56 protein-coding genes, 1 tRNA gene and 1 pseudogene (2 of these 58 running past the window's edge) are annotated in these 56493 nt (G+C 60.3%); 22 read left to right on the forward strand and 36 right to left on the reverse strand.

What is annotated here, in order from left to right; genetic code table 11:
* On the forward strand, positions 1-1449 hold the 3' portion of the coding sequence (locus QO002_RS18340) for a M23 family metallopeptidase (protein ID WP_307232262.1). The gene continues 519 nt to the left of window position 1, outside the view; the window shows 1449 of its 1968 coding nt (coding positions 520-1968); its start codon lies off the left edge, out of view; the stop codon is at positions 1447-1449.
* Positions 1450-1623: 174 nt separating this feature from the next.
* Here QO002_RS18340 and clpB read toward each other — a convergent pair whose 3' ends face one another.
* Positions 1624-4227 carry an ATP-dependent chaperone ClpB gene (gene clpB, locus QO002_RS18345; protein WP_307232264.1) on the reverse strand — a complete coding sequence of 868 codons (2604 nt, stop codon included), beginning with the start codon at positions 4225-4227 and terminating at the stop codon, positions 1624-1626.
* A gap of 671 nt (positions 4228-4898) precedes the next feature.
* On the opposite strand from clpB, the gene QO002_RS18350 reads away from it, so the two are divergent.
* Complete coding sequence (locus QO002_RS18350; RefSeq protein WP_307232266.1) at positions 4899-5930, forward strand: calcium-binding protein; 1032 nt, start codon at positions 4899-4901, stop codon at positions 5928-5930.
* A gap of 402 nt (positions 5931-6332) precedes the next feature.
* On the opposite strand, the gene QO002_RS18355 is transcribed toward QO002_RS18350, so the two are convergent.
* The 3 genes from QO002_RS18355 to prfA all read right to left on the reverse strand — a co-directional run bounded on the left by QO002_RS18355 (position 6333) and on the right by prfA (position 9406).
* Positions 6333-7115, reverse strand: a complete 783-nt coding sequence (locus tag QO002_RS18355; protein WP_307233500.1) for a DUF4167 domain-containing protein — start codon at positions 7113-7115, stop codon at positions 6333-6335.
* 351 nt (positions 7116-7466) lie between these two features.
* Positions 7467-8327: a peptide chain release factor N(5)-glutamine methyltransferase gene (prmC, locus tag QO002_RS18360; protein WP_307232269.1), complete on the reverse strand. Its 861-nt coding sequence runs from the start codon at positions 8325-8327 to the stop codon at positions 7467-7469.
* Complete coding sequence (prfA, locus tag QO002_RS18365) at positions 8324-9406, reverse strand: peptide chain release factor 1 (RefSeq protein ID WP_307232271.1); 1083 nt, start codon at positions 9404-9406, stop codon at positions 8324-8326. Before prfA ends, prmC begins: the two co-directional genes overlap by 4 nt.
* Positions 9407-9611: 205 nt before the next feature.
* Here prfA and QO002_RS18370 point away from each other — a divergent pair, with 205 nt between their 5' ends.
* The gene (locus tag QO002_RS18370) at positions 9612-10646 is read left to right on the forward strand and encodes an IS110 family RNA-guided transposase (RefSeq protein ID WP_307232273.1); all 1035 of its coding nucleotides are present in this window, start codon (positions 9612-9614) and stop codon (positions 10644-10646) included.
* 285 nt (positions 10647-10931) lie between these two features.
* Here the strand turns inward: QO002_RS18370 and QO002_RS18375 are convergent.
* The 6 genes from QO002_RS18375 to QO002_RS18400 all read right to left on the reverse strand — a co-directional run bounded on the left by QO002_RS18375 (position 10932) and on the right by QO002_RS18400 (position 19022).
* Positions 10932-11686, reverse strand: a protein-coding gene (locus QO002_RS18375; RefSeq protein ID WP_307232275.1) for an IS5 family transposase whose coding sequence is annotated in 2 segments (ribosomal slippage) — positions 10932-11353 and positions 11353-11686 — 756 coding nt in all. Because the reading frame shifts where the segments join, the coding sequence is not laid out codon by codon here.
* 173 nt (positions 11687-11859) lie between these two features.
* Positions 11860-14127, reverse strand: coding sequence for a phosphoenolpyruvate--protein phosphotransferase (ptsP, locus tag QO002_RS18380; RefSeq protein WP_307232277.1), 2268 nt, complete (start codon positions 14125-14127; stop codon positions 11860-11862).
* 89 nt (positions 14128-14216) lie between these two features.
* Positions 14217-15470: an aspartate kinase gene (locus tag QO002_RS18385; protein ID WP_307232279.1), complete on the reverse strand. Its 1254-nt coding sequence runs from the start codon at positions 15468-15470 to the stop codon at positions 14217-14219.
* A 132-nt stretch (positions 15471-15602) separates the two neighbouring features.
* Positions 15603-16796 carry a TCR/Tet family MFS transporter gene (locus QO002_RS18390; protein ID WP_307232281.1) on the reverse strand — a complete coding sequence of 398 codons (1194 nt, stop codon included), beginning with the start codon at positions 16794-16796 and terminating at the stop codon, positions 15603-15605.
* A 600-nt stretch (positions 16797-17396) separates the two neighbouring features.
* Positions 17397-18434 (reverse strand): glycerophosphodiester phosphodiesterase family protein, encoded by a 1038-nt coding sequence (locus QO002_RS18395; RefSeq protein WP_307232283.1) that lies wholly within the window; start codon positions 18432-18434, stop codon positions 17397-17399.
* A 129-nt stretch (positions 18435-18563) separates the two neighbouring features.
* Positions 18564-19022 (reverse strand): SRPBCC family protein, encoded by a 459-nt coding sequence (locus QO002_RS18400; protein WP_307232285.1) that lies wholly within the window; start codon positions 19020-19022, stop codon positions 18564-18566.
* A gap of 48 nt (positions 19023-19070) precedes the next feature.
* Between QO002_RS18400 and QO002_RS18405 the strand changes: the two genes are divergently transcribed.
* Positions 19071-19394, forward strand: a complete 324-nt coding sequence (locus QO002_RS18405; RefSeq protein ID WP_307232287.1) for an ArsR/SmtB family transcription factor — start codon at positions 19071-19073, stop codon at positions 19392-19394.
* A gap of 59 nt (positions 19395-19453) precedes the next feature.
* Here the strand turns inward: QO002_RS18405 and QO002_RS18410 are convergent, their stop codons facing one another.
* Positions 19454-19975 (reverse strand): winged helix-turn-helix transcriptional regulator, encoded by a 522-nt coding sequence (locus tag QO002_RS18410; RefSeq protein ID WP_307232289.1) that lies wholly within the window; start codon positions 19973-19975, stop codon positions 19454-19456.
* A 90-nt stretch (positions 19976-20065) separates the two neighbouring features.
* Here QO002_RS18410 and QO002_RS18415 point away from each other — a divergent pair, with 90 nt between their 5' ends.
* On the forward strand, positions 20066-20722 hold the full coding sequence (locus QO002_RS18415; RefSeq protein ID WP_307232291.1) for a glutathione S-transferase family protein: 657 nt from the start codon (positions 20066-20068) through the stop codon (positions 20720-20722).
* An 11-nt stretch (positions 20723-20733) separates the two neighbouring features.
* Here QO002_RS18415 and QO002_RS18420 read toward each other — a convergent pair.
* A pseudogene (locus QO002_RS18420) lies at positions 20734-20949 on the reverse strand (LysR family transcriptional regulator); the annotation flags it as partial.
* Positions 20950-21043: 94 nt separating this feature from the next.
* On the opposite strand from QO002_RS18420, the gene QO002_RS18425 reads away from it, so the two are divergent.
* The gene (locus tag QO002_RS18425; protein WP_307233502.1) at positions 21044-22051 is read left to right on the forward strand and encodes an aldo/keto reductase; all 1008 of its coding nucleotides are present in this window, start codon (positions 21044-21046) and stop codon (positions 22049-22051) included.
* A gap of 79 nt (positions 22052-22130) precedes the next feature.
* Here QO002_RS18425 and QO002_RS18430 read toward each other — a convergent pair whose 3' ends face one another.
* Entirely contained in the window at positions 22131-22364 is a 234-nt protein-coding gene (locus tag QO002_RS18430; protein WP_307232293.1) for a tautomerase family protein, read from the reverse strand.
* A gap of 124 nt (positions 22365-22488) precedes the next feature.
* Between QO002_RS18430 and QO002_RS18435 the strand changes: the two genes are divergently transcribed.
* On the forward strand, positions 22489-23367 hold the full coding sequence (locus QO002_RS18435) for an aldo/keto reductase family oxidoreductase (RefSeq protein ID WP_307232295.1): 879 nt from the start codon (positions 22489-22491) through the stop codon (positions 23365-23367).
* 76 nt (positions 23368-23443) lie between these two features.
* Here the strand turns inward: QO002_RS18435 and QO002_RS18440 are convergent, their stop codons facing one another.
* The 9 genes from QO002_RS18440 to QO002_RS18480 form a co-directional block, all read right to left on the reverse strand.
* Positions 23444-24238: a pseudouridine synthase gene (locus tag QO002_RS18440; RefSeq protein WP_307232298.1), complete on the reverse strand. Its 795-nt coding sequence runs from the start codon at positions 24236-24238 to the stop codon at positions 23444-23446.
* A gap of 4 nt (positions 24239-24242) precedes the next feature.
* The gene (gene ubiG, locus QO002_RS18445) at positions 24243-24989 is read right to left on the reverse strand and encodes a bifunctional 2-polyprenyl-6-hydroxyphenol methylase/3-demethylubiquinol 3-O-methyltransferase UbiG (RefSeq protein ID WP_307232300.1); all 747 of its coding nucleotides are present in this window, start codon (positions 24987-24989) and stop codon (positions 24243-24245) included.
* A gap of 52 nt (positions 24990-25041) precedes the next feature.
* Positions 25042-25410 carry a hypothetical protein gene (locus QO002_RS18450; protein WP_307232302.1) on the reverse strand — a complete coding sequence of 123 codons (369 nt, stop codon included), beginning with the start codon at positions 25408-25410 and terminating at the stop codon, positions 25042-25044.
* A 509-nt stretch (positions 25411-25919) separates the two neighbouring features.
* A complete protein-coding gene (locus QO002_RS18455; RefSeq protein ID WP_307233504.1) occupies positions 25920-26405 on the reverse strand; it encodes an ester cyclase in 486 nt (161 codons plus the stop codon).
* Positions 26323-27234: a 50S ribosomal protein L3 N(5)-glutamine methyltransferase gene (prmB, locus tag QO002_RS18460; protein WP_307232303.1), complete on the reverse strand. Its 912-nt coding sequence runs from the start codon at positions 27232-27234 to the stop codon at positions 26323-26325. The genes QO002_RS18455 and prmB overlap by 83 nt, the downstream gene beginning before the upstream one ends.
* A 134-nt stretch (positions 27235-27368) precedes the next feature.
* Positions 27369-27797 carry a DUF1178 family protein gene (locus QO002_RS18465; RefSeq protein WP_307232306.1) on the reverse strand — a complete coding sequence of 143 codons (429 nt, stop codon included), beginning with the start codon at positions 27795-27797 and terminating at the stop codon, positions 27369-27371.
* Complete coding sequence (locus QO002_RS18470) at positions 27794-28648, reverse strand: carbon-nitrogen hydrolase family protein (RefSeq protein WP_307232308.1); 855 nt, start codon at positions 28646-28648, stop codon at positions 27794-27796. Before QO002_RS18470 ends, QO002_RS18465 begins: the two co-directional genes overlap by 4 nt.
* Before the next feature lie 11 nt (positions 28649-28659).
* Complete coding sequence (gene grxC, locus QO002_RS18475; protein ID WP_307232311.1) at positions 28660-28917, reverse strand: glutaredoxin 3; 258 nt, start codon at positions 28915-28917, stop codon at positions 28660-28662.
* 45 nt (positions 28918-28962) lie between these two features.
* On the reverse strand, positions 28963-29742 hold the full coding sequence (locus QO002_RS18480) for a ComF family protein (protein ID WP_307232312.1): 780 nt from the start codon (positions 29740-29742) through the stop codon (positions 28963-28965).
* 87 nt (positions 29743-29829) lie between these two features.
* Between QO002_RS18480 and QO002_RS18485 the strand changes: the two genes are divergently transcribed.
* Positions 29830-30726 carry a methyltransferase domain-containing protein gene (locus tag QO002_RS18485; RefSeq protein WP_307232314.1) on the forward strand — a complete coding sequence of 299 codons (897 nt, stop codon included), beginning with the start codon at positions 29830-29832 and terminating at the stop codon, positions 30724-30726.
* A 17-nt stretch (positions 30727-30743) separates the two neighbouring features.
* On the opposite strand, the gene QO002_RS18490 is transcribed toward QO002_RS18485, so the two are convergent.
* The 6 genes from QO002_RS18490 to QO002_RS18515 form a co-directional block, all read right to left on the reverse strand.
* Positions 30744-30920 carry a Flp family type IVb pilin gene (locus QO002_RS18490; RefSeq protein WP_307232316.1) on the reverse strand — a complete coding sequence of 59 codons (177 nt, stop codon included), beginning with the start codon at positions 30918-30920 and terminating at the stop codon, positions 30744-30746.
* A gap of 98 nt (positions 30921-31018) precedes the next feature.
* Positions 31019-31339 (reverse strand): DUF986 family protein, encoded by a 321-nt coding sequence (locus QO002_RS18495; protein ID WP_307232318.1) that lies wholly within the window; start codon positions 31337-31339, stop codon positions 31019-31021.
* A 190-nt stretch (positions 31340-31529) separates the two neighbouring features.
* A complete protein-coding gene (mutT, locus tag QO002_RS18500) occupies positions 31530-31943 on the reverse strand; it encodes an 8-oxo-dGTP diphosphatase MutT (RefSeq protein WP_307232320.1) in 414 nt (137 codons plus the stop codon).
* 1 nt (position 31944) lies between these two features.
* Positions 31945-32718, reverse strand: a complete 774-nt coding sequence (locus QO002_RS18505) for a GNAT family N-acetyltransferase (RefSeq protein ID WP_370878518.1) — start codon at positions 32716-32718, stop codon at positions 31945-31947.
* An 11-nt stretch (positions 32719-32729) separates the two neighbouring features.
* Complete coding sequence (gene argJ, locus QO002_RS18510) at positions 32730-33971, reverse strand: bifunctional glutamate N-acetyltransferase/amino-acid acetyltransferase ArgJ (RefSeq protein ID WP_307232322.1); 1242 nt, start codon at positions 33969-33971, stop codon at positions 32730-32732.
* A 339-nt stretch (positions 33972-34310) separates the two neighbouring features.
* Positions 34311-35171 (reverse strand): peptidylprolyl isomerase, encoded by an 861-nt coding sequence (locus tag QO002_RS18515; protein ID WP_307232324.1) that lies wholly within the window; start codon positions 35169-35171, stop codon positions 34311-34313.
* Between the two features lie 252 nt (positions 35172-35423).
* On the opposite strand from QO002_RS18515, the gene secA reads away from it, so the two are divergent.
* From secA to QO002_RS18530, 3 genes are all read left to right on the forward strand, one after another.
* On the forward strand, positions 35424-38135 hold the full coding sequence (secA, locus tag QO002_RS18520; protein ID WP_307232326.1) for a preprotein translocase subunit SecA: 2712 nt from the start codon (positions 35424-35426) through the stop codon (positions 38133-38135).
* 297 nt (positions 38136-38432) lie between these two features.
* Entirely contained in the window at positions 38433-39821 is a 1389-nt protein-coding gene (locus tag QO002_RS18525) for a lipopolysaccharide biosynthesis protein (RefSeq protein WP_370878559.1), read from the forward strand.
* Between the two features lies 1 nt (position 39822).
* On the forward strand, positions 39823-41106 hold the full coding sequence (locus QO002_RS18530; protein ID WP_307232331.1) for a GNAT family N-acetyltransferase: 1284 nt from the start codon (positions 39823-39825) through the stop codon (positions 41104-41106).
* A gap of 3 nt (positions 41107-41109) precedes the next feature.
* On the opposite strand, the gene QO002_RS18535 is transcribed toward QO002_RS18530, so the two are convergent.
* From QO002_RS18535 to QO002_RS18545, 3 genes are all read right to left on the reverse strand, one after another.
* Positions 41110-42747, reverse strand: coding sequence for an AMP-binding protein (locus tag QO002_RS18535; RefSeq protein ID WP_307232333.1), 1638 nt, complete (start codon positions 42745-42747; stop codon positions 41110-41112).
* A gap of 90 nt (positions 42748-42837) precedes the next feature.
* Positions 42838-43056, reverse strand: a complete 219-nt coding sequence (locus QO002_RS18540) for a hypothetical protein (protein WP_307232335.1) — start codon at positions 43054-43056, stop codon at positions 42838-42840.
* Between the two features lie 270 nt (positions 43057-43326).
* Entirely contained in the window at positions 43327-43563 is a 237-nt protein-coding gene (locus tag QO002_RS18545) for a DUF6894 family protein (protein WP_307232337.1), read from the reverse strand.
* Between the two features lie 153 nt (positions 43564-43716).
* On the opposite strand from QO002_RS18545, the gene QO002_RS18550 reads away from it, so the two are divergent.
* Positions 43717-44436 carry a Crp/Fnr family transcriptional regulator gene (locus QO002_RS18550; RefSeq protein ID WP_307232339.1) on the forward strand — a complete coding sequence of 240 codons (720 nt, stop codon included), beginning with the start codon at positions 43717-43719 and terminating at the stop codon, positions 44434-44436.
* 60 nt (positions 44437-44496) lie between these two features.
* On the opposite strand, the gene QO002_RS18555 is transcribed toward QO002_RS18550, so the two are convergent.
* Positions 44497-45936: a calcium-binding protein gene (locus QO002_RS18555; RefSeq protein WP_307232341.1), complete on the reverse strand. Its 1440-nt coding sequence runs from the start codon at positions 45934-45936 to the stop codon at positions 44497-44499.
* Positions 45937-46131: 195 nt separating this feature from the next.
* Here QO002_RS18555 and QO002_RS18560 point away from each other — a divergent pair, with 195 nt between their 5' ends.
* Positions 46132-47160, forward strand: a complete 1029-nt coding sequence (locus QO002_RS18560) for an IS110 family RNA-guided transposase (RefSeq protein WP_307228984.1) — start codon at positions 46132-46134, stop codon at positions 47158-47160.
* 673 nt (positions 47161-47833) lie between these two features.
* Here QO002_RS18560 and QO002_RS18565 read toward each other — a convergent pair.
* Positions 47834-47918, reverse strand: a tRNA-Leu gene (locus tag QO002_RS18565).
* A 178-nt stretch (positions 47919-48096) separates the two neighbouring features.
* On the opposite strand from QO002_RS18565, the gene QO002_RS18570 reads away from it, so the two are divergent.
* Positions 48097-48684: a YqaA family protein gene (locus tag QO002_RS18570; RefSeq protein WP_307232343.1), complete on the forward strand. Its 588-nt coding sequence runs from the start codon at positions 48097-48099 to the stop codon at positions 48682-48684.
* A 91-nt stretch (positions 48685-48775) separates the two neighbouring features.
* Positions 48776-49285 (forward strand): disulfide bond formation protein B, encoded by a 510-nt coding sequence (locus QO002_RS18575; protein WP_307232344.1) that lies wholly within the window; start codon positions 48776-48778, stop codon positions 49283-49285.
* A 64-nt stretch (positions 49286-49349) separates the two neighbouring features.
* Here the strand turns inward: QO002_RS18575 and QO002_RS18580 are convergent, their stop codons facing one another.
* Both QO002_RS18580 and QO002_RS18585 read right to left on the reverse strand, forming a co-directional pair.
* Positions 49350-49907 carry an HNH endonuclease gene (locus QO002_RS18580; protein ID WP_307232346.1) on the reverse strand — a complete coding sequence of 186 codons (558 nt, stop codon included), beginning with the start codon at positions 49905-49907 and terminating at the stop codon, positions 49350-49352.
* A 94-nt stretch (positions 49908-50001) separates the two neighbouring features.
* Positions 50002-50661 carry a DNA-3-methyladenine glycosylase family protein gene (locus QO002_RS18585; RefSeq protein ID WP_307232348.1) on the reverse strand — a complete coding sequence of 220 codons (660 nt, stop codon included), beginning with the start codon at positions 50659-50661 and terminating at the stop codon, positions 50002-50004.
* A 69-nt stretch (positions 50662-50730) separates the two neighbouring features.
* Here QO002_RS18585 and gluQRS point away from each other — a divergent pair, with 69 nt between their 5' ends.
* On the forward strand, positions 50731-51618 hold the full coding sequence (gluQRS, locus tag QO002_RS18590; RefSeq protein ID WP_307232350.1) for a tRNA glutamyl-Q(34) synthetase GluQRS: 888 nt from the start codon (positions 50731-50733) through the stop codon (positions 51616-51618).
* On the opposite strand, the gene QO002_RS18595 is transcribed toward gluQRS, so the two are convergent.
* Entirely contained in the window at positions 51586-52515 is a 930-nt protein-coding gene (locus tag QO002_RS18595; protein ID WP_307232352.1) for a YihY/virulence factor BrkB family protein, read from the reverse strand. The genes gluQRS and QO002_RS18595 overlap by 33 nt on opposite strands.
* Positions 52516-52714: 199 nt before the next feature.
* Between QO002_RS18595 and QO002_RS18600 the strand changes: the two genes are divergently transcribed.
* From QO002_RS18600 to QO002_RS18625, 6 genes are all read left to right on the forward strand, one after another.
* Entirely contained in the window at positions 52715-53551 is an 837-nt protein-coding gene (locus QO002_RS18600) for an SDR family oxidoreductase (RefSeq protein WP_307232354.1), read from the forward strand.
* Between the two features lie 16 nt (positions 53552-53567).
* Positions 53568-53771, forward strand: coding sequence for a twin transmembrane helix small protein (locus tag QO002_RS18605; RefSeq protein ID WP_307232356.1), 204 nt, complete (start codon positions 53568-53570; stop codon positions 53769-53771).
* Positions 53772-53784: 13 nt separating this feature from the next.
* Positions 53785-54363, forward strand: a complete 579-nt coding sequence (locus QO002_RS18610) for a cob(I)yrinic acid a,c-diamide adenosyltransferase (protein WP_307232358.1) — start codon at positions 53785-53787, stop codon at positions 54361-54363.
* Between the two features lie 189 nt (positions 54364-54552).
* Positions 54553-55083, forward strand: a complete 531-nt coding sequence (locus tag QO002_RS18615) for an XRE family transcriptional regulator (protein WP_307232360.1) — start codon at positions 54553-54555, stop codon at positions 55081-55083.
* A 55-nt stretch (positions 55084-55138) separates the two neighbouring features.
* Positions 55139-55930: a rhomboid family intramembrane serine protease gene (locus tag QO002_RS18620; RefSeq protein ID WP_307232362.1), complete on the forward strand. Its 792-nt coding sequence runs from the start codon at positions 55139-55141 to the stop codon at positions 55928-55930.
* A gap of 290 nt (positions 55931-56220) precedes the next feature.
* Positions 56221-56493 carry the start of an electron transfer flavoprotein subunit beta/FixA family protein gene (locus QO002_RS18625; protein WP_307232364.1) on the forward strand. It continues 474 nt past the right edge of the window, so the window shows 273 of its 747 coding nt (coding positions 1-273); its start codon is at positions 56221-56223; the stop codon falls past the right edge of the window.

A 56493-nucleotide genomic window follows, 5' to 3' on the forward strand; every position in this document is an offset into this window, starting at 1 on the left:
GTCGAGTCCGAAGTTGCGCTAAAGAGCCTCGACTTCCCGCTCAAGGGATCCAAACTGACCTTTGCTCCGTCCATGTCTCTGGATGAGGTGGAAGAAAACGTCCGCACCAACGGTTCTATCCTGACCGACGGCAGCACGCAGCTTGCCTCTCTCTTCTACGTTGATCCCCGGCGGTTTGCCTCGGAAGCATCCGATCTCGACCTGCTCCAGGGCCTGTCTGCCCGCGTGGTCGAGGAGAACATGTCCGTTTCGCCATCCGAGAGCATCACGGACCAGAGTGCGGAATTCGCCGACGACGTCATTCCCGTGCGCCGCGCCACCCCGATTGCAGCCGTCATGATCAATGCCGGTTATGCCAAGGCGCAGGCCGAGGATATCGCCGGCTATCTGCGCCCCGCTCTCAACGAGCCGGAGTTGCAGGAGGGTGATGTCCTTCGCATCGGTATCATCCAGAAGGGTGAGAACGGCCAGGCCAAGGTCGTTCGCGCCACCGTCTACTCCCGCGGCGCCCATGTTTTCACCATGGCGCTGGATGATAGCGGCAATTTCGTGAAAGCCTATGAGCCGGCTCCGCTTGCTGCGGTCGCCACCGCCTTTGAAGACAACGGCATGCCGGTCGTCAATGCCGGCCGTGACCTGCCTCGCGTCTACGACGGCGTGTACCGCGCAGCCCTTTCCTATGGCATGAATTCGAGCATGGTCGCCCAGGTCATCCGGCTTCTGGCGAGCAATGTCGATTTCCAGGCGCAGCTGAAGCCGACGGATAGCCTCGAAGCCTTCTTCTCGGTCGCTGACGAAAGCGGTCAGGCAACCGAGAATTCGGAACTTCTCTACGTCAACGCCAGATTTGGCGACACCCAGACCCGCTTTTATCGTTTCCAGGACCCAGACGATAACTCAGTCGATTATTATGATGACAAGGGCAAGAGCATCCGCCAGTTCCTGTTGCGCAACCCGGTCCCGAACGGCACTTTCCGTTCCGGCTTCGGCATGCGTCGCCACCCGATCCTCGGCTTTTCGCGCATGCATACCGGCGTCGACTGGGCAGCACCACGCGGCACGCCGATCATCGCGGCCGGCAATGGCACGGTCGAAAAGGCCGGCTGGGATTCCGGCGGCTACGGAAACCAGACCCTGATTCGCCATGCCAATGGCTATGTTTCGTCCTACAACCACCAGAGCGCTATAGCCAAGGGCGTGAAAGTCGGCTCCAAAGTGGTCCAGGGACAGGTCATCGGCTGGGTCGGCACAACAGGTCTTTCCACCGGCCCACACCTCCACTACGAGTTGATCGTCAACGGAAACCGCGTCGACCCGTTGCGCATCCGCCTGCCGGGCGGCAAGACGCTGGACGGTGGCGCGCTTGCCCAGTTCGAGAAAGAGCGCAGCCGCATCGACGAACTTCTGAGCAAGGACAACGGCAGCAGCGAAGTCGCGGCTGTTCAGTAATACGCCGCTCGGGTGTGTCGCATCCTAGAGTTTGTCAGGGAAAAGTGGAAACCGGTCTTCCCGAAAAAACAAACGAAAACAAAATAATCTAGGGAATGTCCTGGTTCAATCTGAACCGGACATTCTCTAAGCAAAAGGGCCGCTCTTTCGAGCAGCCCTTTTCAGTTCGACCTCTTACGCCGCTGCTTTCGCAGCATCGTCCCGCCGCTTGAAGTTCAACCGGTCCGAACCGGAGAGAACCTTGATGACCGAGCCATCCGGGAACTCGCCCTGCAGGATTTTCTCCGCAAGCGGATCCTGCAGATACTTCTGGATCGCCCGCTTCAGCGGCCGCGCGCCGTAGGCCGGGTCGTAACCCCTGTCGGCCAGGAAGATGCGGGCATCCCCATCCAGCTCGATCGAGAGTTTGCGGTCGGCCAAAAGCTTGCGCAGCCGTTCCAGCTGGATTTCGACGATCGTGCCCATTTCGTTCCGCTTCAGGCGGTGAAACAGGATGATCTCATCGACGCGGTTCAGGAATTCGGGGCGGAAATGACCGCGCACCACATCCATCACCTGGTCGCGCACCACGTCGCTGTCGTCGTTCTCGCCAAGCTGGGTCAGATACTCCGCCCCGAGGTTGGAGGTCATGATGATCATCGTGTTGCGGAAGTCGACGGTGCGGCCCTGGCCATCGGTCAGGCGACCATCGTCGAGAACCTGCAAGAGAACGTTGAACACGTCCGGATGCGCCTTCTCGATCTCGTCGAACAGCACGACCTGATAGGGCCGACGCCGAACGGCTTCCGTCAGTGCGCCACCTTCCTCATAGCCGACATAGCCCGGAGGTGCCCCGATCAACCGGGCCACGGAGTGCTTCTCCATGTACTCTGACATATCCATGCGCACCAGCGCGGTATCATCGTCGAACAGGAAGCGAGCGAGCGCCTTGGTCAACTCCGTCTTGCCAACGCCGGTCGGGCCGAGGAAGATAAACGAACCGATCGGACGGTTTGGATCCTGCAGGCCGGCACGCGAGCGGCGAACTGCACGCGACACGGCCTGAACGGCATCACCCTGCCCCACGACCCACTTGGCAAGTTCGTCTTCCATCCGAAGCAGCTTGTCGCGTTCGCCTTCCAGCATCTTGTCGACCGGAATGCCGGTCCAGCGGGAAACGATATGGGCGATGTTGTCCGGCGTTACGACTTCCTGCACCATGGAATCGATAGAAGCGTCCTGAGCTTCGGCCTCGACCAGTTCCTTCTCAAGCTTCGGGATCTCGCCATAGGCAAGTTCCCCTGCCCGCTGGAATTCGCCCTTGCGCTGCGCGATCGCCAGTTCGTTGCGGGCGTCGTCCAGCTGCTTCTTCAGGTCTGCGGCAAGGCCGAGCTTCTGCTTTTCCGCCTGCCAGCGCGCCGTCAGCGCATCGGCTTCTTCCTCGATCGACACGAGGTCGAGTTCGAGCTTTTCGAGACGATCCCGGGACGCCCGGTCGGTTTCCTTCTTAAGGGCCTCGCGCTCAATCTTCAGCTGCATGATACGGCGATCGAGCTCGTCAAGCTCTTCGGGCTTCGAATCCACCTGCATGCGCAGCCGCGAAGCAGCCTCGTCCATCAGGTCGATTGCCTTGTCCGGCAGAAACCGGTCCGTGATGTAGCGGTTGGAAAGCGTCGCAGCCGCAACCAGGGCCGAGTCGGAGATCCGGACCTTGTGATGCTGCTCGTATTTTTCCTTCAGGCCGCGCAGGATAGAGATCGTATCCTCGACCGTCGGCTCCTCGACCATGACCGGCTGGAAACGCCGGGCAAGGGCTGCATCCTTTTCGACATGCTTGCGATATTCCTCAAGCGTGGTCGCACCGACGCAGTGCAATTCGCCGCGGGCAAGCGCGGGCTTCAGGAGGTTGGACGCATCCATCGCTCCATCCGCCTTGCCGGCACCGACCAGCGTGTGCATCTCGTCGATGAACAGGATGATCTCGCCGGCTTCCGCCTGCACTTCGTTGAGAATGGCCTTCAGCCGTTCTTCGAATTCACCGCGATATTTCGCACCGGCAATCAGCGCGCCCATGTCGAGCGCCATCAGCTTTTTGTCCTTGAGGCTTTCCGGCACATCGCCATTGACGATGCGCAAAGCCAGGCCTTCGGCGATCGCCGTCTTGCCGACGCCGGGCTCACCGATCAGGACCGGGTTGTTCTTGGTGCGGCGCGACAGAACCTGGATCGTGCGGCGAATTTCGTCGTCACGACCGATCACCGGATCGAGCTTGCCGTCGCGGGCATCCGCCGTCAGGTCACGCGCATATTTCTTCAGCGCGTCGAAGCCGGCTTCGGCATTGGCGCTGTCGGCGGTTCGGCCCTTACGGATTTCGTTGATGGCCTGATTAAGCTTGGTCGGCGTCACGCCGGCCTGCGACAGGATCTTCGCCGTCGGCGCAGAGCTTTCGACCGCGAGTGCCAGCAAAAGCCGCTCGACGGTGACAAAGCTGTCGCCCGCCTTCTTCGCCGCCTCTTCCGCAGTGGTGAAAACCTTGGCCAGAGGCTGTGCCAGCGAGATCGAGCCGTTTGAGCCCGTCACCTTCGGCAGCTTGGAAAGCGCAAGATCGTTTGCCACGCGCGCCGCCTTCGGATCGCCGCCCGCCCGTTCGATCAGCGAAGACGCCATACCCTGCTCGTCATCGAGCAGGACTTTCAGAACGTGTTCAGCCGTAAACTGCGGGTTGCCCTGCGAAAGCGCATTGGTTTGCGCAGACTGCAGAAAACCGCGAACGCGCTCGGAATATTTTTCGATATTCATACTTTACCTCCATGGACCGGAAAGCCCTGATACGGCGCTATCCGATGGTTCAGGATCAGGCTCCCTGAAAAGGCAAGCCTGTCATATCGGCTGGCGCCCGCATTGTGCGAGATCAACCGCTTGATGGGAATATGGGAGGTGATGGAAGAAATTAAAGGGTCGATATGAGTGTCGGGTAACGAAATCGTGAGCAAATGAAAGCTGGCGCCACGAGTCGCACCTTGTCACCCTTTTGTTGATGGGGATTGTTTCTAAAACAGCAACTTCACAAACGCGATCACCTTTCTTCCTGAGCCATGCCGTTGAAACATCGTCTCTGTCAGACAGTCACGTCCATGACGATGTGCTAAATTCAATTTGCATGATTTACCTGCAGGTGTAGGCTTTCCCCATTTCAATTCAGATACTGTTGGAGAGAAAGCTATGGCCTGGACGATTCCAATCGCAAACTCCAACGCAAGTACATCAATGGGGGCAGATAATTTCTATATTGCAAGGCCCATCGTTTTTGGCGGATTGTACGGTCTGCGGCGGACCAGCAACTGATCGTTGACGGAACAATTGCGACCGGCACTTACTATGGCGTGTTTTTATACGGAGCTGGTGGTGGTGCGTCAGTCAAGGTTGGTAGCACCGGGATGATCCGATCCTTCAGCCTCATGGGAATAATAATGGGGACGTCTGATACCACCATTACAAATGACGGCTATATTTTCGGGGGCGGACCTGCAGCGATTTACTTTAATAACAGTACCGATCCCACAAAAGTCGCCGATGTCTTCAACAACGGCACCATCGAAGGGACAGAGGTCGGTATATTACGCAATTCCGGTTCCGAAACGATCCGCGTCATCAACACCGGAACCATCAAAGGTGGTAACTTTTCTTTCCAGCAGGGCACCGCTGCGACGGTCGCGAAAGATCAGATCACCAACAATGGTAAAATGATCGGTGCCATTGATTTTGGCGGCGGCGATGACCTCTATGACGGAAAACTGGACACCATATCCGGAAGCATCGACGGAGGAGCCGGAGCAGACCGGCTTTATAGCGGTGCTGGGAACAATACGCTCCTCGGCGGCGAAGGGGGCGATACGCTGGGCGGCGGCGGCGGGGCTGATAAACTGAATGGCGGTGCTGGCACCGACACGGCAACGTATTCATATGCGAAGTCTGCGGTGACTGTCAGCCTCACGTCCCCGGCTTCAAATAAAGGCGACGCAGCCGGCGACACGTTCGTTTCCATCGAGAACATTTACGGCTCTGTCTACAATGACGCGCTTTCCGGCAACTCGATAGCGAACGCCATCAGTGGCAGCGGCGGCAACGATACCATCCGAGGCTATGGTGGCAATGACACATTGACCGGAGGAAGCGGGAAAGACACGTTCATTTTTCACACGACGCTCGCCCCTGCAACGAATGTCGACAAGATTACGGATTTCAAGGCTGTCGATGATACTATCCAATTGGAAAACGGGATATTCACGGCTCTCACCACACTGGGCACTCTGTCGGCAGCTGCATTTCGCGCCAACGGAACAGGCTTGACCGGGGACTCCACGGATCGGATCATCTACGAAACTGACACTGGCAAAATCTTCTATGATCGAGACGGTACGGGGAGTTCATACGACAGCGTGCATTTCGCAACGCTCGTAACCAAGCCCGCAATAACCAGCGCGGATTTCATCATTATTTGACGCGGGATTACCATCTGAAGGTCAATAGGGCTTCCCCTTGCAAATGGAACCGTTAGCCCGTGGTTACCGTCCTAGGGGAGCCCCTTTTTGTTGCCGCGCGGATGAAAGCGGCGCCGTTGATATGGGACGGCGCACCGGTCCCGCGAGAGGATGTCTGGTTTAGATTGAACCGGACATCCTCTCGCTTCTTTTGTTTCCGTTTGTCTTTTCGGGAAAACCGGTTTCCACTTTTCCCTGACAAACTCCAAAGGTCAACTGATCTCCACTCCCTCACAGAAGAGGTGGACCATCAAATTCAACGATAAGCGGACAGCTATCTTCCCTCTCCCTGCAACGTACCCTCCAGAACGCAAAAAGCCCGGAACAATGTCCGGGCTTTCCAGAATCTGTGCCTTAAAGGTCCTACTCCGAAACTTCCACCAAAGCCGGTGCTTCACCGCCCGTAGGCGCAGGCGCACCCTCTTCCGCCGTGGCATCGCCGCGACGCGGCTGGCGACGGGGACGCGGTGTTCCGCGGCGACGGGACGGCGCCCGGCCGGCGGGTGCAGCGCCTTCTTCTTCCTCGAGAGACACTTCAGCCGGAACACCCTCGATTACCGGCTGTGGGCCGGAGCCGTCCATGACGGGTTGGGGTTGTTGCTGCGGCTGGGGCTGAGGTCTCGGTGGCCTTCTGGCCTGTACCGGTTGAGGCTGTGCCCGTTCACTCTGTGCCCGTTCACTCTGTATTGGCTGAGCCTGTACCGGCTGAGACTGTACATGCTGGACAACGGCAGGCGCCTCTTCGGCATAACCCTGATCCATATCGTCCTGATCGTTCTGGTCACGATCGGAGCCGTCACGCTCGTCGAAACTGCGCTCGTCGCGCTGGTAGCGTTCCTGCATCTGCGCCTGCGCGGCAGCAATGATGCGGTTGTAGTGTTCCGCGTGCTGGAGATAGTTTTCAGCTATCACTCGGTCGCCGGAGCTCTGTGCATCACGGGCCAGGTTTCCATATTTTTCGGCGATATGCTGCGCGGTTCCACGGATCTTTACATCCGGACCGGAGCTGTCATAGGTGCGCGTCAGCGGGTTCTGGCCTTTGCGGTTATGGTTGTTATTGCCACCACCGCCGCCGCCGCCATTGTTGCTGCTGCTGTTATTGTTGTTACGCCCACGGCCGCGCTTGTTTTGCTGTCCTGGCCTCATCGTATTGTTCACCCGAATTCTCTTGGTAAGTGATGATCTTGTGGCTTCGTGGCTCGATCGGGTTATTCCGGATCAAGCAAGCACGCGCCGCGAACCAACCGCTTCATGGCGGTGACGTCGCTGGTTAAGTCAAAATAACAGGTACCCGCACAAGGCACTGTCGAACCCTAGCAACTCTTTTTTTGAGAGTAATCCCTGCGGCTCGGTCAAACCGGAACGAATTTCGGTCGGTGACCTTCTGCCCAGTGCGTATCCGCAACCTAGCTGGCTTCCCTGCTGATTCCAAGCCTTTTCTTTGCAACTGCGAACGGAACAACCCCTCTTTTGGCAATTTTTTGCGGCTGTGTTGCATCACTGAGCGGCAAAAACGATTGCCCGGTCGTTTCCGCCGAGATCCTTTATCCGCTCCAGAACCACGAAGCCCTGTTTTTCGAAAACGGCCCCCACGGTTGCAAGCTGGTCATAGCCGATTTCGACGCCGACGATCCCGTCCGGATTCAGGTGGCTCAAGGCCTTGGCGGCAATCGCACGGTAGGCATCCAGCCCGTCCGCCCCGCCATCAAGTGCTATTGCCGGATCGTGATCACGCACTTCCGGCGCAAGCGATAGAACAACGTCGCTGCGAATATAAGGCGGGTTGGAAACAATGATATCGAAGCGTCCATCGACATCGTCGAACCAGTCGCTCACCACGGCCCTAAACCGTGGACCCAGACCATTCGAATCGGCGTTGCCCTGCGCCGTTTCAAGAGCGGCAGCGGAAATATCGGTGCCAACGCCGGTGGCGCCCTCGACAGCGCTGAGAAGACCAAGACAGATCGCCCCGGTTCCGGTGCCAAGATCGATGACCCGGCATTCGCCCTTTTCCGCCAGTATCCGGCGGGCAAACGGCACAAGCCCCTCAACGATCATTTCGGAATCCGGCCGCGGCTCCAGCGTCGCTGCCGACATCCTGAGGGTCAGCCCGTAAAACTCGCGCTGGCCGAGAATGCGGTAGACCGGCTCATGCGCCGCTCGTCGCTCGATCGCGGCGCGCACTCCCTGAGCGTCTTCAGGCGAAACCACCGCATCGCCGCGCAGCATCAGATCGGTCGCTGAAAGTTCGAGCAGACCCGAAACCAGCACCCGTGCATCCAGCGCCGCTTCGCCGATATGAGCCTCCAAGAAGCGTTTCTTCGCCTCAGCCAGCAGGCTGTCGCGCGTGTCGCTCATCCCTTGATCTCGCCCAGCTGCGCCAGTTGATCGGCCTGGTAGTCGGCCAGCAGCGCATCCACCACCTCGTCGATCTCGCCCATCATCATCCGGTCGATCTTGTAGAGCGTCAGGTTGATGCGATGGTCGGTCACCCGACCCTGCGGGAAATTATAGGTGCGGATGCGTTCCGAACGATCTCCCGAACCCACTTGGCTCTTGCGTGATGCCGAACGTTCTCTGTCGGCTTTCTGGCGCTCCATGTCATAAAGCCGCGAGCGCAGAACCTGCATCGCCTTGGCGCGGTTCTGGTGCTGCGATTTCTCGGAGCTGGTAACGACGATGCCGGTCGGCAGATGGGTGATGCGCACCGCCGAGTCCGTCGTGTTGACGTGCTGGCCGCCAGCGCCAGAAGAGCGCATCGTATCGATGCGGATATCCTCGTTGCGAACCTCGATGTCGATATCCTCGGCCTCGGGCAGCACGGCAACCGTCGCCGCAGACGTATGGATACGTCCCTGTGTTTCCGTATCCGGCACACGCTGCACCCGGTGAACCCCGGATTCGAACTTCAGCTTGGAAAACACGCCCCGCCCGGTGACGTTGGCAATGATTTCCTTGAACCCGCCGGCATCGCCTTCGCTGGCGGAGAGCACTTCCACCTTCCAGCCCTTGTCGGCGGCATAGCGCTCATACATGCGAAACAGATCACCTGCGAAAAGCGCCGCTTCCGAGCCACCGGTGCCGGCGCGGATTTCCAGGATCGCGCTCTTCTCGTCGGCAGCATCCTTCGGCAGGAGCAGGATTTGCATATCCTTTTCCAGCGCCTCGATCCGCTCCTGGATTTCCGGCTTCTCCATGTCCGCTAGATCGCGCATCTCGCGATCGGTCGATTTGTCGGCAAGCAGCGCCTCGACATCGGCAAGCTCGCTCTGCGCCTTCTCATAGGCCCGGATCTTGGTCACGACCGGCTGAAGCTCGGAATATTCGGAAGCAAGCTTCACATAGACATCCGCCGCCGGCCCTTCGGCCATGCGCGCTTCGATCTCCGCAAAACGCCGCTCCAGCTCGCGCATTTTTTCGACAGGAAGGGTAGCCAACGGAAACTCCGAAAATGGGCAATGCAAAGTCGTGCCCGGCTATACGCCAGGCAGAACACGATGCAAGCATATTTATCTAGGGTCAGATGGGGTATTCGGCTTGAGCCCATCTTCGAGGATTTTGGATAGGAGGTGCTGCGCTTCGTGCTGATGATAAACGTAGTCTGTTCTCTAACAGCCACAAACATCAGAAGGGAAGCGCAGCATGAAGTATTATGCGGGTTTGGACGTCTCTCTCAAAGAGACCTCTATATGCATCTTGGATGAAGCGGGCGCGGTGCTCCGAGAGCTAAAAGTCCCAAGCCATCCGGAAGATTTGATACGAATATTGGGTGATCCTGCTTTGCAGTTCGTTCGGATTGGCCTCGAAGCGGGACCATTGTCACAGTGGCTGTTTAGCGGGATGGTGGAAGCTGGGCTGCCTACCATTTGTATAGAGACCCGCCACACCAAGGCCTTTCTCAAGGCCCAGATCAACAAGACGGATCGTAACGATGCGCGCGGTATCGCGCAGATGATGCGGGTCAATTTGTTTCGTCCCGTTCACGTGAAGACCCTGACCAGCCAGAAGCGACGGGCGTTGCTGACGGCCCGCAAGCTGGTGCAGGAAAAGGCTATTGCTATCGAGAATGACATTAGGGGGATGCTGCGCAATTTTGGGCTCAAGGTCGGCGTCGTCAGCGCCGCCGGCTTCGAGGTACGTATCCGCGAGCTGATCGAAGACATGCCGGACCTGGCCAGCATCATGGAGCCACTGCTGACCGTTCGGAAAAAGCTGCGTGAGACGTTCATAACCTTGCATCGTCAGTTGCTGGCGGTTGTTCGGGACGACACCGCTTGCCAACGGCTGATGACGATTCCCGGTGTCGGTCCAGTGGTCGCGCTGGCCTACACCAGCACCATCGATGTTCCGGCCCGCTTCAGGAACTCCAAGGCCGTCGGTCCCGCGCTGGGATTGACGCCTCGCCTCCATCAATCGGGCGAAAGCGATCGTGTCGGGCGCATCTCGCGCTGCGGTGACGCTATGATGAGAACGCTGCTCTATGAAGCCGCGCAATCGCTGCTGACACGGGTGCAGAAATGGTCGTGGCTGAAAGCCTGGGCGATGAATATCGCCAAACGCCGAGGCTTGCAGAGAGCCGTCGTCGCCTTGGCGCGAAGACTGTCAGTGATCATGCATCGGATGTGGAGTGATGGCTCGGAGTTCCGTTGGACGAAGGAGATGGCGACGGCAACCTAAGTATTCTGCCCCAAAGGGGTAACCAAGTTCCGCCTGCTGGGCGGCGAAACGTCCTTCGCGGGACGATGGATAAGACGAGTTCGCAATGAGTCCAGTACCGATCCACATAACAGGATCAGGACGTGGGTCAGATTGTTCCGCCTTATCCTTCTGATCCCATCATGGGAGAGCCAAAGTGCTCATCCCGGAGAGAAGCGAGACCCGCGAAAGACTTTTCCACTGGCAATATCGGAAAGTTCGAAAGCGCTTGACGTCGACACGCCGAATAGAGAAGGACTCGTTAAATCAGAGCCAGAAGATAACGGCTGCGGCGATGCATATGCTTGAGAAGAATGTGTGTGCGCAGCGGTCGTATCTGGTGTGAATTCGCCGCCAGTCCTTGAGCCTGCCAAACATGTTTTCAATCTTGTGGTGCTTTTTGTAGAGCACCGGATCATGAGGGATCGCTACCTTGCGGTTTGCCCTCGAAGGAATACAGGCAATGATTTTGCGCTCCGCCAAGGCATCTCGGAACCAGTCGGCATCATAGCCCTTGTCGGCGAGCAACGTCTTGGCTTTAGGAAAGGCCTCGATCATGCGAGCGGCACCTTTGTAATCGCTCATCTGGCCCTCGCTCAACAGCAGGATCAGGGGTCGGCCGTGACCATCGCAAACCGCGTGCAGTTTGGAGTTCAGGCCACCTTTGGTGCGTCCGATACGTCTGGGAACATCCCCTTTTTTAGCAGGCTGGCTGCAGTGCGATGTGCTTTCAGATGGGTGGCGTCGATCATCAACTGCTCCGGCTTGCCGCGTTTGGCCGTCAGTTCGGCCAAAATCCGGTTGAACACACCGAGCCTGCTCCAGCGGATGAAGCGATTATAGATCGTCTTGTGTGGCCCGTATTCCCTGGGCGCGTCGCGCCACCGCAACCCATTGCGCAAGACAAAGATAATGCCGCTCAAAATCAACCGGTCATCGACACGTGGCACCCCGTGCGACAGCGGGAAATAGGGCTCGATCCGGCGCATCTGCGCCTCCGACAAAAGCATCAAGTCACTCATCAAAGCATCTCCCTTCGATCCCAGTGAATCAAACAGTGGAAGACACAGCAAGTAATTTAATAGGTCCTGAGCCTAGAGTTTGTCAGGGAAAAGTGGGAACCGGTTTTCCCGAAAAGACAAACGGAAACACAAGAATCTAGAGGATGTCTGGTTCAATCTGAACCAGACATCCTCTAAACGGGAATGCCGTGCTCGGCAGCGAACGCTGTCAGCAACTCCCGCACCGGCTGCTGTGACTTGGTATCATCCAGCGCGACATTTAGCATTTCGCCAAGCTTGTCCGCATCAAGCGCAAGCAGCATGGCCTTGACCGGCCCGACTGCCGTCGGCGACATCGAGACAGAGCGGAAGCCGATGCCGAGCAAGGCCATGGCCGGCAAGGGCTTGCTCGCCATTTCCCCGCAGAGCGTAACGCTCGTCCCGCTGCGATCCCCAGCCCGGACGATATCACGCAACATCCGTAGGAACGGCCGCCCGAGAACGTCGAAACGATCGGACACGCGCGCATTGCCGCGATCCACAGCCATCGTAAACTGGAACAGGTCGTTCGATCCCACGGACACGAAATCGACTTCGCTCATCAGCTCATCAAGTTGCCAGAGCAACGCGGGTACTTCCAGCATGGCGCCGAACTGCAGCTTGCGCGGCAGCTGCTCGCCGGATTTCGACTGTCGCTGGATTTCCTTCTGCAGCAACCCGCGCACCTGCCGCAGCTCCGAAACCTCGGTCACCATCGGCAGCATCAGCTTCAGCTCCTCGCCGGCCGAAGCACGCAGCATGGCACGCAGCTGGGTGCGCAGCAGGCCTGGACGGTCCAGTGAAAGGCGGATAGCCCGCCACCCGAGCGCCGGGTTTTCTTCCTCGGCCGCACGGAAATAGGGCACCACCTTGTCGCCGCCGATATCGAGCGTGCGGAAAGTCACCGGCTTGCCGGCCGCCTGCTTCATTACATTACGATAGAAGGCTTCCTGCTCTTCCATCTTCGGCATGGTCGAGGCGATCATGAACTGCAGCTCGGTACGGAAAAGGCCAATGCCTTCGGCACCCGATTCCGCCAGCTGCGGCAGATCGACGAGCAGGCCGGCATTCATCTGCAGCCTGATGCGCTTGCCGTCCTTGGTCACCGGCTCGACATCGCGCAGCGCCCGGAACTGTTCCTGACGGCGGGCACGCAGCCGTACCTTTTCCTCATAGGCCCGCTGCAGATCGGCCATCGGCCGCAGATGCACCTTGGCGTCGTCGCCATCTATGATGATCGCATCGCGATTTTCCGCCAGCGCCACGACACCGGCAGCCTGCCCCACGACGGGAATACCCATGGCGCGTGCAACGATCACGACGTGGCTGGTGACGGCGCCCTCTTCCAGCACCAGGCCGCGAACATTCTCGCGCGGATAATCGAGCAGTTCGGCCGCACCCATGGCGCGCGCCACGACGATTGCATCAGCCGGAAAATCCGTTGCCGACAGTTTCGCGCCATAGCCCGTCAGTTGCCGCAGCAGCCGGTTCGCCAGATCGTCGAAATCATGCATTCGTTCGCGCAAATACGGGTCCGTAAGTCGGATCATCCGCGCCTTGGTCTCGCTCTGCACCCGCTCGACCGCCGCTTCTGCCGTCAGGCCGTTGCGGATCGCCTCTTCAAGCTTCCTCACCCAGCCGCGATCGTGGGCAAACATCCGGTAGGCTTCGAGAACCGCGCGGTGCTCGCCTTCCATGGAAACGTCACGCCGCGACAGCATGTCGTCAATGGAAATGCGCAGCGACCCGAGCGCTTCTGCAAGCCGCCCCAGTTCGTGTTCGGTATCGTCGTTCAGCAGATTGGTCACGACAATGCGCGGTTCGTGTAGCACGACGTAACCGAGCCCGACGCCTTCGCCAAAGCTCGAGCCCTCGATCGTCACGGGCCGGGAAAGATCGAGTTCGAGGCCGGGCCGCGTGATCTTCTTCAGCTCGCCGGTCGCCACCATTTCGGCGAGAACCATCGCCGTGGTTTCCATCGCCTCGACCTCGTCGTCGCGATAGGTGCGGCTCGCCTTGTTCTGCACAACGAGAACGCCGAGCGAACGGCCGGTGCGCAGGATCGGTACGCCGAGGAAGGAGTGATAGATCTCTTCGCCGGTCTCCGGCAGATAGGTGAAGGCAGGGTGCGACTGCGCGTCGGAAAGGTTGAGCGGCCGCGCGGAGGCGGCGATCGTGCCGACGAGGCCCTGCCCCATCTGCAGCTGCGCCAGATGCACGGCGTCCTTGTTCAGGCCTTCGGTTGCATAAAGCTCAAGAACACCATCGGAGCGCAACACATAAACGGAGCACACTTCCGCGACCATGTTCTGCGCAATCTGGCGAACGATCTGGTCAAGGCGCTCCTGCGGCTCGAGCGGCTCCGCCATCAGTTCGCGTAGCCGCTTGAGAAGAACGCGTGGACCCGCAGAGAGGTCTCTCATCGCGCAACGTCTCCCGAATAATAGTCATCGAATGTCAGTCACGGGGCAACGGCGACAAGGCTCGCCGCTGCCGTTCGCAATCGCTCCGATCAACTCTTATCGAGACCGTAGACAGAATGCAAAGTGCGAACCGCCAATTCGGCGTAAGGACCGTCGATCAGGATCGAAATCTTGATTTCCGAAGTGGTGATCGCCTTGATGTTGATGCCTTTTTCGGCAAGTGCCCGGAAAGCGGACGCAGCCACGCCGGCATGGCTGCGCATGCCGATACCGATGACCGAAACCTTCACCAGGCCCGATTCGTTCTGGATGACGTCGAAACCGATCTTGTCCCTGGCATCGGACAGCACCTTCAGCGCCTTGTCGACGTCGGTCGAGGGCACGGTGAAAGTCATGTCGGTCTTGGATCCGTCTTCCGAAATGTTCTGGACGATCATGTCGACATTGATATGCGCTTCGGCGAGCGGCCCGAAGATCGCAGCCGAGACACCCGGCCGGTCAGCGAGGCGCCGCAGCGAAATCTGCGCTTCATCCTTGGCATAGGCGATGCCGGTGACGACTTCCTGTTCCACGATCTCTTCCTCATCACAAATCAGCGTACCGGGGGGATTGAGCAGATCACCCATACCCGGTGCATCGGGGTCTACGAAACTGGATCGCACGAAGGTGCGAACCTTGTGAACCATGGCAAGTTCGACCGAGCGGACCTGCAGAACCTTGGCGCCGAGCGACGCCATTTCGAGCATTTCCTCGAAGGCAACCTTCTTCAGGCGCCGCGCCTTGGGCTCGATGCGCGGATCGGTCGTGTAGACGCCGTCGACGTCGGTATAGATATCGCAACGATCCGCCTTTACAGCCGCCGCAATCGCGACTGCCGACGTATCCGAGCCACCACGGCCAAGTGTCGCGATGCGATTGTCAGGCCCAAGCCCTTGGAAGCCGGCGATAACGGCAACCTGGCCTTCCCCAAAGCGGCGGATCAGGTCGGAGCCATCGATTTCGAGGATGCGCGCCGCGCCATGAGCATTGTCAGTGCGGATCGGGATCTGCCAGCCCTGCCACGAGCGGGCATTGATGCCGATATGCTGGAGCGCGATCGCCAGCAGACCGGACGTCACCTGCTCGCCTGAAGCAACGACGGCATCGTACTCGCGAGCGTCATGCATCGGGGAAGCATCGCGCGTCCATGATACCAGTTCGTTGGTCTTGCCGGACATGGCAGAGACGACGACGGCCACTTCGTGGCCGGCATCGACTTCACGTTTCACATGGCGGGCGACGTTGCGAATGCGATCCATATCCGCGACGGAAGTCCCGCCGAATTTCATGACGATGCGTGCCATATGCCTCTACCGGTAGAAATGCCGCGCGAGCGCCCGCGCCTGCGAGGAAGTTGGCGGTCTCTTAGCGAAATTGTAAGGCCGGTGCAACGGCAGAAAAGCGGAGAATTTGAGGAAGGTTTTGGACGATACCCTCTAGGTCGCTGCCGCCTCAGCCGGCGCCTTGAACCGCAACCCAAGCACCAGCAGCGCACCGATCGCATACACGGCCACGACCGATAGCCAGATCGCGCCGGGCCATTCTTCCCTGACGACGAAATAAATGCTTGAGAAACCAAGCGGGCTGATGATCGAGGCAAGACTCATGACCGACGCCAGCACTCCCTGGAACTGGCCTTGGCTGCCCTCATCCACCTGCCGGGTGGCAAGCGACTGCAGCGCCGGCACGCCGATGCCGCCAAGTGCGAAGACCGGCATGATCGCGAAGATCACCCAGCTCTCCGTCGCAAAGGCCATGACGGTCAGCGCAACGCACACGCCGGCGACTCCCGTGACAATGGCCCCGCGCTCGCTGAGCAGTTTGACGGCCGGACCTGGAAGGAAGGCCTGGGCAAGCGCCTGGCAGACACCGAAGGTCCCGAGCGAAAGACCGATCCAGAGCCCGTTCCACTGGAATGTGTCGCTCCCCCACACTGCCCAGCAGGTGCCATAGGCCTCGCCGGTGGCGCTGAAGATCAGGAAGATGAAGATGATCGGCAGCAAGCTCTTCATCGAGAAGACCCAACGCAGCGGCCGCAACGGGTTGAGCACTGCGAGGTCGATTTTCTCCCGGCTCGGGGCGCGCGATTCCGGCAGCAGGAAGAACGCCAGCAGCAGGTTACCGGCATTCAGCACCGCTGCCGCGATGAAGGGCAGCCGCAGCCACCAGTCGCCAAGCACGCCGCCGAGAATAGGGCCAATGATGAAACCGATGCCGAACATGGCGTTGAACAGGCCGAAGCGGCGAGCCCGCCGATCCTCAGGGGAAATGTCGGTGATATAGGCAGTCGCCACCGAAATGTTGGCGCTGGTTAGGCCGGCAATGGCCCGGCCGATGAACAGCATCCAGAGATTGGGCGCAAAAGCCAGGAAGAGGTAGTTGATCGCGGCCCCACCAAGCGAAATGAGCAGCACGGGCCGGCGTCCCAGCCGATCACTGAGGGCACCGAGCACCGGCGCGAAGATGAACTGCATGACCGCGTAAAGAGCCGTCATCGCGCCGATGTAGGGCGCCACGTTTTCAGCACGGGTGACGTCCTGCAGCAGCGACGGCAGGATTGGAAAGATGAGCCCGATGCCGACGGCATCAAGCACAATGGCGGCGAAAATGACGATGAGTGATCTGTTCATGGCGCGATCCGATTGACACAAGCAGCAGACGCCGCTCGGCGCCGGTGGCTTGCGATGAGGCCTGACTGTCAGGCATTGCTTTCAGGGAAACGCTGGCCGAGCCATGCTGGAAAACGCATGACTGGCGTGTGCTTGACCGCCTGGACGAAAACTCATCCACCTGCCGCTGCTTGAGCGGTACAGGGAAGCGGTCGCTTTTCGCGACGGACGTCATTTACACCGGAGGGCCGCATCCGGCAAGTCCTTCTGAATCACGAAGCCCCTTTACTCCGTTCCGCGTCTACGTCATCACTGGCTGAAATTCCAAGCCGGGAGAGAGCTACGTGGGATACGAGGCCGGGGTTGCCTATCTGTTTTGGATGTCGGTTGCGGTCGCGACATTTCTGATCGCTGGCTTCATCTACGCCTGCTGGCCGGTAAAATCTGAAAACCGAATCAACGTACCTAACGGCTACGAGCCTGCATCCCAACGGAAACGCAGGCGCATTCGCCATGATGCGCCTGCGATCAGGCAGTAGGCGGTTTGCAAATGTTCACGGGGAACCGATACCTGCGCGACCCCGGCAAAGTCACTCGGACCGATCCGCGATAGCGGAGCACTCAGTTCGTCAGATCGTAAGGGATCCGGTATCCATTCGTTTCCAGCCAATGGATCGCTGCCTTCGGCTCATCGGTCTGGAGGATGGTCACGCCCCGATCGATCCAGAAACCGTAGCTCTCTTCCGGCCGGTTTTCCCGTACCGCGAGTTCATCGCCGCGACCACCGGCCAGCATGCCCGGAGGACGATTGACGATCGGATAGGTATTGGCCCACATGTGCCAGTTGCCGTTGATCGCCGCTGCATGCGCCTTGGCGCTGAAGAGCGGGCCACCCTTGTCCGTCAGCGGGGCATTGTCCTTGTGCCAGTTGATCAGCTCTGCCGCCGGTGCTGAAAAAGCCTCCGTCGCCCTGTTCATGAAGGCGGCATCGTCGATCGCGTCATCGGCCAGGATCGGCATGAAAATCACGTCGTCGCCGACCGTGTTCATCACGGCCCGCGCCTCGTCGATACGTTTGGCGCTCCAGAGATTTTCCTTCATGACGATCTGATGGGCGACGCCGATGGCTCGCGCCTCGGCTGCCACGTCCGGCAGGATCTCCGGCCCCAGCTTGTTGTCGATATTGACGAGGATCTGATCCTTGGCGACGGCAAACATCTCGCTCAAAGTCGGCACGATCTCGTCGCTGACCGCACCGCTGCCCTCGACGACAAGATGGCACTTGCGCAGCTCGGCGAGTGTAAAGGTATCGACCTCGCCGCGGCAGGTCGTGGTGCGGTCAAGCCAGCTGTCATGCATGACGACGAGCCTGCCGTCTGCGGACTTGCGCACATCGAGCTCGACCATCTCGGCCCCAAGCTCGATCGAATGACGGATCGCCGCGCGGGAATTTTCCGGCAGGATCGTCACGCCGTTTTCCTTCCAGCCGGTGCGGTGCGCGACCACCATCACATGCTGGCGCCAGTGATTGGCATTCGTGAAGCGATCGAGGATCAGGCGGGCGCGGCTGGTATCGGCCGCCTGCACGTTAAGTGCATGGGTGGCGATCCCGCAGAGAGCGAAGAGCGACACAGTGGCAATTGCGAGCATCCGGCGCATGAACAACATCCCTGGCCATCACAGTTGCCAAGGCGGATAGATGACTCGCGTGACACACCCATGAAGCGGGGATGACACATTGATGAATCCGGGAGAGCGGCATGCCCCGCCCTCACTGACCAGAAAGGCCTACTTGAACATCCCCTCCCGCAAATTGATCCCATGTTCCAGCCAGGCCTTCATCGAACAAAGCGCCTGCATCCAGCCTTCGCAATTGCCATAGGAGGCCTTGAGCCCGCCGGGCGTCTGCCGCCAACCCTCCTCGGCGATGGTCACGAGCGTGCGTCCATCCTCCAGCGGCGCAAAGCTCATGGTGACTGTCGTGTCGTAAGGAGGCCCGGCATCGGGACTTTCATTCGCTCCCCACTGAAGAACGACCTTCTCGTTCGGCACCACCTCGACGATACGAACGGGAAACTCACCCGGAAAATCGTGGAACGACCACTTCACCGTCGCTCCCGTCTCCATGCGCCCTTTGGCGCCGCCCGTGGTGAAATAGCGCGACAGCTGCTGCGGATTGACGACTGCCTCGAACACGTCGGCCACGGGTTTTGCAATGCGGCCGGACACCCTGAATTTCAAGTCCATGATCCATTCCTCCTTGCTTGAGCGGTTATTATGTTATAAAAACATAACATGTCAATAACGATCGATAACGACAGAATTTTCAAGGCCTTGAGCAATGCGACGCGCCGTTCGATCCTCGATAGCCTGAAAGACCGTCCGCAGACGACCGGAGAGCTTTGCGAAACTTTCCCCACGCTCGACCGCTGCACGGTCATGCAGCACCTGAAGGTTCTGGAGGAAAGCGACCTCGTTCTCGTCCGCCGCGAAGGCCGCGAACGCTGGAACCATCTGAATCCGATGCCGATCAAGCAGATCTACGACCGCTGGATCGGCGCCTATGCCGCCCATGCTGTCGAACTCATCGGAAAAATGCAGATCGATATGGGGGATTGAACCCCGCCCCTCCCCAACGTGGCGGCAGGTCGCCCCTCTCAGGAGAACGCGCCTCTAGCTCAGCTTTCAACGTTCCTTTCCCGCCCGCGCGAAGAATGTTTCATCACAACCGCCAGATACGCCGCCTGCAGCTCCGCAAGCACCGAACGCTTTGGCCGTTCCGTCCCCAGATGGATGAACCGCAATTCCTCCATAAAGGCATCCCACATGTCAGGCCCGCCCTTTTCCAGAAGCTCCGCGCGGATTGAAAGCGCCTCCGATGGCCGTGTGTGTCGTCGCCCCCAGGCCCCCATATGGGCGAGCAGCGGCAAAAGCTCGATCGAAGCTTCCGTGAGGCTATAGATGCCTTTCTGCTTGTGGCTGGGATCATCGACCCGCGACAGCAGCCCGTTCTGCGCCAGCCGCTTCAGCCGGTCGGCCAGCACATTCGAGGCAATCCCCTCCTCAGAACGGTTCAGCAGCTCGCGAAAATGACGCCGGTTGCCGAACATCAGATCTCGTATCACAATCAGGCTCCAGCGATCGCCCAGCATTTCCAGGGTCAGGTTGATGGGGCATCCTGAACGATGGCCAGCATCCATGGCAGCATCTCCTTATCTGGTTGCATTCTAGGATCAGATCGAGTACATAGCAACCAGTTGCGAATTAAAACCAGTCTGGAGGAGACGAGCATGCTGCAACTTTTCGCCCACCCGTTTTCATCCTATTGCCAGAAGGCGTTGATCGCCTTTTATGAAAACGACGTCGCCTTCGAATGGCGCATGCTCGGACAGGACGACCCCGAGAACCTCGCCGAATGGTCCGCCGCGTGGCCGATCAAGCGCATGCCGATGCTGAGGGATGGCGACAAGAACGTCGTCGAGTCCACCGTCATCATCGAGTATCTGCAACTTGCCCATCCCGGCCCGGTTCGCCTGCTCCCAAAAAATCCTGCCGATGCGCTGGAAACCCGCATGATGGACCGCTTCTTCGATAATTACATCATGATCCCGATGCAGAAGGTCGTCTTCAATGCCATCCGTCCCGAAGCTGATCGCGATCCATACGGCGTCGATCAGGCTCGCAGTCTGCTGGATGATGCCTATGGCTGGCTCGATGGCGTGATCGCGGGAAGAACGTGGGCCGCCGGGGAAGACTATAGCCTCGCCGATTGCGCCGCCTCCCCCTCGCTTTTCTATGCGGATTGGGTCCACCCGATCGCCGATCGCTTCGAAAACGTCCGCGCTTATCGCAACCGCCTGCTCGAACGCCCCTCCTTCGCCCGCGCCGTCGATGAAGCCCGCCCCTATCGCAGCTTCTTTCCCCTCGGCGCGCCGGATCGCGATTGAGGGGTACGCAATCAGGCTTGCGACCCGGCCTGCAAAACCTCCTTCGCCACCTCGATAATCAGGGATGGCAGCCGGCGGTGGGCCGGGTCGTGGCGGTACCTGACATGCCATGCCATCCGCACCGGAAAGGTGCCGAGATCGACAGGTGACGACAACACCTTCATCCTGATGTCGCGCGCAAGATGCCGGCAGATCAATTGCGGCAGCGCCGTGCAATACCGTACGACCCTGGCACTCGATCCCGCCGAAATCGCCTGACAAACGCAATGACCGCCGCTTGAACCCACCCGATCTCAAAAACACTTCAATGAGGACATGACAATAGCACTCAAGGATATTCTTACGAGCAAGCTCGGCTTCGGCGCAGCTCCGCTCGGCAATATGTTCCGCAACATCCCGGAAGCGGAAGCCCGTGCAACCGTCGACACGGCCTGGAACGACGGCATCCGCTATTTCGACAATGCGCCCTTCTACGGCGCCGGCCTTGCGGAAATCCGCATGGGTGCGGCACTTTCCGAACGGCCACGGGACGAATACGTCATCAGCACCAAGGTCGGCCGCATCATCCTTGACGAGGTCGAGGATATCAGCGCCCGCGACCTCGGCGAAAAGGGTGATGTCTTCAAATACGGCCGCGCCAACAAGATTGTGAACGACTATTCCGCCGATGCCACCCTTCGCTCGATCGAAGACAGCCTGAAGCGGCTGGAGACCGATCGCATCGAGATCGCTTTCGTGCATGATGTCGCGCAGGATTTCTATGGCGACGAATGGCTTGATGTTTTCGAAACGGCACGCAAAGGCGCGTTCAAGGCACTCGACCGGCTGCGCGACGAGGGCGTAATCAAGGCCTGGGGCCTGGGCGTCAACCGTGTGGAACCGATCGAGCTGCTGCTCGGCCTGGAAGAGCCGCGACCGGACGGCTTCCTGCTCGCGGGCCGATACACGCTGCTCGACCATGACCGCGCCCTGCAGCGCGTGATGCCGCTGGTCGCGGAACGCGGCCTCGGCATCGTCGTCGGCGGGCCCTACAGCTCCGGAGCGCTGGTCGGCGGCCCGAACTTCGAATATGCGCCGGCCACGCCTGCGATCCTCGACAAAGTCGCCCGGATCAAGGCGATCGCGGATCGCCATGGCATCAGCATGAAGGCCGCGGGTCTGCAATTCTCGCTCGCCAACCCGGCCGTCGCCGCCGTCATCCCCGGCGCCAGCCAGCCGAGCCGCATCGCCGAGGATAGTGCCGCACTGGCGGAAAAGATACCCGCCGACTTCTGGCGCGAACTGCGCGAGGCCAAGCTGGTCAATCCGGAAGCACCCCTTCCGGTTTGACGGATCGATGCCGCGGGCCGGCAATCGAGCCGGCCCGCGCTGCGATCCACACAGCTTGCTGCTTTGACACCGGCTGCCTCTATTCGAATGGATCGTAGCCGGGTTTCTTGTAGATGGTTTCGGCATGGCCCTGAATGTCGGGGATGTAGACTGCATCGGTCCAGTCCTTGTCGGCAAAATCCTCGATCACCACGGATACGGAGGCATCGCTGCAGCCGAGCGTCGCAATCAGCGTCTGCGTGACGACTGCCGCCAAGGCCTGCTTCTGTTCCTCCGTTCGACCCTCGATCATCTTGATGCTAACGTGCGGCATGCTTGGTCTCCAATCTGGCCCTCAATCATTGTCCGGAAAACCGAACACCCCGTGCGGACTACCTTCGGTTATCGTTTAAAGCAAACGCCCTATTTAAGCTGTGTCACTGAAACGGAGCTCTCTCATGTCCAACATCGAAAAATCCGGCACCTACAAGCTCGGCGACCGCACGGTCAAGCGCCTCGGCTACGGCGCGATGCAGCTTGCAGGCCAGGGCGTCTTCGGCCCGCCGAAAGATCGCACCGAGGCCGTCGCCGTCCTGCGTGAAGCCGTCGAAAGCGGCGTCGATCACATCGACACCAGCGATTTTTACGGCCCGCATGTCACCAACCAGATCATCAAGGAGGCACTGCATCCCTACAGGGACGATCTCGTGATCGTCACCAAAATCGGCGCGACCCGCGGCGCCGATGCGTCCTGGAACCCGGCTTTCTCGAAGGAAGCCCTGACCCAGGCAATTCACGACAACCTGAAGAACCTCGGCCTCGACGTGATCGAGGTGGTCAATCTGCGCGCCATGTTCGGCGTGCATGGGCCAGCCGAGGGCTCGCTCGAAGAGCCACTGACCGTTCTTGCCGATCTCCAGCGTCAGGGTCTGGTCAAGCATGTAGGCCTCTCCAATGTGACTGCCAAGCAGATCGCCGACGGCCGCAAGATCACCGAGATCGTCTGCGTCCAGAACCAGTATAACCTCGCCCATCGGGACGATGATGCACTGATCGAACAATTGGCTGCGGAAGGCACCGCTTACGTTCCCTTCTTCCCGCTCGGCGGCTTCTCGCCGCTGCAATCGTCCACCCTTTCGGATGTTGCGGCCCGGCTCGGCGCAACCCCGCTGCAGGTGGCTCTTGCCTGGCTGTTGCACCGCGCACCCAACATCCTCCTGATCCCCGGCACATCGTCTCGTGCCCACCTCCGGGAAAACCTCGCCGTGGCTGATCTCGCTCTGCCCGCCGATGTACTCGCCGAACTCGACGGGATCGCAGCAGCCAAGGCGGCTTGACCTCAAGAGGTCAAAGGTGCCCCAGATCGACGCCGGCTGGGCCGGCGTCGATCGACAACCCGTCAAACCCGTCACGTCAGGCGTATCGGGCAACCTCGATCAGCCGCCGCAAATCGGCGACCTCATCCCCGGTCAGCGCCCGGACCGCGCCCTTCTCCAGATCCCCGAGCATCAGATTGCCGATCGAGACACGCATGAGCCGCAGGCACTCGATATCCAGCGCCTCCAGCATGCGGCGGATCTGGCGGTTCTTGCCCTCGTCCAGCTCGATTTCCAGCCAGGAATTGCGCCCGCCCTCCCGAAGTTTCGCGACCCTCCGCGCCCGCAGAAACTCGCCGTCATGACGGATGCCCTGCCGCAGCGCCTCCAGCATCGCCTCGTCGGCAATCCGGTCCATCTGCACATGATAGGTCTTGGCGACATGGGTTTCGGGATCGAGCAGGGCCTGGGCAAATTCGGTATCATTGGTGAAGAGCAGCAACCCCTCGCTTGCCTTGTCGAGGCGGCCGACCGGCGACAGGTGGGCGTGCTCTATCTCCTTCAGGCAATCGAACACCGTCGGGCGCCCTTCCGGGTCGTGACGTGTGGTCACCAGCCCGCGCGGCTTGTTCAGCATGAGATAGACGCGCTTTTCCGCGACCACGGCCTTCCCGTCCACGCTGATCGCATCGCGGGAAAGATCCACCCAGCCTTCCGGATCACTCACCACCCGCCCGCCGACAGCCACCCGCCCGGCCCGGATCAATTCCTCGGCCTGCGTGCGCGAGCAGAAACCGAGCTTGGAAAGCGCCCGCGGCAATGTCACCCGCTTGCCACCCGCCTCAACCTTGCGGCCCGCAACCGGTTTCTGCCTTCTGCGGCTGTCGTTCATGCCGTCATCCCTGGAGCGGCCGTTTGGCGACGATCATGTAGTTGACGTCCATGTCCTTCGACAGGTTCCACTGGTTGGAGAGCGGATTGAAGAACACGCCGGTGCGGTCGGCGATACCCATGCCATTGGCGGTGATCGGCTTTTCCAGCTCTTCCGGGCGCACCAGCTTTTCATACTGATGGGTGCCGCGCGGCAGCCAGCGCAAAACGTTTTCCGCGGCGAAGATGGCAAGCGCAGCCGCCTTGACCGTGCGGTTGATGGTGGCGACGAACATCAGCCCGCCGGGGCGCACCATCGAGGCGCAGGTGGACATGAAGAACTCGACATCAGCAACGTGTTCAACGACTTCCATGTTCAGCACGACATCGAAGGTCTCGCCGGCTTCGGCCAGGGATTCGGCCGTCACCGCGCGGTAGTCGACTTGCACGCCGCTGCCGGCCGCATGGGTTTCGGCGATACGGATGTTTTTCTCGGAGGCATCCGCCCCGACGACATCGGCGCCCATGCGGGCCATGGGCTCGGACAAGAGCCCGCCGCCACAGCCGATATCGAGCACGCGCAGACCTTCGAGCGGTTTTTGCGCTTTAGCGTCGCGGCCGAAATTATCCGCTACCCGGTTGCGGATGTAGGACAGGCGCACGGGATTGAATTTGTGCAGCGGCTTGAACTTGCCGCGCGGATCCCACCACTCGGCGGCCATGGCGGAGAAACGGTCGACTTCCGCCTGATCGATGGTGCTGCGTTCGCTCATGGGGCTACTCCGTGATGGGACTAGGCTGAAGTCGGACGATCGGCCGCGAAAGTCAAGGGTCGGGCGGGCTCTGCGGCGTTTGCTCGCGGCAGCGGTCGAGGCGAGGCAGACGAGATTTTTCCGTCAGGCAACCGCGAAACTCGTCCATGATCTTTTCCATCTCGGCAAAACCGGGTGCGGGCATAAATGCGAGGCAACGCGGCAGACGGGCGCAGGCCTTGCCGGAAAGGCCGATGGCCTGCTGTGTCTTCACCCGTCCCGCAAGGCACGGAGCGATGTGCATGGGGCCGGTGCAGGCGTGATCGCGGCGGCATTTTCGCCTTTCGCAGCAAAGATAGATCTTGCTCATCAGCGCGCGCCACTGCCGTTCGTGGTCGATGGCGAGGCGTCTTTCGTATTCGGTGAAATCCTCTGTCGTCATGGTTGGCTCCGTTTGGCTGGACAGCGGAAAGCGTTCACGCGGCATCTTTTCCGCCCGTGGCTTAAGTTTTCATCATCCCTTTCGCTTTGAAAGCGGCGGCGGGATCGGCCGGGGCACATCGGGTGCCTGATTGGTAAGTAATAGATGACACGCGATGTGCCCCGTCTCGGTGGTTTTTACCTGCAACTCCGGTTCCTCTGCAAAGACGGTACCCCTTGCGGTGGGACCGAAGTCAGGAGGCATTGACGCCACCATCCGTCTGCTTGTGTGCCTCACAGGCACGCCCCGCTCTCTTTCAAGCGAGAGGGAAACCATTTTCTGCAAGCCCCCTTGGCCGCGCCTGCGTTTCAAACCCAGGCCAAGGGCACCGGCCCCACCTCGCCGGCAACGCTTTCCGGTGTATCCGATGGCAGGACGAGGGCGAGTGTGGCACGGGTGGATAGGGCGGGGATTTGGGGGGATAAATTCAATGTAGTAGGCGTGCGTCCCATTCCACGCCGAAGCGATCTTCAGGCTTCCGAGCTTTTGGCGATCTGCGCTTCGACAGCGGCTCGGTCTACGATGGACCAGACACCAGCGATCTTGCCGTTCTCGTATTCGTAGAACACGTTTTCAGAGAATGAGACGCGCTTGCCGTTGACGGGCAAGCCGAGAAGCTCGCCTCGCGGGCTGATGTTGAAGTCAAGACGGCTTGCCACGGTGTTTTCGTTCGGGACGAGAATGCTGATATCGAAATGCAGATCGGGGATTTCACGGAATTCGTCTTCACGAGCCTGCCGATAGCCGACGAGGCCGACCGTTTGACCGTTATAGCCGACGTTTTCGTCGACATAGGTCCCGAGGTTTTCCCAATCCTCGGAATTGAGGCATGCGATATAGCTCCGGTACAGGTCAGCGAGGGGACCTTGAATCTCATTCCACTCCGAGAGCTTCTGCTGAAATCCAGAAGACGGAATCGTCCGCTTCCGCCGTTTCCAGCCAGAGGAATTCCAGATGGGGGAATTCGGCTTCGAGGATTTCGCGGCCGCGGCCGATTTCGCAGATCATGCCGCCGCCGGGATTGAGGTGTTTGCCGGCTTCCGCAAGGATGATGCGGACGAGATCGAGTCCGTCGACGCCGCCGTCATGGGCCATGGCGGGTTCGGCGCGGAATTCCGGCGGATAGTCGTCCATCGCGACGTGATCGACATAGGGCGGATTGGTGATGATCAGGTCGTAGGTCTTGCCTTCGAGCGGCTTGAAGAGATCGCCCTGATAGAGGCTGACCTGCCCTTCCACGTCATGGTCACCGACGTTTATTTTCGCGACTTCCAGCGCGTCTTCCGAGAGATCGACAGCGTCGATTTCGGCATAGGGGAAGAATTTGGCCGCAAGCACGGCAAGGCAGCCTGAGCCGGTGCAGATATCCACGGCGCTCTCGACAAGCGATGGATCAGGCAGGAAGGCCGAACCGTCGGGATTTCCATATTCGGCAAACAGGATCTCGCCGATATGGGAACGGGGAACGATGACCCGCTCATCCACATGGAAGCGCACGCCCTGGATATAGGCGCGGCCTGTGAGATAGGAAGACGGCTTGCGAGTGGTGACACGCGCCTCGATCCGCTCGGCAAGCAGCTTGCGTTCATCGGGCAGAAGGCGTGCGTCGAGGAAGGGATCGAGCGTATCGATCGGCAATTCGAGGCTGTCGAGCAGCAGGTAGGCGGCATCGTCGGTGGCGGTGGTGGTTCCGTGGCCGTAGCTCAGATCGGCGGCGTTGAAGCGGGAGATCGCATAGCGCCAGTAATCGCGCAGGGTGACGAGTTCGCTGGTGATGTCGGTCAAGGTCGCCTCGCTTCGGGTTTTCGTGGCCTGTGCTCTCAGTAGAATGATGGGGTTGGCGGGTCAACCGCGGGGACGGTGCGCAGGCGATCCCGAGCCAGCCGTTCGAACACACCGCATGAACCAGTAAAGCTTAGCTAATTGATATCGTCCGGCAGCACCGGAAGCGGGGCGATCTCGATGCCTTCTTCCAGCAGTGCCTCGACTTCCTTGATCGAGGCCTGGCCGATCAGTCCGCGCTGCTCGGTCTCGCCGTAATGGATCTTGCGGGCTTCTTCGGGGAATTTTTCGCCAACATCCTCGGAGTTCTCGCGGATGGTCTTGACGATCTCGCGCATCCGTCCGACGGCCTCGCGGTGGATCTCGTTGACCATCAGGCTGCGGGTCTCCTCCTTCTTGCGGGCCGTCGCGACGGAGGGCGCCATCAGCTGCTTGGAGATGGCAGCGGAACCACAGGAGGGACACGTCACAAGGCCACGCGCGTGCTGGCCGTCGAAATCCGCACTGGAGGAAAACCAGCCCTCGAAGGCATGGCCGTTGTCGCAGACGAGCGGGTACTTGATCACGCGGCAAAATCCCCCGACGCCCGGGGCAGTTCCGCAAGCGTGAAGGCGCGGCCGTTCTTGAGGTTCGGAATTTTCGCGCGGGTAGTGGAGACGACGGTCGTATCGATCTCGGCCAGGACGATCGCCTCACCCTCGCCGCCGGCTTCGCCCAGGATCTTGCCCCAGGGGTCGATGATCATCGAATGGCCATAGGTGGTGCGCCCGTCTTCATGCCGTCCGCCCTGGGCCGCCGCGATCACGAACATGCCGTTCTCGATGGCCCGGGCTCTGAGCAGGATCTCCCAATGGGCCTCGCCTGTCTGTTGCGTGAAAGCTGCCGGCACCGACATGAGCTCGGCACCCGCCATCGCCTGGCGGCGGAAGAGATCGGGGAAGCGCACGTCGTAGCAGATGGCAAAGCCGAGCTTGCCGAAGGGCAGATCAGCCATGACAGCGGTGTCGCCCGCCGAATAGGCCGAGCTCTCGCGAAAGCTTTCGCCATTGTCGAGATCGACGTCGAACATGTGGATCTTGTCGTAGTGGCAGATCTTGGAGCCATCAGGTCCAAAGAGAAAGCCGCGATTGGCGATCTTGCCTTCGCCGAGCCCGATCGCTGTCGAGCCGACATGCAGGTGAATGCCGAGCGTGGCGGCAAGCGCAGAGGCGCGCCGCACGATCAGGTCGTCATGCTCGCCCTTCAGCATCGCCCGGAGCGCCACACGATCGCGCTGCATGGCGCCGGTCATCTCCGGCGTCTGGATATAGGTGGCCCCATGGCCGGCCGCCTCGCGCACCAGCCGATCCATCGCCTCGGCATTGGCGGCGGCATCAACACCGGAGCACATCTGGATGGCGGCAACCTTGAACACCATGATCCCTGTCCTTATGCCGCCAGCATCGCGTCGAGCTTGCCGGCACGCTCCAGCGCATGCAGATCGTCGCAGCCGCCGACATGGGCGTTGTTGATGAAAATCTGCGGGAAGGTCGTGCCGCCGTTGGAGCGCTCGATCATCTGCTGGCGGATATCAGGTGCATAGGTCGCGTCATGTTCCAGGAACTTGACGCCCTTGGTCTCGAGAAGCTTCTTTGCAGCCGAGCAGTAGCCGCAGAACTGACGCGTGTAGATAACGACGGAAGCCATGATCAGAACCTGTTTGCATGCCGGCCCAATGCCGGCGGTCATCAGTCATATAAGACCGCTAATGGCTCTTGCAAAGGTCAAAACCGTGACTTCGGCGGCCCCTGCCCGCTTCAGGGCGCGTGTCGCGGCACTCACCGTCGCCCCGGTCGTATAGACATTGTCGACAAGAACGATATGGCGGCCGAACAGCTGGTCGCGCGCTGCCTCGGGAACGGAAAAGGCCCCTTGCACATTGTCTCGCCGCGCCGCAACACCGAGCCCCACCTGTTGCCGGGTGCGACGGGTGCGCAGCAGGGCGGTCGGCAGATGGGGCTTGCCCGACATCCGGGCGATGGCGCGCGCAAGCTCTGCGGACTGGTTGTATCGCCGGCTCCAGAGCCTAAAGGCATGCAGCGGCACCGGCACGATCGCCTCGCAATCGGCGACGGCGCCATCACTGGCGCGGATCATCCACCCGGCCATCATCAAGGCGAGATCGGTTCGGTCGCGGTATTTGAGGTCATGAACCAAAGAGCGGGCAATGCCATCATGAATGGCAACCGAGCGCAGCCGGTCGAACACCGGAGGATCGGCAATCGCATCGGCCGACAGGATGCCCTTGCCGAGATCGTGGGAAAACGGCAGTCCGAGCACTTCGCAATAGGGCCGCTCGATCAGCCGCAGCCTGGGCCAGCGGGCGCCGCAGACACCGCCATGGCGGGAGACGATTACGCCGCAGCCGGTGCAGACCGGCGGATAGACGAAATCGACCGCGGCACCGGCAAGCCGCCGGAAACCAACCGCCCAACCGCCCGCCCAGCCGATCGCCCGGCTGCGCAACGACATCGAAATTTCCCCTTCGTCCCCGTCCATGCGGTTGACATTACGATCGCGCGGGTCTTTTTGCGACCCTCAATCTGGAGCCAGACGCCCGTGGATATCGTCTTCGATCAGGACCTCATCGCCATCAGGCGCAAGCGCGCCCTCAAGGCTGCCGACGACAAGGCCGGCTTCCTCCTGGAGATCGCCGCGCGCGAACTGGCCGAGCGGCTGAACGTCGTCGAGCGCCACTTCGACGTCGGCGTGGAACTTCATGGCTACACCGGCATCACCGCCGCCGAAATCCTCGCGACAAAAAAGGTCGGCACGCTCATTCGTGTCGAAACAGATGAAGCCTTTTCCAGGGACGGGCATGAATTCAAGGCTGCGCCGCTCGAGACCGTGCCGCTGGGCTCGGAGACAGCCAATCTCGTGGTTTCGCCGCTCTCGCTTCACCTGACGAACGACACGCCCGGCGTCTTCATCCAGATACGGCGGGCGCTGAAGCCGGACGGGCTGTTTCTCGCGGCAATCCCGGGCAGCGGAACGCTGCAGGAGTTGCGCGAGGTGTTGCTGGAAACGGAAACCGAGATGACCGGCGGTGTGAGCCCGCGCGTCATCCCGTTTGCTGACGTGCGCGACATGGGTGGGCTGCTGCAGCGTGCCGGTTTCGCCCTGCCGGTCGCCGACACGGAAACCTACACGGTTCGCTACAGCTCGCTCTTCGCGCTGCTCAAGGATCTGAGGGCAATGGGGATGACCAACCCGCTCGCCGCCCGCAGCCGCAATCCGCTGACCAGGTCCTTTTTCCTGCGCGCGGCCGATTTGTATGCCGAACGCTTTGCAGACCCCGACGGCCGCATCCGCGCGACCTTCTCGATCATCTATATTTCAGGCTGGGCGCCGCATGAAAGCCAGCAGAAGCCCCTGGCGCCGGGATCGGCGCGCACGCGGCTTGCGGATGCACTGGGCGTTCGCGAAGGGAATCTCAGGGACGAGCCGAAAGAGTAGGATCGGCAGAAACCATGTCAGCTGTTGGGGGCATCCGCCATGGCAGTTGCAATCTTCTTGAAGACATCGACCAGCGAATCGGAAAACGACCCGAAGCCGGCAATCAGCGCAACGGATATAAGCGCAGCGATAAGACCATACTCGATCGCCGTTGCACCGGTCTTGTCCTGCATGAAACGGCTGAATGTCTGCATGGGTCCTGGGGCCTCTCGGTTCATGCGAGGGTCAACAGCGCCCCAGCTTTCTCACTTATGTGCAAGTCTCAGACGCAGCAACGTCGTGCAAACCGGTCTCAGCAGCCGCTTTTGGCGCCATTGGCATCGATAATGCAGACCGCGCCGGGCATTTCCTGAAGCACGCTGCGGCGTACGGTGTAACGCTTGCCGCCGCCGTTCGATGGAATGGAGCCGGTGGAAATATTGTCATAGTCGATCGGTGCGTTGGCGAGCACCTTGCCGGTCGTCTTCGACGACAGCATCGGTGTCAGGATCAGCGTCAACGCGATGACGGCCGTGCCGAACAGCAGCGACAGATTGAGCACGCCGGTGCGGCGGTACTGGGAGGTCGCCAGTTCCTTGTCTTGCACGGTTCTCCAGAATTCGTCGTCTGCCATTGCCTGCCTCTTTTGATGTACGTGCGTTCCGCGACAGCCGGTGCGGCATTGCGGCGCCATGTTCGCACCGACACTCAACGATGGCGTCGGCGGGAATCATCGCGCCACAATAGCCATCGACATTTACTCAGGCTGGATTTTGCCGTGTGGTGATAAACGTTCGATTAACGAAACGTATTTTTCCCCGATTTCAGAGCAGATCCATCAGATAAGGGATCAGCGGCTCATCGGCAGGCGGCATCGGATAGTCGCGCAGGGCTTGCGGGCGAACCCACTTGACCGCCTGACCTTCCCGACCATGGGCAACGCCCTCATATCTGCGGCAGACATAAAGCGGCATCAGAAGATGAAAATCGTCGTAGCTGTGGCTCGCGAAGGTCAGCGGAGCAAGGCAGGCGACCTTGGTGACGATGCCAAGTTCCTCATCCAGTTCGCGGATCAGGGTTTCTTCCGGCGTTTCGCCTGCTTCCACCTTGCCGCCCGGAAATTCCCAGAGGCCTGCAAGCGATTTACCCTCAGGGCGTTGCGCAAGAAGAATGCGGCCATCGGCATCGACAAGAGCGCAGGCGGCAACAAGCAGTATTTTCTGACCGGCTGAACTCATGTCATTCTCCAGGGCGACGATAGACGTAGCGGTAGACTTCCCGGAACCCGAATTTCGCATAGAGGCCGCGGGCCGCCTGATTGCCCGTTTCCACGGCAAGCCACGCCTGGCGAGCGCCCCGAAGCCGCGCCCATCGCAGCGAGGACTGCACGATCGCGGTGGCGATGCCCTGCCCACGCTTTTCGGGAGCAACCGCCACCTGCAACAGGCCCGCAAGGTCATTGTCATGAACGGCAAGCGAAATGGCACTCGGGCCAATTTTCGTATCCTCGAAAACGAAGAGACCGATTTCCGGCTTGATGGCGCCGATGATCTCCGTGAGAGCCGCCTTGGCGCTGTGTTCCCCCGGGCAAATCTGCACGCGGGCATCCACGAAACGGCCGATATCGCGCGTCGGCAGATGCTCGATGCTGTCGGTGCTCTCATTCGGTGGAATGTCGGCGATCATGACGATGCTGCCGGCGAAACTCTGCCAGCCGGCCTCATTCATATGGGCAATCAGTGCCGGAGGCGTCAGAGGGGTCTGTCGAACCGTAAGCTGCCTGCCGTAATCGGCAAAACGGCGAGAGGCCTTTTCCAGACGGGCGGCAATATCGCGGCTGTCGGACGGATCGAGCGGATTAACGGAATTCAGCCGGCGCGAATCGTGGCACTCGGTCAAGCGGATCAGCCAACTGCCATCATAGGCAACCTCAGCTGCCGGCCATGCACGGAAGCCAACCGCCTCCAGACGCCGCACCAGCGGCATTTCGGGGCTCGCCGTCATATCACGCATCAATTGATCCATCAGCTCCGGTAGTCCCCGTTGATCTCGACATATTCCTTTGTCAGATCACAGGTGTAGACCGTCGCCGTGCCGGCTCCCAGGCCGATCTCGACGCGGATCGTAATGTCCTCTTCCTTCATGACGGCGGAAGCCGCATCTTCGGAATAGGACGGGTCACGCTCGCCATCGACGGCAACACGCACATCACCGAACCAGATCGCCAGCCGGTCGCGGTCTGCCATCTCGCCGGACTTGCCGACAGCCATGACGACGCGGCCCCAGTTGGCGTCTTCGCCGGCAACCGCCGTCTTGACCAGCGGCGAGTTGGCGATCGAAAGACCGATGCGCTTGGCGGCAGCATCGCTCTCGGCACCTTCGACGGTCACGGCCACCATCTTGCGGGCGCCTTCGCCGTCGCGCACGACCTGCAGCGCCAGATCCTTCAGCAGATCGTTGAGGGCTGCGCGGAAATCGGAAAGCGCCGGGCTGGCCGCATCCGAAACGGGCGCCTGCCCGTCCTTGGCAGCAGCGCCAGTCGCAAACAGCATCAGGGTATCGGAGGTCGAGGTATCACTATCGACAGTGACAGAATTGAAGCTGGGGCCAGTGCCTTCGCTCAAAAGAATTTGCAGTGCGGCAGGCGAAATGGCGGCATCGGTGACAACGAAGGAAAGCATGGTCGCCATATCCGGCGCGATCATACCCGCCCCCTTGGCAATGCCATTGATGGTGACGGTCACGGCACCGATTTTTGCAGAGCGTGTCGCGACCTTCGGGTAGGTATCCGTGGTCATGATCGCCTTGGCCGCGTCCAACCAGAAATCACCCTTCGCCCGCTCGGTCATTTCACCCAGCACGCCAGCGAATTTCGTGGCATCGAGCGGCTCGCCGATCACGCCGGTGGAAGCGAGGAAAACCTCGGTCGGTTCGCAACCGACCGCTTCGGCGGCAGACTTTGCCGTCAGTTCCGTAGCGGCCTTGCCCTTCTTGCCGGTGAAGGCATTCGCATTGCCGGAATTGACCACGACGGCACGGGCCGCACCGCCGGAAAGATGCTGGCGGCAGAGATCGACGGGGGCAGACGGGCAGCGCGAGCGGGTAAAGACGCCCGCAACCGCGGCCGGCTCGTCGAACACCATCAGGAGAACGTCGGTCCGGTTCTTGTATTTGATGCCCGCTTCGGCCGTCGCCATGCGAACGCCGCGCACCGCAGGCATGTCGGCAAAGGATTTCGGGGCGAGAGGGGAAACGGAACCGGACATGATCAAACCCTGTTTAAACGTCACAGCCCGGCCTGCGGGCCCACAAACGAAATCCGAAAAGCGAGATGCCTCCGGGACTTGTCGAATTCAGAATCGTCTTACACCAGAAGCGCATGACCGTTCAAAGACGAATGGTCACGCCTGTTGGTATGAGCAATATTTACGGTCACCGCCGCGGGCTCCCACTTCTCCCCAGCGGGGAGAAGTGCCGAGCTTGCGAGTCGATCAGGGGGTCTATCCGCTTGGTCAGAGCGAGCCGCCGCCTCATCCGACCCTGCGGGCCCTCTTCTCCCCGCTGGGGAGAAGAGGGAGCAAGCCGTTCCTCTTCAACGCTTCGCCTTAGTTGGCCTGCTCAGCCTTGTTGGCGTCGTCATAGGCCTTCTTCAGTGCCGGGTCGGTGATATCGACAGTCGATTCCTTCTTGGCCGCTTCGAGAAGGGCGACGTACTTGTCGCGCATGACGAGCTGCTTGACCTGCGGCTCGACCTGCTCAAGCGTCGGCGGAGCCTGGGTGCGCTTGTCTTCAAGAAGAATGACGTGATAGCCGAACTGCGACTTGACCGGAGTTTCGGTGTACTTGCCCTTTTCGAGCTTGAAGGCGGCTTCGGAGAATTCCGGAACCATGCGCTCCTTGGTGAAGTAACCGAGATCGCCGCCATCAGCCTTGTTCGGGTCGGTCGACTTTTCCTTGGCAAGTTCCGCAAAGTCCTTGCCGCCGTCCAGTTCCTTGATGATCGCCTTGGCTTCATCTTCGGTTTTTACGAGGATGTGGCGGGCCTTCACTTCTTCTGGCGGGGTGACCTTGGCGATTTCCACGTCGTAACGGGCCTTCACCTCTTCGGCGGTAACGGCATCGACAACATGCTTCTTGAAGAAAGCATTGTGCAGTTCGCGGTCGGTCAGATAGGCGATGCGCTTCTTGAAGGCTTCATCGTTCTGGAGGCCTTCCTTGTCGGCATCCTTGGCGAGCAGCTTGACGTCGATCAGGCCGGAAAGAGCGGCAGCACGCTTCTGGTCATCCGGCAGCTGGGCAAGCTGCGGATCAAGGCCGGTCACGGCCAAATCCAGCTCGGACTTGACGATTTCGGCGTCACCAACCTTGGCGATAACCGGATCGGCCGCGTCCTGCGCCGAGACGGGAGCCTTGCCGGCCATCAATGCAACGAGAGCGACGGCAGCAAGCAATTTGTATTTCGACATCCTCAAACCTTTCGAGACTGGTCTTCCGAAACCGCGATCGGCGGGTCGGCATACAGGCTCCACATCACCAGAATGTGGCGGTTCTGTAGCCTTTGCGCACGTCAAGTCCCGTTGACATAATTCGACCCCCCTCTTATCTGTCACGCAACCTCGCGTCCAGAACACTTCCGGGCGTTTCGCACCATTTCGCGGTTTTTCGAACGCGGCCATGAATGCCGGCTTGCCGGCCAGTAACAGGAAAGGACCATTCAGATGGTCAGCTTCGGCGATCTCGCCCGCAAAATTTTCGGCTCGTCCAACGAGCGCCGCGTCAAGGGCTACAAGACACGGGTCGATGCCATCAATGCCCTCGAACCCGAGATGAAAGCGCTTTCCGATGAAGCGCTGGCAGCAAAGACGGTGGAATTCCGCGCACAGATCGCCGAAGGCAAGACGCTGGACGATCTTCTGGTGCCGGCCTTCGCCGTTGCCCGCGAGGCGGCCCGCCGCGTTCTCGGCCTGCGCCCCTTCGACGTGCAGCTGATCGGCGGCATGATCCTTCACGAGCGCGCCATCGCGGAAATGAAGACCGGCGAAGGCAAGACGCTCGTGGCAACCCTGCCGGTGTACCTCAACGCTCTTGCGTCAAAGGGCGTGCATGTCGTGACCGTCAACGACTATCTCGCCACCCGCGATAGCGCGACGATGAACCGCATCTACAGCTTCCTCGGCCTGACCACCGGCGTCATCGTCCATGGCCTGACCGACGACCAGCGCCGCGACGCCTATGCCCGTGACATCACCTACGCCACCAACAACGAGCTCGGCTTCGACTATCTGCGCGACAACATGAAGTATGAGCGCGGCCAGATGGTTCAGCGCGGCCACTTCTTCGCCATCGTCGATGAAGTGGACTCGATCCTGGTCGACGAAGCACGTACGCCGCTGATCATCTCCGGCCCGCTCGACGACCGCTCCGATCTCTATAACCGCATCGACAGCTTCATCCCGCTGCTTTCGGACGAGGACTATGAGATCGACGAAAAGCAGCGCTCGGCCAACTTCTCCGAAGACGGCACCGAGAAGCTGGAAAACCTGCTGCGCGACGCCGGTCTGCTGAAGGGTGAAACCCTCTACGACGTCGAAAACGTTGCGATCGTCCACCACGTCAACAATGCGCTGAAGGCACACAAGCTCTTCCAGCGCGACAAGGACTACATCGTCCGTGGCGACGAGATCGTCATCATCGACGAATTCACCGGCCGCATGATGCCGGGCCGCCGCTATTCGGAAGGCCAGCACCAGGCGCTCGAAGCCAAGGAAAAGGTCTCGATCCAGCCGGAAAACCAGACGCTGGCCTCGATCACGTTCCAGAACTACTTCCGCATGTACAAGAAGCTGGGCGGCATGACCGGTACGGCTTCCACGGAAGCGGAAGAATTCGGCAACATCTATGGCCTCGAAGTCATCGAAGTGCCGACCAACCTGCCGATCGTGCGTATCGACGAGGACGACGAGGTCTACCGGACGGCCGAAGAGAAGTACAAGGCGATCCTCGCCGAGATCAAGGATGCGCATGATCGTGGCCAGCCGGTTCTGGTCGGCACGACATCCATCGAAAAGTCCGAACTCCTGGCCGAGATGCTCAAGAAGACCGGCTTTGCCAAGTTCCAGGTCCTGAACGCCCGCTACCACGAGCAGGAAGCCTACATCGTCAGCCAGGCCGGCGTGCCCGGCGCCGTGACCATCGCCACCAACATGGCCGGTCGCGGTACCGACATCCAGCTCGGCGGCAATCTCGACATGCGCATCGAAGCCGAGCTTGGCGAAGTCGAGCCCGGTCCGGAGCGTGATGCCCAGGAAACGGCCATCCGTGCCGAAGTCCAGAGGCTGAAGGAAAAGGCGCTGGCTGCCGGCGGCCTTTACGTTCTCGCCACCGAACGCCACGAAAGCCGCCGCATCGACAACCAGCTGCGCGGCCGTTCCGGCCGTCAGGGCGACCCCGGCCGCTCCAAGTTCTTCCTGTCGCTGCAGGACGACCTGATGCGCATCTTCGGTTCCGACCGCATGGATTCGATGCTGCAGAAGCTCGGCCTCAAGGAAGGCGAAGCCATCGTCCATCCCTGGATCAACAAGGCGCTGGAACGCGCCCAGAAGAAGGTCGAAGCGCGCAACTTCGACACCCGCAAGAACCTCCTGAAATATGACGACGTGCTGAACGACCAGCGCAAGGTGATCTTCGAGCAGCGCATCGAGATGATGGACGCGACCGACCTCGACGAGACCGTCGATGACATGCGTCATGAGGTCATCGAGGACATCGTCACCCGCCGCATTCCGCAGAAGGCCTATGCCGAACAATGGGATACGGAAGGCCTGAAGACCGACGTGCAGGCTTCGCTCAACCTCGACCTTCCGGTCGTGGAATGGGCAGGCGAGGAAGGCATCGACGATGCCGACATTCGCGAGCGCATCACCGCGGCCGCCGATGCAGCAGCGACCGATCGTGCCGAGCGCTTCGGCCCGGAGATCATGCGCTATGTCGAGCGTTCCGTTCTCCTGCAGACGCTGGATCACCTCTGGCGCGAGCACATCGTCAACCTCGACCACCTGCGCTCGGTCGTCGGCTTCCGCGGCTATGCCCAGCGCGATCCGCTGCAGGAATACAAGGCCGAAGCCTTCGAGCTGTTCCAGGCCCTGCTGACCAACCTGCGCCAGGGCGTAACGGCGCAGATGATGCGGGTGGAACTCGTGCGCGAGGCGGCAGAAGCGCCGAGCCCGGTGCCGCCGATGATGGAAGGCCATCACATCGATCCGGTGACAGGTGAGGATGATTTCAACGAGGCTGACGCCATGCCGGTCGTTGCTCCCGAAAACCGCGATCCGAAGAACCCGCTGACCTGGGGCCGCGTCTCGCGCAACGAGGCCTGCCCCTGCGGATCCGGCAAGAAATACAAGCATTGCCACGGTGCCTTCGAAGCCTGATCAGGGGCTCTGAAGGAAGAGGCAAGGACGAACCTCGCCTCACTTTCTGCGTCATCCTCGGCCTCGTGCCGAGGATCTTCCAGCCTCTCGTCACAGCGAAGGACCAGCAGATGGCCGGGTCAGGCCCGACCATGACGGATGAGAGTTTTCGGGCGGCATTTCCCGTTTGTGGCATCGGAAGGCGAGAGGCGATCGTCACACGCTTTGTTAACGCTGATCTGGCAGAACTCTAACTCTGTTTTGCGTTCTATGCGGGTACGGCTTGTGTTCACGGCGGCATGTCAGACGGCTGGGCGAATTTTACCGCCGGCGGCCAGGGATCGGCTCGCGGCCATCGGCGCAACGCTCTATGCGATTCTCACTGAAACCGACCCCAAGCATCTGGCGCAGCGCATGGCGCTGGTGGCCTTCGCCATCCGCATCGTTAGCGCCGCCATCGCCTTTGTTTCCCAGATCATCCTTGCCCGCCTGATGGGCGAGTTCGAGTATGGCATCTATGTCTTTGTCTGGGTGCTGGTTATCCTGTTCGGCAACCTCTCCTGCCTCGGCTTTCACACGGCGATCATCCGCTTCCTGCCGCAATATCACGCACGTGACGCACTGCCCGAAATCCGTGGACTGACCACGACGGTGCGTGTCTTTGCTCTGCTCTCGGCCAGTATATTGGCACTCATTGGAATAACCGGCCTCTGGTTCTTCGGCGATCTCATCGAGAGCTACTATCTGATACCGCTCTATCTCGGCATCTTCACCCTGCCGATGATCGCGCTCAACGACGTGATGGACGGCACGTCGCGTGCCCATAGCTGGGCGATCTCGGCGCTGAGCCCCACCTATCTCATCCGCCCGCTTCTCATGCTCGCCTTCATGGTTCTGGCCGTGATCGAGGGGGCAGAGCCGACGGCGCGCGCAGGCATGATGACCGCCATGGCGGCAACGTACCTTACCAGCGTCACGCAGTTCTTCGTCCTGAGCTGGCGGCTGAAACGCCGGTATGTGCCGGGGCCGCGCAAGATCGAATTCGGCACCTGGATCCGGGTCGCCCTGCCGATCTTCCTGATCGAAGGTTTCAGCTTCATGCTGACCAATTCCGACGTCGTCATCGTCGGCCTCTATCTCGACCCTGAAAGCGTGGCGATCTATTTCGCGGCGGCCAAGACCATGGCGCTCGTGCATTTCGTGAGTTTCTCGGTGAAGGCCGCAGCCGGCCCCCGCTTTTCGGCCGCCATGGCAAACCCGGATCGCCTTGAGCTTGCCCATATAGCCATCGAGAGCGCCAAGTGGACGTTCTGGCCATCGCTTGTCGTCGGCGGCCTGGTGCTGCTCTTCGGGACATTTTTGCTATCGCTGTTTGGCCCCGTTTTCGTCGCCGGCTGGCCGCTGATGGCAATCCTCTACGGTGGAGCCATGGCCAAGGCCATGGTCGGTCCTGCCGAGGCCTTTCTCACCATGGCCGGACAGCAGAAGCTCTGCATGGTGCTCTATGCGCTGGCTCTGCTCTCGAACCTCGCTCTCAACATGACCCTCATCCCGCTCTTCGGCCTGATCGGTGCTGCCTGCGCCACCGCAGGCGCCATGGTCGCAGAGGCTGTTCTCCTTCATCTGGCGGTACGCCGCACCTTCGGCTTTAGCCTCTTTGCTTTCGCCGACCCACACGCCAGCAATATTCGTGCGGAGGTCGCATAACATGATCAGAAGCCCTCAACTTCCCAACGACATCAACGGCTCCACGGCGCGCTATCTGGGCGGGCTTGCCCCTCCACCGCTGGATCGCCCGGCAGCCGACCGGTCGCTTGCCATCGGCCGGCCGGGCCGTGAACTCTGCCTCTATCCGGCAAAGGCCGGCTACGAGCTGCAGCAGGAGCTGGACTTCCTGTCGAACCGCGCCATGGAACCGAACGTGTTCTTCACCGGCCGCTTTCTCGCGCCCGCGATGCCGCGCCTGGAAGACCGCGTCGTCCGTCTGGCGCTGATCCGCGACAATGATGCACGCCGCAGCCGGCTGCGTTTCCTGATGCCCTATTCGATCGACAAGCCGGGCTTTTCCATCGGCAGCCCGATCATCCGTGCCTGGTCCAACCCGTTCGGTCCGCTTGGCGTGCCCTTGCTCGACGCGGAGGAAGCGGCCGAGACCATCGATAACCTGCTGGAGGGGCTGGCGCTGCCGACGGCCGGCCTGCCGCCGATCCTCGTGCTCCCCGACCTGCGATTGAAGGGCAAGTTCGCGCAGCTCGTTCGCGCCGTCGCGATCGGTCGCAACCTGCCGCTGACCGTAACTGACAATTTCAGCCGGCCGATGCTCGAAAGCCTGCTGGACGGGGACACCTATCTGCGCCAATCCGTAAGCGGTGTTCACCTCAAGGAACTGCGCCGACAGTGGAAGAAGCTGGAGACGCAAGGCACGCTGACCTACAACGTTGCCCGTCAGCCCGAGGACATTCGCCTGCGCCTGGAAGAATTCCTGGCGCTTGAGGCCAGCGGCTGGAAGGGCAAGGCGCGCACGGCGCTGGTAACCGACCGTTACCACGCGGCCTTTGCGCGCGAGGCGGTCAACAACCTCGCCGAATCCGACAGCGTGCGTATCCACACGCTCGATATCGACGGAATGGCCATTGCATCCATGATCGTTCTGATGATGGCCGGCGATGCCTACACCTGGAAGACCGCCTATGACGAAAATTTCGCCCGTTTCTCGCCCGGCAAGCTGCTGCTCGCGCAGCTAACGGAATGGCACCTCGACGACGCCAACATCATTCGCTCCGACAGTTGTGCGGTTCCTGACCATCCGATGATCGGGCGCATGTGGGAAGAACGTGAAGAGATGGGGACGCTGATCATCGGCCTGCAGCAGAACCGCGACCGTGACGTCCGGCAGGTGGCAGCCCAGCTGCACCTCTATCGCAACACCCGCAACATGGCGAAACTGCTGCGCGACAAGATCCGTCATCTCTCGCCACGGACGCAGCGATAGCGATCAAGGAAAACCCATCGCCGTCTCGGCTGCCGCCTTCTCGCGCAGCTCGCGGCGGATGATCTTGCCGGATGTCGTCATCGGCAGATGGTCGACAAATTCGATCTCGCGCGGATATTCGTGCATGGAGAGCCGCGTCTTCACCCAGTTTCGGATTTCATCCAGGAGTGCGGGTGAGCCCTCGTATCCTTCATCCAGAACGATATAGGCCTTGACGATCTCGGTCCGGACGGGATCGGGCTTGCCGATTGCAGCCGCCATGCGAACCGCCGGATGCCCGGCAAGGCAATCCTCGATTTCGCTGGGACCGATACGGTAGCCGGACGAGGTAATGACGTCATCGTCGCGTCCGAAGAAGGTGACGTATCCCTCGCCGTCCATCATGCCCTGGTCACCGGTCTTCATCCAGTCGCCGACGAATTTCGCTTCCGTTGCCGCATCGTTCTGCCAGTAGCCGAGAAACATCACGGGATCGGGCCGGCGCACCGCAACCTGCCCGATCACGCCGGCCGGCAGGACCTCGCCGGCCGCATCGATGATCGCGACCTCATGCCCCGGTGCGGGCTTGCCCATCGATCCGGCTTTCAGCACGCCCATATGGGCTGCCGAAGACAGGACAATGTTGCATTCCGTCTGGCCGTAGAACTCATTGACGGGAACGCCCAGCGCCCTGGATGAGGCTTCCCCCGTTTCCCGCCCAAGCGCTTCGCCAGCGGAGCCGACAGTGCGAAGATCGAAGTCGTAGATCGTCTTGGGCTCAGTGACCGCCAGCATCAGGCGCAGCGCAGTCGGCGGAATGAAGGCATTGCGCACCTTCATCTCTGACAGAATACGAAACGCCATGTGCGGATCGAATTTCTGCCCGCGCGAGGACACGACCGGCACGCCCAGAAATAACGACGGCAGAAGCGCGTTGAGCAACCCGCCAGCCCAGGCCCAGTCTGCCGGCGTCCACATGCGGTCTCCAGGCTGCGGCAGGTCGGCGTGGTGAAACTGGAAGCCCGGAAGATGCCCGAGCAGCACGCGGTGCCCGTGCAGCGCGCCCTTGGGCGGCCCGGTCGTGCCGGAGGTGTAGATCATCATTGCCGGATCGTCAGGGCCGGTATCGGCCGCAGCGAAACCGTCGCCGTCACCCTCGGCAAGCGCAGAGAATGAAAAATCCCCCGCGCCATCGACGGCGATGACATGGCGCAATGATGGCAGGCGCGTGCGGATGGCCGCAATCTTTTCCAGACCGAAGCTATTGGTGACGATGGCGGTGGCGCCGGCATCGCGAAGCCGATATTCCAGCGCCTCGACACCGAAGAGCAGCGCCAGCGGCAGGGCAATCGCCCCCAGCTTGTAGATGCCGGCATGGGCGATGGCCGCCTCGAACCCCTGCGGCAGGAGAATGGCGACCCGATCGGGCGGCTTTACACCAAGCCCGGACAGGCCCCGCGCAAACGACGACGATCGCTTGGCATAGTCGGCATAGGTCAGCGAAAGATGCGCGCCGCCGGCATCGAAATGCTGCAGGCAGACGCGATCGGGATCACGCTTTGCCCAGTCATCGCTGACGGCGACCCCGATATTGAATGTCTCGGGGATACGCCATTCAAAATCGCGCCTGAGATCGGTGTAGGACGTGCGGACGGGAAGCATGGTGCTCCGGAAATGTTGTGCTGCACTGCAGCTAACACGGACCGAAGCTGGAATTCAACGTTTCCGGCCACCCGGCCACCCTGCAGGGTGTCAGGAAAGAAACGCGACATCTCCGCAATCGCGCTCGCTGAGCGCCCCGAGAAGCGCATCCTGCGTCTGGTATCCGGAAAGGAAAAGATCGATCATCGCGCCGGCGGCGCGTACACCCTCGTGGCTGCGCAAGCGGATGCTGCGTTCGGCGCACCAGGAAAACAATGCGCCCGAAAGCACTTCCACGTCATCAAAAGCTGCTGCATGAACCTGTGACATGATGGACCCCTTCTTGTCATGAGAAGAACAATTCAACAGGGGCAAGCGTGACGCAGGACGGCACAGCTTTGCAAACGTCTTGCAAAACAGCGGTTAACAGTCTGCGCAGCGACGTGGCGTTTTCAACTGCGGCACCGGGCCAACGTGCCGAAATGACGCAAGACGCTGAGAGAGTGGGCCGAAATGGGACGGCGCACGAGAAGCGGAAAACTCACGGGATCTCCAGATCCACCCGAATCGCTGAAAGTTCGACCTTGGCGCGAAGGCGTCTCAATCCAGCCAATGGCTGCTGAAATTGAGATTTGCGATCGAGATCGCGCGTCCCGTCTCGTCGCGCACGATCACGGAAACCGCGCCGCTTTCCCGATCCGGCAGTTCATCGCGAGCGATATCGAGCATGATTCGGCTGACCTCGCTCAGAATATTGTCGCGCGAGGGCAACTCCATTCCCTCGTGATCGCGGGTCATCCCGTCGCCGTTGTGGAGTTCGAAGAAATATCTGCTCATGTCATCCACCTCTGGCTTTTCATCCAAATGGCGAAGCTGCGGAATTTGTTCCTGAAAAGGACAGGAATTCGAAGCAGGTATGTCAATGTTAAATGAGCCCGGTTCTTTCCTGGGATACGCGGTGGGTTCCTCTTACCGCAGGCAATACGAAAATTGATCGAATCACTGCTTCTCAATCTGGAAAGCCACGACGTCGTATCGGAGCAGGAGCAGGCTCTGCTGCGCAGCCTGATTTCCCGCGACCGGCGCTTCAAGGTCGACGAAGATATCGTCACGGAAGGATCAAGACCGGGCTACAGCACGCTTCTGGTTGATGGCTTTGCCGCCCGCTACAAATTCATGACCGATGGAACGCGCCAGATCACCGCCTTGCACATTGCCGGTGATTTCGTCGATCTCCACGCCTTTTTGCTGAAGACCATGGATCACGGCATTGTTGCGATGTCGCCCTGCCATGTTGCCTTCGTGGAGCATGCGGACCTGAAGAGCGTCAGCGAAAGCAACCCGCATCTGAGCAGATTGCTGTGGCTGGAAACACTGATCGACGGCGCGATCCACCGCGAATGGATCGTCGCCATGGGCCGTCGCTCCAAAAAGGCCCATATTGCCCACCTGATCTGCGAATTGTTCATGCGCCTGCAGGTGGTTCGACGCACCGCCGGCCTAAGCTTCCACTTCCCCCTGACGCAACTGGAGCTCGCCGACGTTCTCGGCATTTCGATCGTGCACCTGAACAAGACGCTTCAGGTGCTGCGCAAGGAAGGCCTGCTGAGCTGGATCAACCAGACGATCACCATCCTCGACTGGCCGCGGCTGCAGACGCTCGCACAGTTCGACCCAACCTATCTCAGCCTCGCGGTCGAGCCGAGATAGGTTTTGTGTCAACGGCGGGTAGACAACCCGCCGTTTCAAGGCCGCATTATCTGACCTGCGCTAGATAATGAAAAAATCTGCATTGGTGAGGCCGGGTTTCGTATCGAGCACGGCGAACTGGACGGCGGCCGCGGCGCCGTTTCCATCCTTGTCATAGAACAGCTTGCCGGTATCGGTTTCGTAAATGATCCGGTCGCTCCCGTCATGGGCCTTGCCTGAATCGTTGCCGTAGAATGCAGCACTCGCCAGCGTGCCCGCCGTCGTCAGCGCGGTAAAGATCGCATTGTCCAGCTGCATCGTGTCGTCAGCGGCGACAAAGTCCGTGATGTGATCGACATTGGCGGAGCTGAGCGTCGTGCTGAACACAAACTTGTCGGTGCTGCTGCCCCCGGTCAGGGTATCCTTGCCGAGGCCACCGTTTAACGTATCGGCGCCGCTCCCGCCGGAGAGCTTGTTTGCACCACTGTTGCCGATAAGCGTGTTGGCGAGAGAATTGCCCGCGCCATTGATATTGCTGCTGCCGGTCAACAACAGCTTCTCGACATTGGCGGCGAGCGTGAAGCTGGCGGATGCCTTCACCGTATCGGTGCCGGCGCCAGAGCCCTCGGTCACCACATCGTCGCTGTTGTCGACAATGTAGGTGTCGTCGCCTGCGCCACCGAACATCGCATCGGCACCCGTGCCGCCATCGATCGTATTTTTACCGGATGTTCCCAGGATCGTATTCGCAAGCGAGTTGCCGGTGCCGCTGAGATCGCCCGTGCCGGTCAGCGTCAGCCTTTCGATATTGGCGGAAAGCACGTAGCTCACCGAGGAATATACCAGGTCACTGCCGGCATTTGAGCCTTCGATGACAACGTCCTTGCTGCTGTTGGCGTAATAGATATCGTTGCCGGTACCTCCCGCCATCCTGTCAACGCCGGCACCACCGTTTATCCTGTCATTTCCGGCGTTGCCGTAGAGCGTGTCATTGCCGTCGCCGCCGGAAATATCGTCATTGCCGTCGCCGCCGGTGATATCGTCGTTGCCCGCGCCGCCGGAAATCTTGTCAAACCCGGCTTCGCCATCAAGCAGGTCGTTGCCATCGCCACCGGAGAGGCTGTCATCGCCATCGCCGCCGCTGAGGTTGTCGTCGCCGGTGTCTCCGGACATGATGTCGTCGCCAAGACTGCCGCTGAGGAAGTCATTCCCGTCCCCACCGACAACGGTGTCGTCGCCATCGCCGCCATTGGCGCTGTCATCGCCCGCACCACCGACAAGAAGGTCATCGCCGGTGCCGCCGGACATAAAATCGTCGCCGGCATTGCCCCGCAGACTGTCGTTTCCAGCTCCTCCCGAAAGTGTATCATCGCCGGTGCCGCCACCTATGCTGTCGTTGCCACCGTAACCTTTCAGGATATCATCCTTGTTGCTGCCGGATATGGTATCGTTGCCGCTGAGAAAAACAGCAGCGGCATTTCCCGTGTATGACCAGTTGAGGAGGTGCAGATAATAATACAAACCGTCAAATGTTGACCACCCGGCGGAATATCCCGGGGAAAATGAGAGGGTTATCCCTTGGCTCGATCCCGATGTAACGATAGATGGGGTAATTGGGGTCTTGGCCCGAGTTCCTGGCGAGGAATGGTGGCTGCTCCAATCGGATGATAAAACGAGGTTGCTAGCAAAGCACCTCAATCACCGAAAGGAACAGCCATGCAGTATTATGCCGGACTCGACGTTTCTTTGGAAGAGACAGCAATCTGCGTCGTCGATCAGACGGGCAAAATAGTCCGCGAGATGGTTGCGGTGTCAGAGCCGGAGGCGCTGGCAGCCGCCCTCGCCGGCACGGGACTGAGTTTTGAGCGGATAGGAATGGAAGCGTGCGGCACGACGGCCTGGCTGCACGACGGCATGCAGGAGCGAGGCGTAGCCTCGATCTGCATTGACGCGCGCCGCGCCAATGCAGCGATGAAGACGATGCCGAACAAGACGGACCGAAACGACGCAAGGTCCATCGCCCAGATCATGCGGACCGGCTGGTTCACGCAGGTGCATGTGAAGAGCAGGCGTTCGCGCCAGTGGCGGGCAACGCTGACCGCCCGAAGGACGGTCGCGCAGAACCTGCGAGACATCCAGAACGCGATCCGCGCGTTGCTCCGCGAGGAGGGGATAAAGCTGGGACGGCCGTCCAGCGCCAGTTTCATCGCCAGGGCGCGGGAAGCAGCAGGAGGGGAAGAGGCGCTTATGGCAGCGGTGGAACCGCTGCTGGCCGTTCTCACGGCCATGGAGCAGCAACTGAACCGTCTGACGAAAATCGTCATGAACCTCTGCCGAAGTGACGATACTTGCCGACGGCTGATGACCGTCCCGGGTGTTGGGCCGATCACGGCCGTGAGTTATGTCGCGACGATCGACGATCCGTCGCGGTTCCGGCGGTCGCGCGACGTCGGAGCGCATCTCGGACTAACGCCGCGACGATATCAGTCTGGCGAGACCGACACGCAGGGGCATATCAGTCGCTGCGGTGACGAAGCGATGCGGGCGCTGCTCTACGAGGCAGCGAACGCGCTGCTCTGCGTTTCGAGGAAATGGTCCAGCCTCAAGGTCTGGGGAATGGCGGTGGCGAAGCGGCGCGGTTTGAACCGCGCCCGCGTTGCAGTCGCGAGAAAGCTGGCGACGATCCTCCACCACATGTGGAGTGACGAGACGGACTTCCGGTACGGCAAGGAGATTGCGGCGTAACCGCCGCTCGAGGTTTGGAGCTTCGCCTGACCGGGCGATGACTGAACCGCCCCGAGGGGACGGTGAATGGAGTTACAGCGAAACATGCATTGTCTCGCCTTACGGCGAAGACGTCCGATAGATTGCTGAACTTCCTTCCCCATACCCCATCATGCGGCGGGCCTCGCCCCGACCGCGAAGAGAAGCGAGTGACCCGCGGGACGGGACGGTAAAAAGCAGCGAAGGAATGCCGAATGGAGTCTTGACCCAACGACCCCAATTAGAGAAATGCTTGTTATTGATCCATTGTAATTTGCGGTATTGGCTCCGGTTCCACTGAAGGTGACTTGAACCTGATTTTCCGAGTTGAAGTAATTCCATACACTAGTTCCCGTTCCCACGGGACCGGCATCCCCGACTCCGAACAGATCGTCGATGTTAATGGCAATGTCGTTTTGGTTCGTATAAATATTGGCCATCGGTACCTCCCGCAGGCGCCTCAATAAGGGAATGCTAACACGTTACCCGGCCGTCAGATATTAGTTTAGTAGAAAATTAAGAACGCGAAGCGAAGCCTTTACAGTGCGTCCAGCAGGCTCCGAGATCGGGCTCAGAGAGGACGCGTCGCCAATGACACGTGAAAGGAACCGCTTAAAAACGTTTCCGGGCAGACTTATGAAGACGGTAGGATTGGTGGTGCCCCATGCCGGAATCGAACCAGCACTCCTTTCGGAACTCGATTTTGAGTCGAGCGCGTCTACCAGTTCCGCCAATGGGGCAAGGGGACCGTTTCGGTAGGTAAAGTGCGTGTACACGAAGGGTTTCGCCCGGGTCAACCGGGATTTTGCAATTCAGGTTCAAGCTCATCACGAAAGCGTGCGAACGGTCATAGTTACGCCCGTTTACACCCGCTTGTTTCCTGCCTAAAACCGCAACGACTTCGAACAGGATCTCCGAATGCTCCGACGCCTCTACGACTGGACCATGTCGCTCGCCGCCCGCAAATCAGCAGAAGTCTGGCTTGCCGTCATCGCCTTCGTCGAGAGCTCCGTGTTTCTCGTTCCAGCCGATGTGCTGTTCCTGCCGATGGCGCTGGCGCGGCCGGAGCGGGCCTGGCGCTACGCGCTGGTGGCAACGGTTGCTTCGGTTCTGGGCGGCATTGCGGGCTGGTATATCGGCCACTATGCCTTCGAGGCGTTGGCCAAGCCGATCCTGCATTTCTACGGCAAGCTTGAAGCCTTTGAGGCAATGAAGGCCTCGGTCGGCTATGAGATGCTGGTGCTGCTGCTGGTCACGTCGGGCCTCGCCCATCTGCCGCCGATCAAGGTGGTGACGATCCTCTCGGGCGCCGCCAACATCAATCTCGGCCTGTTCATCATCTCCGCGATCATCGCGCGTGGCGCCCGCTTCTTCGTGCTTGCGTGGCTCTTGCAGCGCTATGGCGAGGAAATCCGCCACTTCATCGAAAAGCGGCTGGGCATGCTGGCCGCCGCCGTTGCCGGCGTACTGATCGCCGTCTTCGCGGCTTACCGTTTCCTGGCCTAGAGCGTGTCGCTTCAGGTCTTTGTTTTTCCGCATGTCTTTTGCGCCTACACACTTTTGCGCGACATGCCTTAACACGTCAACGAGGTCCTTCGTGCTCGCTACGCCGCTCCAGTCTTCCCGCCGTCTGGCATCCTCCCTCCTTGCCACGCTTGGCATGGCGGCGACGGTGGGCGGTGCGCTCGCGTTTCAGTATATTGGCGGCTATATCCCCTGCGCGCTCTGCCTGATGCAGCGCGATCCCTATTACTACGGCATCCCCGTCGGGATCGCGGCGACGCTCAGCGCACTTTTGCGCGGACCTCAATGGCTGACCCGCGGGCTTCTGGCCATCGTCGGCATCATGATGCTCGTCGGCGCCGGTATCGCCGTTTATCACGCCGGCGTGGAGTGGCACTTCTGGGAAGGTCCGGCGACCTGCGCGACGACGGCAACCGGCGTCTCGTCGAATGTCGGCGACCTGCTCGGCGATCTCGACAGCAAGCATGGCCCTTCCTGCACGGATGCGGCGCTGCGTGTCCTCGGGCTGTCCTTTGCCGGATGGAATGTCATCGCCAGCCTCATCCTTGCGGCGATTGCCCTGAGAGGCGCGGCCAAGGCCTGAAACGTCGGAACGAGGGGAAGCGACGCGCTATCCCCTCTCCCCAGCGATCATCTGATGGCGGCCTTTACGGCTGCAGTTCCACATCCCAGTAGAGATAGTCCATCCAGCTTTCATGCAGATGGTTGGGCGGGAACAGGCGACCATTGTTGTGCAGGTCCTGCACGGTCGGGTGATACGGCTTCTGGTGCGGGAACATGCCGGCCTTGCGGGGCATCTTGCCGCCCTTGCGCAGATTGCACGGCGAGCACGCCGCAACGACGTTTTCCCAGGTCGTCTGTCCGCCGCAGCAGCGGGGGATGACGTGGTCGAACGTCAGATCGTCAGGCGATCCGCAATACTGGCATTCGAACCTGTCACGCAGAAAGACGTTAAACCGGGTGAAGGCCGGATGGCGCGATGGCTGGACGTAGCTTTTCAGGCAGACGACGCTCGGCAGGCGCATCGCGAAACTCGGCGACGACACCTGATGATCGTATTCGGCAAGGATATGAACGCGGTCAAGGAAAACGGCCTTGATCGCGTCCTGCCAGGACCACAGCGATAAGGGATAATAACTCAACGGCCTGTAATCGGCGTTCAAGACGAGCGCCGGAAGGGCCTGTGGAGAAACTGCAATCGTCAAGTACGTGTACTCCTGATCGATTCGGCATCTGCTATGTCTATATTAGGCGCGTTGCGTCAGGATTGTGAAGCCGAAAGCAAAAACGCACACAGATTCACTTTTTTGCCATTGGCGCGACCGGAATGGCGTCCCTGTGCATCGCATGGGCATAATACGCCCAGAACAATCTCGCCGCCACACTGCGCCACGGCGCCCAGGCTTCGGTCACCTGATCAAGCTCGCGCGCCGAAGGGCGCAGCTCCATCGAAAACGCGTGGCCAACCGCATTCTGCAGCGCGACGTCGCCAACCGGGAAGACATCCGGGTGGCCCGCGCAGAAGAGAAGATAGACTTCGGCTGTCCAGCGGCCGACGCCGCGGATCGCGCTCAACTCGCGGATCGCAGCGCGTCCCTCGGCAAGGCAGATCGCCTGAAGATCGATATCGCCGGCAAGCTCGGCGCGCGCAACGGCACGCAAGGCCTCGGTCTTTGCCCGGGAAAGGCCGAAAACGCGACAGTCCTCGTCGGTCGCGGCAAGGATACCGGCCGAATTGATCGTTTCGAGCCGCTCCTCCATGCGCCGCCAGATCGCCGCAGCACTCGCCTTGGAGACCATTTGCGAAACGATGATATTGGCAAGCCCGGCGTAACCCGGATCGCTGCGACGCAACGGCACCGGCCCTGCCCGCTGAACCACCGGCTCCAGCCGCGCATCCAACATCACGAGGCCATCGAGCCCCGCCGATATATCTTCATGCGTCCGGATGATCCGCATTGCTGCAATCCATTGCTTCGGCCGATTGCGGCTTGGCCGCAAGCATGCTCCGTGGCAAGAGAAAAAACCATGCCCGAGATTTTGTCAAAACCGCCCGTCTTTCGTTTTGCCCCGAGCCCGAACGGGTTGCTGCATCTCGGCCATGCGCTGTCAGCGCTGATCAATCACGACATGGCGACACAATCCGGCGGCCGCTTTCTGCTGCGCATCGAAGATATCGATACGGCGCGCTGCCGGCCGGAGTTCGAGGCGGCGATTTATGAGGATCTCACCTGGCTCGGTCTCGGCTGGGAAAAGCCGGTGCGACGGCAATCGGATCATTTCGCATTTTACGCAAAGAGATTGAAACAGCTGATCGAGCGGGAGCTTGCCTATCCCTCGTTCCTGAGCCGCAGTGAAATCAAGGCCGCCGTTGCGGAAAAGGAAACATCGGGAAGAGCCTGGCCGCGTGATCCTGACGGCGCGCCTCACTATCCGGGCGACGAACGCCACTGGAATGCTTCCGAGCGCGCGAAAATGCTTGCGACGGGCGGGCAGCATGCGTGGCGGCTGGATATGCGGAAGGCCTTAGGTGAAATTGAGGGGCCGCTTTTCTGGCAAGAAACCGGGGCCGGGCCGGATAGCGAAACCGAGGTCGTTTCCGCCGATCCGGCCGAATGGGGCGATATCGTGCTTTCCCGTTCGGATGCGCCTTCGAGCTACCATCTGTCCGTGACGCTCGACGACGCCTTGCAGGGCATCACCCATGTTGTGCGCGGGCAGGACCTGTTTCACGCGACATCCGTGCACCGGCTGCTCCAGCGCCTGCTGGACCTGCCGGAGCCCGTCTATCACCATCACCGGCTGATCCTCGACGCCGCAGGCAAGAAACTTTCGAAGAGCGATGGCGCAACCGGACTTGCCGCCTATCGCGCGGCCGGCCACTCAGCCGCCGATATCCGCGCGCTTCTCCTCTAGCGGCGGGCGTGCATCCGGCGCCTCGATCATCGGCTGGCCACGGAAATGACGGATCACCATGCGCTTGACCTTGTACTTCATGATCGCCGCATTGATCTCCGCGCCGATGATGAAAATCGCCCCAACCATATAAAGGAAGACGAGCACGATCATGATCGAGGCAAGACCTGCATAGGTCGAGACATAATTGGCAAAGGTCGAAAGATAGGACGCAAAAGCATAGGCGCCGATGGACCAGGCGATCAGCGTCAGCACGATGCCGGGCAGCACGTCCAGGATCTTGCGGTGACCATCCGGCAGCCAGAGATGGGAGATAGTCAGCCCTGCCGTCAACGTTACCAATGCCAGCGCAAGCCCCCAATTGTCGACGGCGGCAAGCTGCTCGGTCAGCCAGGGCACCCAACGATCGGCGTGACGAAGCGCCAGCGGCACCGCAACCAGCAGCAGGCTGACGAAAGCAAGAATGATAACACCGGCCAGCACGAAGCCGAGGCTGGCCAGACGGGTGATGTACCAGGGGCGGCTTTCGGCCACACGGTAGGCGCGATTGAGCGAGACGCGCAGCGCCTCGACGCCATTTGAGGCGAAGTAAGCCGCCGCCAGCACCGAAACCGTCAGCAGGCCGCCGCGCGGGATGGTCAGCACCTGCACGATCTCATCGGCAACCGGTTTTGCGATGGATTCGGGCCAGGCATCGAAGATCAGGTGAACGGCGGTTTCGGCAAACTGATCGGCACCCAGGAAACTCCCCAGCGCCGTTCCGAAAATCAGGAAGGGAAAGACGGCGAGCAGCGAAGACAGAGCGACATGGCTCGCCATGGCCCAGCCGTCATCCTCGCTGAAATGCCAGAGCGCATCGAAGACGACCTTCCAGGCTATTTGAATGAAGGTCGGCATTCCGTCTCCCGCATTATTTCATTCACGCGTGCATCTCTCACCTTAAGTCTTCTGTCGCTGCTTGTCGCCTCACTGGAGCACAGTCTTTCGCCGACGGTGATCGCTTATGCCGAAACGCCGCAGCCGGATGACGGGCAATTGTCTCTTGCACGCGAATATGGGAAACCGGGCGGCAATTTCCACCGGGACCATCAAACATATGGCAGACAACAGGCCCAGTATCATCGTGACCGGATGTTCCTCCGGCATTGGCGCATGGTGCGCGCGGGCGCTGCTGAAGGACGGCTGGCGCGTCTTTGCAACTGTGCGCCGGGAAGAAGACCTCGGCTCACTGCGATCCGAAGGCATCGAAGCCTTCATCATGGATTATACCAGGGGCGACACTATATCCTCTCTGGTGGAGGACGTTTTTGCCCGCACCGGCGGCAGGCTCGACGCGCTTTTCAACAACGGCGCCTATGGCCAGGCCGGCGCGGTGGAGGATCTTCCGACGGAAGCCCTGCGGCTTCAGCTGGAAACGAATGTCATCGGCTGGCATGACCTGACAAGACGCGTCATTCCGGCGATGCGGGCGCAGGGCCACGGGCGGATCGTGCAATGCTCGTCCATTCTCGGCATCGTGCCCTATAAGTGGCGCGGGGCTTATAATGCCTCGAAATTTGCGCTGGAAGGCCTGTCGCTGACCATGCTCATGGAGCTTGACGGCAGCGGCGTGCATATAAGCCTGATCGAGCCCGGCCCGATCACCTCACGCTTCACCGCCAACGCGCTCACGCAGATCGAGCGGTTCATCGATCTCAAGGGCTCGGTCCATGCGGTCGAATATGAGCGGCAATTGAAGCGGCTGAAAGGCGAGAGCAAGCCGGCAAAGGGCAAGCTCGAACCCGATGCGGTCTATAGCGTGCTGAAGCATGCCTTGACCGCCAAGGCGCCGAAGCCGCATTACATCGTCACCACGCCCGCCAAACAGGGAGCGCTCCTGAAGAAGCTGCTGCCGGCGGGCCTGTTCTATCGCATCATCGGCCGGCTCGGCTGATCGGAAAGGCAAGGCAATGCACAGTTTTCTCACCGGATTGACCCTGCTCGTCATGGGTCTCGTGGTCATCGTTCTCATCCGCGGCCTGTTCAACATGGCCAAGGGCGGCAGCGGCAGCACCTCCAACAAGCTGATGCAGGCGCGCGTCGTGTTGCAGGCGGTTGCGATCGCGCTGATAATGCTCACCCTCTGGATCACCGGCGGCGGTCGCCCCTCGTAAGGATGAAGACCGCATGGTCAAGCTGAACAAGATCTACACCAAGACCGGCGATGATGGCACGACGGGGCTTGCCACCGGGCCACGCCGGCTGAAAAGCGATCTGCGGGTCGAAGCCTACGGCACGATCGACGAAGCCAACTCCGCAATCGGACTTGCGCGGCTGCATACGGCCGACAATGCCGATCTCGATGCGATGCTGATGCGCATCCAGAACGATCTCTTCGATCTCGGCGCCGATCTTTCCACGCCCGATACCGGCGAGGCGCTGGCCTATGAACCGCTGCGCATCCTTGCCAGCCAGGTACACCGCATCGAAACCGAGATCGACCATCTGAACGCCGATCTCCAGCCTCTTCGCTCCTTCGTGCTGCCCGGCGGCAGTCCTGCGGCAGCGGCGTTGCATCTCGCCCGCACCATCACACGGCGGGCGGAGCGCCTGATGGTGGCGCTGGCCCGGATCGACGGCGAGATCGTCAGCAACGAGGCCATCGCTTACGCCAACCGGCTCTCGGATTTCCTCTTCGTCGCGGCCCGCTGGACGAACGACAAGGGCGTCTCGGACGTGCTTTGGGTTCCGGGGAAGAACCGGTAGGGGCGGCGCGCCAGGAAATAAATACCCTGTTCATGTGTTGTCGTATGTGACAACATAGACCTATGAAAGAAATTGCGTGGGTCAGAGCAGCGTTGAAAGATTTTGAGGGTTTCCCCAAGTCGTCCAGGACAGGATGAAAGACGCTCTTGCTATCGCAAGCATGGGCCAAAAGGCCGATATGCGAAACCCATGAAAGGCTTGGGAGCGGGTGTCCTGGAAATTGCCCTTCCCTATCGCACCGATGCCTATCGGGTCTTCTATGCAGTGCAGTTGGGCGATAAGCTTTGGGTAGTTCATGCTTTCCAAAAGAAATCGACAAAGGGAATAGCGACGCCTCAGAAAGAGGTGGAGCTCATCAGATCGCGTTTAAAAACGGATAGAGGAGATGTTGAGATGATCGATGATGATTTCGCTATCGTTCATGGCAGCGGCAACATTTATGCCGACCTCGGTGATCCGGACGCCGACACGAAGCTCATGAAAGCCCAACTCGCAGCAGAAATTATTGCCGTGCTGGATCGCCGCAAGCTAACTCTGCGTGAAGGTGAAAAGCTTGCGACGGTTACAGCGGCGGATTTATCCCGTATTCGTAGTGCTGACCTGGGTCGTTTCACGATCGACCGGCTGGTGCGCGTCCTGAATGCCCTCGACCGGCGCGTGACAGTCAAGGTTAGCAAGGCAACGAAGACTCAACGGCCCCACAGGCCTGCTGCCGCTTAACGCTTCAAGGCGAAGGACTCGCCTTTGTTGACATTCACCGCTTTCGGGAAACGCCATGTTCATACCCCTGCATGACACCAACTCCCTGAAGCACATCAAGGTGCAGTATGTGACGATCGGGCTGATCGCTCTCAACTGCATCGTCTGGCTGATCACCGGGCCACTTGCCTCGCAGAATTTCGCCAATGCGACGCTGCTGGGGCTTGGTTACATCCCTGCTCTCGCCTTCGACTACGCCCATCTCGCGCCGAACCTTGTGCTGGTTCCGGAGAGCGCGACCTATATCACCTATGCCTTCCTGCACACGGACTTCTGGCATCTCGCTTCGAACATGCTGTTCCTCTGGGTGTTCGGAGACAATGTCGAGGATGCGCTGGGGCATCTGCGCTTTCTTGCCTTCTATCTTCTGTGCGCCGCTGCCGGGGCCTTGACCCACGGGCTCGTCGAAACATCCTCGGAGGCGCCGCTGATCGGTGCGTCCGGGGCGATCTCCGGCGTGGTCGCCGCTTATTTCCTCCTGCATCCCAAAGTCAGGGTCTGGGTTCTGGTGTTTTTCCGCATTCCCCTGCCGCTGCCAGCCTTCATTCCGCTTGCCTTGTGGATCCTGCAGCAGTTCGTGATGCTGGCCATCGACCCGCACGGCAATGTCTCCTGGGGTGCGCATGTCGGCGGGATCATCGCCGGTCTGGTGCTTGTTGTCGTTTTGCGACGTCGCGATGTCCCGCTTTTCGACCGCACAATCGTCACCCCGAAGGCGGTAGTACCCAGAATCCCGCCCGTCACATCCGGCGGTGAGGTCACGGCTCCTCCCTCCCGCAACCCGACGCCATGGGGACGGCCCTCCTGACGGGACGCTGTGGAAAACAATGCGAAACGCGGTGGGCTTCCGCTTTTTCAACGGGTTGATGCTTTCCTTCAAATCGAAAGTCCCGAATGAACCGATTTAACCCGGATTTTCATTTGTAAAATATTGACTTGCACGTAAACGTAATACAACGTCGCGTCGCATCATCACCCCCCGGAGGGAAAGGCAGCGATTGTATTTGGAGAAAAAACGCGTATCGATGTCGCCAATCGACAATCAGAGCGCTGCGTTAAAGCGCATTTTCTCGGCAAAAGTCTCGAAGGAAGGATCCCATGAAAATCTTGGTCACCGTTAAACGTGTCGTCGACTACAACGTGAAGATCCGTGTGAAGCCGGATGGTTCGGGTGTGGAGCTTGCCAATGTGAAGATGTCGATGAACCCGTTCGACGAGATTTCGGTCGAAGAGGCTTTGCGGCTGAAGGAAGCCGGCAAGGCGGATGAAGTGGTCGTCGTGTCGGTCGGTCCGGCGAAGGCTGAAGAGACGCTGCGCACGGCGCTTGCCATGGGTGCCGACCGGGCCATCCTGGTGGAGACCGATGATGCG

Origin of the sequence: Pararhizobium capsulatum DSM 1112 (assembly GCF_030814475.1) — a bacterium.
GTDB classification, from domain to species: domain Bacteria; phylum Pseudomonadota; class Alphaproteobacteria; order Rhizobiales; family Rhizobiaceae; genus Pararhizobium; species Pararhizobium capsulatum.

Bases quoted from the DNA above. Each gene is read 5' to 3' on its own strand.
- clpB (WP_307232264.1), bottom strand. From the start codon at position 4,227: ATGAATATCGAAAAATATTCCGAGCGCGTTCGCGGTTTTCTGCAGTCT.
- QO002_RS18350 (WP_307232266.1), top strand. From the start codon at position 4,899: ATGGGGACGTCTGATACCACCATTACAAATGACGGCTATATTTTCGGG.
- QO002_RS18355 (WP_307233500.1), bottom strand. From the start codon at position 7,115: ATGAGGCCAGGACAGCAAAACAAGCGCGGCCGTGGGCGTAACAACAAT.
- prmC (WP_307232269.1), bottom strand. From the start codon at position 8,327: ATGAGCGACACGCGCGACAGCCTGCTGGCTGAGGCGAAGAAACGCTTC.
- QO002_RS18370 (WP_307232273.1), top strand. From the start codon at position 9,612: ATGAAGTATTATGCGGGTTTGGACGTCTCTCTCAAAGAGACCTCTATA.
- ptsP (WP_307232277.1), bottom strand. From the start codon at position 14,127: ATGAGAGACCTCTCTGCGGGTCCACGCGTTCTTCTCAAGCGGCTACGC.
- QO002_RS18385 (WP_307232279.1), bottom strand. From the start codon at position 15,470: ATGGCACGCATCGTCATGAAATTCGGCGGGACTTCCGTCGCGGATATG.
- QO002_RS18390 (WP_307232281.1), bottom strand. From the start codon at position 16,796: ATGAACAGATCACTCATCGTCATTTTCGCCGCCATTGTGCTTGATGCC.
- QO002_RS18395 (WP_307232283.1), bottom strand. From the start codon at position 18,434: ATGCGCCGGATGCTCGCAATTGCCACTGTGTCGCTCTTCGCTCTCTGC.
- QO002_RS18400 (WP_307232285.1), bottom strand. From the start codon at position 19,022: ATGGACTTGAAATTCAGGGTGTCCGGCCGCATTGCAAAACCCGTGGCC.
- QO002_RS18405 (WP_307232287.1), top strand. From the start codon at position 19,071: ATGTCAATAACGATCGATAACGACAGAATTTTCAAGGCCTTGAGCAAT.
- QO002_RS18410 (WP_307232289.1), bottom strand. From the start codon at position 19,975: ATGGATGCTGGCCATCGTTCAGGATGCCCCATCAACCTGACCCTGGAA.
- QO002_RS18415 (WP_307232291.1), top strand. From the start codon at position 20,066: ATGCTGCAACTTTTCGCCCACCCGTTTTCATCCTATTGCCAGAAGGCG.
- QO002_RS18430 (WP_307232293.1), bottom strand. From the start codon at position 22,364: ATGCCGCACGTTAGCATCAAGATGATCGAGGGTCGAACGGAGGAACAG.
- QO002_RS18435 (WP_307232295.1), top strand. From the start codon at position 22,489: ATGTCCAACATCGAAAAATCCGGCACCTACAAGCTCGGCGACCGCACG.
- QO002_RS18440 (WP_307232298.1), bottom strand. From the start codon at position 24,238: ATGAACGACAGCCGCAGAAGGCAGAAACCGGTTGCGGGCCGCAAGGTT.
- ubiG (WP_307232300.1), bottom strand. From the start codon at position 24,989: ATGAGCGAACGCAGCACCATCGATCAGGCGGAAGTCGACCGTTTCTCC.
- QO002_RS18450 (WP_307232302.1), bottom strand. From the start codon at position 25,410: ATGACGACAGAGGATTTCACCGAATACGAAAGACGCCTCGCCATCGAC.
- QO002_RS18470 (WP_307232308.1), bottom strand. From the start codon at position 28,648: ATGGTGTTCAAGGTTGCCGCCATCCAGATGTGCTCCGGTGTTGATGCC.
- grxC (WP_307232311.1), bottom strand. From the start codon at position 28,917: ATGGCTTCCGTCGTTATCTACACGCGTCAGTTCTGCGGCTACTGCTCG.
- QO002_RS18480 (WP_307232312.1), bottom strand. From the start codon at position 29,742: ATGTCGTTGCGCAGCCGGGCGATCGGCTGGGCGGGCGGTTGGGCGGTT.
- QO002_RS18490 (WP_307232316.1), bottom strand. From the start codon at position 30,920: ATGCAGACATTCAGCCGTTTCATGCAGGACAAGACCGGTGCAACGGCG.
- QO002_RS18495 (WP_307232318.1), bottom strand. From the start codon at position 31,339: ATGGCAGACGACGAATTCTGGAGAACCGTGCAAGACAAGGAACTGGCG.
- mutT (WP_307232320.1), bottom strand. From the start codon at position 31,943: ATGAGTTCAGCCGGTCAGAAAATACTGCTTGTTGCCGCCTGCGCTCTT.
- QO002_RS18505 (WP_370878518.1), bottom strand. From the start codon at position 32,718: ATGCGTGATATGACGGCGAGCCCCGAAATGCCGCTGGTGCGGCGTCTG.
- argJ (WP_307232322.1), bottom strand. From the start codon at position 33,971: ATGTCCGGTTCCGTTTCCCCTCTCGCCCCGAAATCCTTTGCCGACATG.
- QO002_RS18515 (WP_307232324.1), bottom strand. From the start codon at position 35,171: ATGTCGAAATACAAATTGCTTGCTGCCGTCGCTCTCGTTGCATTGATG.
- secA (WP_307232326.1), top strand. From the start codon at position 35,424: ATGGTCAGCTTCGGCGATCTCGCCCGCAAAATTTTCGGCTCGTCCAAC.
- QO002_RS18530 (WP_307232331.1), top strand. From the start codon at position 39,823: ATGATCAGAAGCCCTCAACTTCCCAACGACATCAACGGCTCCACGGCG.
- QO002_RS18535 (WP_307232333.1), bottom strand. From the start codon at position 42,747: ATGCTTCCCGTCCGCACGTCCTACACCGATCTCAGGCGCGATTTTGAA.
- QO002_RS18540 (WP_307232335.1), bottom strand. From the start codon at position 43,056: ATGTCACAGGTTCATGCAGCAGCTTTTGATGACGTGGAAGTGCTTTCG.
- QO002_RS18545 (WP_307232337.1), bottom strand. From the start codon at position 43,563: ATGAGCAGATATTTCTTCGAACTCCACAACGGCGACGGGATGACCCGC.
- QO002_RS18560 (WP_307228984.1), top strand. From the start codon at position 46,132: ATGCAGTATTATGCCGGACTCGACGTTTCTTTGGAAGAGACAGCAATC.
- QO002_RS18570 (WP_307232343.1), top strand. From the start codon at position 48,097: ATGCTCCGACGCCTCTACGACTGGACCATGTCGCTCGCCGCCCGCAAA.
- QO002_RS18585 (WP_307232348.1), bottom strand. From the start codon at position 50,661: ATGCGGATCATCCGGACGCATGAAGATATATCGGCGGGGCTCGATGGC.
- gluQRS (WP_307232350.1), top strand. From the start codon at position 50,731: ATGCCCGAGATTTTGTCAAAACCGCCCGTCTTTCGTTTTGCCCCGAGC.
- QO002_RS18595 (WP_307232352.1), bottom strand. From the start codon at position 52,515: ATGCCGACCTTCATTCAAATAGCCTGGAAGGTCGTCTTCGATGCGCTC.
- QO002_RS18600 (WP_307232354.1), top strand. From the start codon at position 52,715: ATGGCAGACAACAGGCCCAGTATCATCGTGACCGGATGTTCCTCCGGC.
- QO002_RS18605 (WP_307232356.1), top strand. From the start codon at position 53,568: ATGCACAGTTTTCTCACCGGATTGACCCTGCTCGTCATGGGTCTCGTG.
- QO002_RS18610 (WP_307232358.1), top strand. From the start codon at position 53,785: ATGGTCAAGCTGAACAAGATCTACACCAAGACCGGCGATGATGGCACG.
- QO002_RS18615 (WP_307232360.1), top strand. From the start codon at position 54,553: ATGAAAGGCTTGGGAGCGGGTGTCCTGGAAATTGCCCTTCCCTATCGC.
- QO002_RS18620 (WP_307232362.1), top strand. From the start codon at position 55,139: ATGTTCATACCCCTGCATGACACCAACTCCCTGAAGCACATCAAGGTG.